The following is a 57,671-nucleotide window of genomic DNA, read 5'->3' on the forward strand; positions in this document are numbered from 1 at the left end:
ATAAGAGCAAGCTCTTAATCCATTCGCTCGACTTGCATGTATTAGGCACGCCGCCAGCGTTCATCCTGAGCCAGGATCAAACTCTCCAATAAAGTTAGTTTGTCTAGCATCATAAAATAAAAATTGACGTTTCACGTTGTTTGTTTCGTTCAGTTTTCAAAGAACTAAAAGCGGGTGAAGAGAATCGAACTCTCGACCAGAGCTTGGAAGGCTCTTGTTTTACCACTAAACTACACCCGCGTGGTCGGGAAGACAGGATTTGAACCTGCGACCCCCTGGTCCCAAACCAGGTGCTCTACCAAGCTGAGCCACTTCCCGTAATTGGCGCGCCCGAGAGGAGTCGAACCCCTAACCTCTTGATCCGTAGTCAAACGCTCTATCCAATTGAGCTACGGGCGCTTATTCATGATGTTTTTTTCGTCGTTGTATTTTGGCGACTCAATTATCTTATCATACTACACTTTCAAATGCAAGTACTTTTTTCAAAAGATTTTTGATGCGGCCGAGAGGACTTGAACCTCCACGGGGTTTCCCCCACTAGGCCCTCAACCTAGCGCGTCTGCCGTTCCGCCACGACCGCGCGGAAAAAACAAAAGTGAGCCATGAAGGACTCGAACCTTCGACCCTCTGATTAAAAGTCAGATGCTCTACCAACTGAGCTAATGGCTCGTAAATGGCTGGGCTAGCTGGATTCGAACCAGCGCATGACGGAGTCAAAGTCCGTTGCCTTACCGCTTGGCTATAGCCCATCGAAATACTTATCTTATTTCCAAAGACAAATGTTATTGTACCATAATGACCAATAAAAAACAACTGCCAATTAGCAGAAGTTAAAATGGCGGTCCCGACCGGGGTCGAACCGGCGATCTCCTGCGTGACAGGCAGGCATGTTAACCACTACACCACGGGACCATTTAATCTTTACATTAATGTCATTTTACTTTTCATTATAATATTATGGTGGAGGATGACGGGATCGAACCGCCGACCCCCTGCTTGTAAGGCAGGTGCTCTCCCAGCTGAGCTAATCCTCCGAAGTGGTGACCCGTACGGGATTCGAACCCGTGTTACCGCCGTGAAAGGGCGGTGTCTTAACCACTTGACCAACGGGCCAATATGAATGGCAGAGAAGAAGGGATTCGAACCCTCGCACCGCGTTCGCGATCTACTCCCTTAGCAGGGGAGCCCCTTGAGCCACTTGGGTACTTCTCTGTATGGCTCCGCAGGTAGGACTCGAACCTACGACCGATCGGTTAACAGCCGATAGCTCTACCACTGAGCTACTGCGGAATAATAAAGACAATTTGTATCTTATAAAAATTCTTATCGTAAGTCAAGAGGTTTTTTCACAACATCTTGTACAAACGTGACATGTTTATAATATACTGGATTGCGTTTTCACTGTCAAGATGTTTTCTTTATCAAGATTAGTTTCCCTTTACACTTTCCGCAGACATATCTTTTTGTATTTATTTGACGCCTCCTTACATATTGAAGTGAGCATTCCATACATTCATACATATAAACCTTTTTGCCCTTCTCTTCATTTATCATTCGTTTACAAAAGCGTGGTGCATCAACTGCCTTTAATAATTCTCGAAAATCCTTATCCCGATGCTTATACCCTCTTCCCGCAATATGTAAGTGATAATGACAAAGTTCATGTTTAATAATTCCAACTAATTCTTCTTCCCCATACATTTCGTAATATCTATAATTCAGTTCAATATTGTGTGTATTCAATAGATAACGCCCACCAGTTGTACGCAACCTACCATTAAACATCGCCTTATGTAAAAACGGCATTCCGAAATATTGCATTGATACTTCTTCCACTAGCTGCTGTATTTCTTGCTCATCCATTTTCATTCCTCCTAAACAAAAAAATATTTTTACACTTTTCTCCTCTCTTATACATATATTAAATAGTACATATACCCATCCTCATTCAAGAAGCGTGGTTTCTAAAAACATAGCAGAAATAGAAATCCACTCACCAACCTCTCATCAATCGCACCTTACATTTTTGAGAGTAGGATTAAACAAGGAGGGATTCCTATGCCTACATGGCTCAAAAAACAAATGCAACGCGCATATTTCGAAAAAAACCGGTATCAAATTAAATTACTAAATGAATGCTGGTTTTATTATAGCAAAATACATCAAAGCTCATAATCCATTACACTTTCTACCCTATTAAAAAAAGAGCAGTTTCATCTGCTCTCTTCTCTTACTATTCAATCGGCAACATAGATAATGCAACGCGACCTTTTTTCGTATCAATATCATCTACCCATACTTTGACGATTTGTCCGACAGATACAACATCTAACGGATGCTTCACGTATTGTTTGCTTAGTTTAGAAATATGTACTAACCCATCTTGTTTCACACCTACATCAACGAAAGCACCGAAATCAACAACGTTACGAACTGTCCCTTCCAGTTCCATACCACGTTTTAAATCTTCTAATTTCAAAATCCCTTTTTTCAGAAGCGGTTTAGGCAACTCATCCCTCATGTCTCGCTCTGGACTAATGAGTGCATCTATAATATCAACTAATGTTGGTTCTCCAACTCCCGTTTCTTGCGACAACTTAGAAATCTCTACTTCTTCTAAACTCTTTTGTAATTGTGGTTGCCCTACGTCATCTTTTGATAAACCTAGACTCTTTAATAACAATTCAACATTTTTATATTGTTCTGGGTGAATACCTGTACGGTCTAACGGATTTGCCCCTTCTAATATACGTAAGAAACCTATACATTGTTCATATGTCTTCGCACCTAGACGTGGTATTTTCTTTAAGTCTGTTCGTTTTGTAAATTTCCCTTCTTCTTCACGCTTTGCTACAATATTTTTCGCAACAGTTTTTGATAAGCCTGAAACATATTGTAACAACGCAACTGAAGCTGTATTTACATTCACACCGACTTGGTTAACTGCTGTCTCTACTACAAACGTTAATGATTCATTTAATCTTTTTTGAGACACATCATGTTGATATTGTCCAACCCCAACTGATTTCGGATCAATCTTTACAAGTTCAGCAAGTGGATCTTGCAGACGTCTACCAATAGAAACCGCACTTCTTTCTTCAACCTGTAAATCCGGGAATTCCTCACGTGCTAAATCAGAAGCCGAATACACACTCGCACCAGCTTCGTTTACAATAATATAGAAGACTTCTCGTTCCACATTTTGTAATACATCAACTATAAATTCTTCCGATTCTCTAGAAGCTGTACCATTCCCAATCGCAATCATTTCAACTTGATATTTATCTATAATAGAAAGAACTTTCGCTTTTGCATCTTCATATTTACGCACTGGTGGATGCGGATAAATAACATCAATATATAAAACTTTCCCCGTATCGTCTACGATAGCTAATTTACACCCCGTTCTATATGCAGGGTCTACAGCTAACACAACCTTTCCTTTCATCGGAGGTTGTAATAACAAATTACGTAAGTTCTCAGAGAAAATATGTATCGCTTGTTCCTCAGCTGTTTCTGTTAATTCTTTTCGAATCTCCCTTTCAATAGAGGGTTGAATTAATCGTTTATAACCATCCTCAATTGCTAACTTTACATACTGTGCACTTTTTGAATCGTTATCACGAATTACTTTCTTATATAAGAAAGTTACTATCTCATCTACTGGTGGAACAACAGAAACTCTCAATATATCTTCTTTCTCACCTCGATTCATCGCTAATACGCGATGCGGCACGACTTTCTGCAACGGTTCTTCATAACTGTAATACATTTCATATATATTTTTTTCATCTTTCTCTTCATCTTTTACAGCCGAGGATATAACACCTTTTCTAAAAGTAACATTCCGAATCCAACTACGATATGCCGCTTCATCTGAAACGATTTCCGCAATGATGTCTTGAGCACCTTGTAATGCTTCTTCTGCAGATTCCACTTCTTTCTCGGCATTTATAAATTCCATTGCCTTCTGATTCGGATCTTCTTTCGTATATAACAATAACCATTCAGCTAATGGCTCTAACCCTTTTTCTTTTGCAATCGTTGCTTTCGTTCTTCTCTTCTCTTTATACGGACGATATAAATCTTCTACTTCTTGCAACTTTGTAGCTTTCACAATTTGCTGATGTAATTCTCCTGTCAGTTTCCCCTTCTCATCAATAAGACGAAGAACCTCTTCTTTCCTATCTTCAAGCTGCATTATATATTGCCATCTCTCTAAAATTGTACGAATTTGCACTTCATCTAAAGAGCCTGTCCATTCTTTTCGGTAACGAGCAATAAATGGAACTGTGTTACCTTCTTCTGTTAATTGAATAACATGACGAACTTGCTTTTCGGTAAAGCCTAATTCCTTCACTAACATTTTCATTAACGCTTGTCGATTATCTACCATTTCCATATACAACCGTAACCTCCTCTATAATAAAAAAAGTTGCCCTTCAAAGAGAGCAACTTAAACTGCCGATTTAAAAATCTATTAGTCCTAAACTAATTTGTAGCGCTTCATCTACACGAATCATCATCACTTCATCTAAGTGAGTGATTTTGTCCGTTAAGCGCTGCTTATCGATTGTTCGAATCTGCTCAAGTAAAATAACAGAATCTCTCTCAAAACCGTACTTTTTCGCATCAATTTCCACATGAGTGGGTAATTTCGCTTTTTGAATCTGTGCAGTAATAGCCGCTACAATCACCGTTGGACTAAAACGATTTCCGATGTCATTTTGAATGACAAGAACCGGACGAACGCCTCCTTGCTCAGAACCAACAACTGGGGAAAGGTCTGCAAAATACACGTCGCCGCGTTTTACAATCAAAATATTACCCCCCGCTAACTAAGCGTTCTACTGTATGAGCTGCTTCATACTCTGCTAAGAAAGCTTCAGATGCAATACCAAGATTAATTTTTCCCATTTCAATGTACCCACGTCGCATTGATTCATGTTGGTAGCGTTTCTTCGTCTTATGTTGACGCAATAACAGTTGTGTTGCCTGGCAAATTAGTTCATGGCGATTCTTATTCTCTTGTTTTCCAATTCCGTCCAATTCCGTTACCATTTGCTTTGGCAACCGAACCACGATTTCAGTAGTTACACTTGATTCGGACACAAAAATACACCTCCACCGTCAACTACACACCCAAATATATATATGACACCTATTGTAATAATACCATTGTATGGAGCCTGTTGCAAAGACTTCCTTATTCCTTGCTTATGTTTTCCAATTCACAAACAAAACATTCATATTCTTTTATTTTTTATCTCATTACAACAAGAAACGGAAGAGTTTCCACGTTAAATTATGTTAAAAGTAATGATAAGTAAAAAGCTTCTCGTCAAAAAACGAACTTATTCTTAGCCAACGAAAAGTCCTCTCACATGACAAGAAGCAAATCATACTACCTTCTATATATCATTCAAATAATTGATTACTTCCACAACTTTACCGTTCCGTATAAATATTCTCGGCACACGGAAACTAATCGTTGTAATAATTTCATAATTAATAGTTCCTGAATATTCCGCAACCTCTGTAGCGCTAATATATTCATCTCCTTGCCTTCCGATGAGTGTAACTTTCGTACCAAGAGGCACTTTACAAGGAAGGTGTATCATAAATTGATCCATCGTTACTCGACCCACAATCGGTACCCTTTTACCATTTACAAGCACTTCAAATCCTTGTAATCTTCTAAGCCAGCCATCTGCATAACCAATTGCAACGGTCGCAATCCATTCTTCAGTTTTCGTTCGATAAGTGACGTTATAACTAATTCCATCCCCTTTAATCACCTGTTTAATATGAGCAACTTTCGTATGCAATGATAGCGCTGGTTCTAATTTAAGCGGTAAAAAAGGGCGTATTTCTACAGATGGAGATAACCCATACATCGCAATGCCAATTCGTACTGCATTAAATGTAATCCCTTGAAAACGTAGCGTTGCAGCACTATTAGCTGTATGAACAAACTTAGGATTCACTCCGAATTCTTTCAACCAACTTAACTGCTCCAAAAATGTGTTATATTGCTTATCAAAGTAAGAAGTCTCCACCTCATCTGCTGTTGCAAAATGCGTATAAACTCCTTCCAATTCTAAGAATGGTGCACCTTCTAAGCTTTTTAAAAATCCTTTTAATTCTTTACGTTCACGTATTCCAATTCTCCCCATACCACTATCGAAATTAATATGGTATTTCATCGTAGACGAACCATCCCAAAGTTTGATTGCTTCATCTACCCATTCCTTTTGAAAAACAGTTAATGCTACATCATTTTCAGCAGCTACATTTATATCACGAGGAGGAGAAGGACCTAACACTAAAATCGGCGCAGTAATACCAGCTCTTCGAAGCACTAAAGCTTCATCTAAGAACGCAACTGCTAACCTTGTCGCCCCCGCTTCTAATGCTGTTTTAGCCACCGGTACATAATCGTGCCCATATGCATTCCCTTTAACTACGGCAAAAATTTCTACACCACTCGGGATAAATTCTTTAATATGTGTAACGTTGTTATAAATGGCATCTAAATCCACTTCCACCCAAGTGTCACGGTAAAATGGTGCTTCTTCCATAAATACACTTCCTTATACACGATATGCGAAGCTTATTCTTTTATATGCTTCTTTTATGAAATCCACCCTTCAAACTAAGAAAAGACGTGGTGCACATATATCACCACGTCTAAGAAGTTACTTCACTTGCTTCTCTGTAACTGAACGAGCAACCATTAATAGCTCCTTCGGCTCCAAACCTTTAGACACGAGCATATATTCTACTCCGTTATGCGACCACGTTAAAGAGTCTTTCGTCAATGCTCCAATTGTAAAGCCAAGATCAACCAATTCTCCGCTCACACTTATTGCTGACGAAGCCTCTGCAACTTTTGCCTTTTCTTGTATTAAAGTAAAGGATTTCTTACTTCCAGTGTATGTGAGTATTGCACGCTTGCCACTGTCTGTCTTCAACTCTTTTTCATCTTTCAAAGTCATACCTTGTGGCGTATCACGTGGATATAAAATAGCAAACGGTTTGTCTTCTTTCGCTGTCGTTTGAACATCTACTTGCGCTCTAGACATATTTTGTTTCGTATCAAATGCACCTTTATCAAATTTCGCGTCGAATTTCACTTTAGAGAAATCTACTTTCACAAGAACATTTTGATCATTATCCATTAACTTCACCGAAACTGGCGTTAAATCACTTTTCTTCAACGTAATCTCTTGTCTCGGCAACATGTTTTGATGCTGATAGTTTGTTTTTGTTTTAAAAATATAATGCTTATCTGTTTTTTCAAAAGTAAGGTTTTTCTTATCCTGTAAAATATCTCTCACAAGAGATTCGTATAAATAAGCCTGGCTACTATTTTGCGGCCAATCACTTTGGAAACGGAAACTCTTATTAAGAGCTGGCGTTAATACAAATACTCCTTCTTCATTTCTTAAAATAATTTGACTTTGATCTTTTTTCGCATTCTGCAAATTCACACGATAAAAAGAAGGTTCCTTATGCCATATTTCTACCTTATACTCCTGAGGCTCATTCCCTGTTTTAATAGATAATTTCGCTTCAGCTTGATAGCTTTTCAACCCTTTTACTTTCGCCTCTAAATCTCTCACAACATCATCTTGTTTCTTCTCCATACAACCGGCCAACACAAAAACGGTTAATAAACCGACAAGAACTAAAAACAGACGCCTTTTCATCACTTCAGCCCCTTTGCCCCTATAAATGAATGGAAGATGTACCTTCCTTATCGCTACCACAAATATATGAGACAAAGATATAAAATATGCAGACTAGCGTGACGAGCTTTCTAAAACAACTTGAGCAACAGCAAATTCCTTACTGTGACTAATTGATAAATGAACAATATGCTCTGTACTTGTAATAAGAATCGGCTTGCCTCTATCATCATTTCTTACTTCAATATCTAAAAAACTCACTTCTTTCCCGATACCAGTCCCTACCGCTTTTGAATACGCCTCTTTCGCTGCAAATCTTCCAGCTACAAACTCTGTAAGGCGGCTTCCCTTCAGCCCCTTAGCAACATTACGTTCACTTTCAGTTAAAATACGTTCCATAAATTTAAGCTTTCCATCTATCATTTTTTCAATTCGATTCAATTCAATAATATCGATTCCAATCCCTACAATCATTTCAAAATCCCCTTCTTCTATTTAGCTTTCTTTTTTCATATTGTAAGAATAACAGAGAATCTTTCTGATGCAAAAGGAGTGATACTCACCATATGCTAATACCATCCGCCCGCATTTCCTTACAACCCATCACCATTGCTTTACTTCTCATACAATTAATCATGATTATATTAGGGGATTTTTCCCTCTTTCCTATGGCAGCTTCTAATGAATATATCGCTAAAGGAGAATGGTGGCGTCTCATAACTTCCCTGCTCGTACATGTAGACTTACAACATTTTCTTTCTAATAGTATTTGTTTATTCATGCTTGGCTCTTCTATTGAAAAACAACTAGGGCACTTTTCTTTCATCATTATTTTTTTCCTTTCTGGCATTCTCGGAAATATTTCGTCTTACCTTATTATGCCTCATGAATACATTCATGCCGGGGCATCTGGTGGCATTTTCGGATTGCTAGGTGCACAGTTATTTCTATTGTATAGCCGATATCGTTCTTCCAATCCAAGAGACATCGCTATTTTTTCAATTATGATATGTATATTACTACTATTCACTTTCTTCAATCCCTCTGCCAACCCTATCAGCCATTTAACAGGATTGATCATTGGTGGTATTTGCACCCCTTTATTAATAAAAAAACTCGATGGTGCAGAGCTCATTTAATATAAAAGCTCGCACCATCGACAATTTCCACATCTGTTTGTTCACTTAAATCTCTCATGAGTTGAAATAAAGACTCATCCTTCTTCTTCGCTTCAATCATACAATCAATTTGCGGAACACTTCCTTTTATCTTTTTTAAAAAAGATAAAAAAGTATCTACATTAATAAAGTCCGCATGTGCCCTTGGGTCTTTTCCCTCTCTAGGACTAGAAATGTGCATTTTCACCGGTAACAAAGACGATTCCCACGTATGTACAACACGCGCCCAATCTTCATGCCAATCTTCTCGATCATGATTCATCATATGATGATGTAAATCAAATACAACGGGAATGTCCAACTTTTCTCCTAAATATAATGTGTCCTCGAGCGTAAAAGTTGTATCATCATTTTCTAACATAATCATTTCCTGAATGCCTCTTGGGACGTTAGACCAATTCTCTATAAAACGCTCTAATGCGAGCTCTTTATCTTTATATCCGCCCCCAACATGCATTACACATCGTTGCTTATGTTCAATTCCCATACCTTTTAATAATTTTCTATGCATTTGTAATGTCTTGACAGATTGTTTAAAAATATTCTCCTCGGGTGAATTAAGTACAACAAAATGATCTGGATGAAAATCAATACGCATATTCATTCGAATAGCGTAATCACCTAGCACTTTTAAATTTTCTTTTAAGGGACGAATGTAGTTCCACTCTAACAACTCCTCATGATTCGCTAAAGGAATCAACTTGGAACTAAGTCGAAAAAAGGATATATCATGGCCTTTGTTATGTTTTAATAACCGTAAGCAATTTTCCAAATTCGAATTAGCAATTCTTTCAAGTTTACGAATCGCCGCTTCCCGATCATCTATTTTTTGAAACTGCGCGTACGTCATCGTTTGAGATGGGGATGCGTTTTTCAAATGTACACTCATCGCAACATACCCAAGTCTTACAAGCATGTAGCACCTCATTTCTACACAAGTTATTATGTAGTATGTACAATTACAGAAATAAAAAAAGAGAATGCCGGAAAAGGGCATTCTCTTTTTTACTATTAAGCTTGTGGCTTACGGCTATGATGTTTTCTTTCGCCGCGTCCGTTTGAAGATCCTGGGCGACCTTGACCTTCTCCACGACGACCACGGTTGCCGCCATCACGATTGCGATCACGGTTACCGTCACGATTACGACCATCACGATTGCGGTCACGGTTACGACCATCGCCACCGCGTCCATCACGACTACGATTACGGTTACCATCACGGTATCCGCCTCCGTTACCGCCGCGTTTTTTAGAACCGCCACCTCTTGCAACAACTGGTGGTTCTGATGTTAAAGCGATTGGAGTTGTATCTGGCTCTTTTGTCATCATTTTTAAAGCAGCAGCTACTACTGTTACAGAGTCGTTCTCTTCTAACATTTCTTCCGCAATACGCTTGTAGTATGCTAAGTTTTCATTTTCAATTGTGTTTTGAAGTTTTTCAGCGATTAAACGTTGTTGACCTTCTAGTGCCTCGTCAAGTGTTGGTGCATCCATGCGGTCCATTTTACGTTTTGTTGTACGCTCGATATTTTTTAATTGTCCAGATTCACGTGGTGTTACAAATAGCATTGCAATACCTTTTTTACCTGCACGACCAGTACGGCCAATACGGTGAACGTATGATTCTGGATCTTGTGGAATATCGAAGTTGTATACGTGTGTTACACCTGAAATATCAAGACCACGTGCAGCAACGTCTGTTGCAACAAGAACTTCAATAGAACCTTCTTTGAACTTACGTAATACAGACATACGTTTCGCCTGAGTTAAATCACCATGGATACCTTCCGCAGCATAACCACGTAAATTTAATGCTTCTGATAATTCATCAACACGACGCTTTGTACGACCGAATACAATCGCAAGCTCTGGAGATTGAATGTCTAATAAGCGTGTCAATACATCAAACTTTTTCTTTTCTTGCACTTCTAAATAGAACTGCTGAATGTTTGGCATTGTTACTTCTTTTGCTTTTACTTTAATGTGTTGAGGCTCAGTCATGAAACGCTCAGCAATACGACGGATTGGATCCGGCATTGTCGCTGAGAATAGTAATGTTTGGTGTGTTTCTGGCACATCTGTTAAAATTGCTTCAATATCTTCAATGAAGCCCATGTTTAACATTTCATCCGCTTCGTCAAGAACAACTGTCTCTACGTTTTGTAAGCGAAGTGTTTTACGGTTAATATGATCTAAAATACGACCCGGCGTACCAACAATAATGTGTGGGTGTTTTTTTAGAGCACGAATTTGGCGGTTAATATCTTGACCACCGTAAATTGGTAAGATACGAACGCGTTTATGTTTACCAATTTTGTATAGCTCTTCTCCAACTTGAATTGCTAATTCACGCGTTGGCGCGATAACAATACCTTGAACCGATTCTTTATGTGTATCCACTTTATCTAATAGTGGTAATCCGAATGCTGCTGTTTTCCCTGTACCTGTTTGTGCTTGCCCAATAATATCCTTACCTTGCAATGCATGTGGAATTGTTTCAGCTTGAATTGGCGTAGCCTCTTCAAAGCCCATACTTTCAACAGATTGCAGTAAAGAATCACTTAATCCTAATTCTCGAAATGTTGTCAATGTTACTTCTCCTTTTCTATCCTATACTTATCATTTAAAAAAAGGCGTTTTCCGAATTTGCGGAAAAGCCCTTTTCCTGAATGCTCACGTATATAAACGGGCGTATATTCTTCACGAAAATACTTCTAAACGTTATTACACTTTATCAATTATAAGTTTTGTATGTGTAAAAAGCAAACCCAACTGTTACCTTATTTTCATATTCAGAGGTTTTTTCTTCACTTTTATTTTTTTATATTTACTGTAAGCGCTTATTATAAGTTTCTTCTTTTTTCGTTGCTATCATCCCTATTTATATACACCAATTATTTCAACATCGTAATTACTTCTTCCAATTTCATACCGCGAGATGCTTTTATTAATACAACATCTTTTGCATCGACTACTGCTTGCAACTCTTTTACTAACTCTTCTTTATTATCATAAGCCTTTACACGTTCGTTAGGGAAATTAATTTTCGCTCCTTCAGCAATTTGAGCCCCTAATTTACCATATGTGAACACATAGGAGATTTTTGCTGGATCGATTAATTTACCTACCTCATAATGAAACTGTACTTCTTGATCTCCAAGCTCTAACATATCGCCGAGAACAACAATTTTTTTAGAGAATCCATCTAAACCATTCATTAGGTGGAATGCTGCTTCCATAGCTGTTGGACTTGCATTATAAGCATCGTTGATAATTGTTAATCCACTATTTGTTTTTACAATTTCCATACGCATGCCTGTCATTTGAAGTGTTACTAAACCTTCTTTCATCTCTTCCCACGTTACACCAAAGTGTTTCGCAATTGCCATAGAAGCAAGCGTATTATACACATTATGTTTCCCTAATACTGGTAGATAGAATGAGATGTTTTCTTCTCTATTCATTTTAAAGTGCGTCCCAGTTGCTTGTAACGTTACAGTCGTTGGATAGTAATCATTTGCTCTAGCATCACCAAACGTAACTGTTTCAGCTATTAAATTCATTTCAGGAACACGATTCGTTAATAATGGCTCATCTCCGTTATATACGAACACTCCACCTTCTTGTAATCCTGTCACAATTTCTAATTTCGCTTCAGCAATTGCCTCGCGAGAGCCTAAGTCCATTAAATGCGCTTCACCAATGTTCGTAATGATAGCTGCATTTGGACGAGCTAACTTAGATAAGAATTCAATTTCCCCACGGCTTGACATTCCCATTTCTAATACAGCTACTTCTGTATTTTCTTCTAAGTTTAAAATAGTAAGAGGTAGCCCGATATGATTATTGAAGTTTCCTTCTGTTTTTTGAACTTTGAATTTAGTCGCAAGAAGACTTGTTACAATATCTTTTGTAGATGTTTTACCGTTACTACCTGTCACACCAATCACTTTAACATCCAATTGGTCGCGATAGTTTTTTGCTAACATTTGTAATGCTGATAGCGTGTCTTCTACAAAAATAACCGGAAGATTCTCAGGTGGATTTGCTACATCTTTCATCCATAATGTCGCCACAGCTCCATTTTCAACAGCTTTATCTACAAAAGCATGTCCATCGAAACGTTCACCTTGAATCGGAACATATAAGTTTCCTTTTTCGATTTTTCTCGTATCAATAGACACTCCTTGTATAGTAATTCCCTCATACTGCTCTGCTAATCCCGTACCATTTGTCATTTGTTCTACTTGTTTTAACGTTCGATTTATCATAAAAACACTCCTTACATAGAGGAAGCACTATTCCTTCGAATAGTGCCTCCTCCTTTTTTTGTTAGATTGTATATTTAATTTTTTGTTTTTCTTCGTGACGCTCCATTGCTAAACGAATTAGCTCTTCAATTAATTCTGGATACGGTAATCCAGTATGTTGCCATAGTAGAGGGAACATACTAAACGGCGTAAATCCTGGCATCGTATTCACTTCGTTAATGTATACTTCTCCATCTTTCGTTAAGAAGAAATCAGCTCGCGTTAAGCCAGCACCATCTAACGATTGGAATGCAACAATCGCATCTCGCTTAATAACATTAGACTCTTCTTCTGTCATTTCAGCTGGAATAATTAACGCTGTATCACCATCGATGTATTTCGACTTATAATCATAGAAGTCTTTTTTAGGTACGATTTCACCTACAACTGAACATTTCGGTTCATCATTACCTAGTACACCAACTTCTACTTCACGTCCAACGATATTTTCTTCCACAATAATTTTACGGTCAAATTGGAATGCCTCTTCAAATGCATTCTCAAGTTCTTCACGATTTTTACACTTATTAATCCCAACACTTGAACCAAGGTTTGCTGGTTTTACGAAGCAAGGGTAACCTAATACTTCTTCTACTTTTTCATATGCTGTTTCACGATCTTTTTCCCATGCACTACGAATAAATGATGCATATTTTGCTTGTTTCAATCCAGCTTCTGCAAAGATGTTTTTCATAACAACTTTATCCATACCAGCAGCAGATGCTAGAACACCATTTCCTACATAAGGAATATTCATTAATTCTAATAATCCTTGTACCGTTCCATCTTCACCATTTGGTCCATGTAGTAATGGGAAAATAACGTCGATAGCATTTTCCTCAGCATTTGCAGATGGAATGATTTCTGTGCTTAATGATAGCGGAGAAATCGCATTTTCTGCACCGCTCATTTTTAGAACTTCAACATCTGTTACTTCACCTTCAATACGCTCACCGCGTACCCATTGACCTTGTTCTGTAATATAAATTGGATGAATCTCGAATTTATCTTGATTTAATGCTTTAATAGCAGCAAGAGCCGTTTGTAGCGAAACTTGATGCTCAGCTGATTTTCCACCATATAATAAACCTAATTTAATTTTTGTCACTGAAATCACCCTAACCAATTGTTTTCATTTTTCTATTTTAGCACTTTTTATAAAAATAGGTAGTTCCTATTTGAAATAAAATGCAACTTCCACAAATAATTAAACGACACCACTTATTGGTTTTCTATACTTTTTCCACTTAAATTTCTTCATAAATATATAAAGTGAAACTTTAATCAGTGGGAGGCTTCATCCCCTACTGATTATTAGTTGAACCAATCGGACTTTTATGGGCAGTTGATCCCCCACCTAAATTCCTTGCTTTCGCTGAATTTTGAGGTGAGGGTCTTACTGCCCATTAAAGTGGGATAAAATTGCAACCCAATCTAGTTATGTACCTAAAATATGTAGAAATCCCTGTTTTGTGTATGTCATCTAATTATTAAGAAGATTGTTTGGTTAGCGTGCCTTTTTGCCTTTGTTCAACGAGACGATCTAAAGAAATATATACAACACCTGCAACTACACATCCTATAGCTAAAATTGTAAATAGGAAGTGACCAAGTAATCGATCTAATAAAAACCCCCCAAGAAGTGGACCAAATGCATTTCCTGTAATCCACTGCAAACTTGCAGCCCCCATATAAGTCCCTCTTAAATGCTCAGGGGCCAAATTCGCTACAAACGTCATCTGTACAGGCGACATAATCATCTCGCCTAATGTATATATGGCATACACAAACAGTAACGTTATTAAAATAATTGTAGCATTCGTATCTAATCCTCCAAACCACTTCGGTAACCAACCTATAAAAAACAAACCTATCCCGAACAAACATGCACCATATAACATCGTCTTTCCGACAGGTTTATCTGTGGCCCATTTTGAAATTTGAAATTGGAACAACACAACTAATAGTCCGTTTAACGCCATTAAATATGGGTATGGATTGTTAGTTCCAAAAATATCTTTCATTTCATTATCAAAGTGCAATGGCAACATACCTTCTGTTTGAGAAAATCCCATCGAAATAATGATACCTGCTAATAAATAAATCATGAGTGCCTTATCTCGCAATACAATTTTCCACACCACTCCTGATTCCTTTTCTTTATCCTCTTCCTCATTCGCAATCTTTGGCATTGTCTCTTGAATAAGAACGAATACAAGCAATGCATAGAATAACATCGTAGACGAGGCAATAATAAACACAAGGTTCTTCGACAACATAACTACTGAAGCCCCCATTATCGGGCCAATTGCAGCACCTATATTATGCCCCATCCGCAACAAACCATATGCTTCTGTTCTTTTTTCTGGCACTGTTACATCCGCAACCATCGCTGATGCAGCTGGATGAAATAGCGAATTACTTAACCCTAAAAAAATTGATAAAATCGCATACGGAATAAATCCTTCTATAAATAAAAAACCGAGCATTAATAATGCATTACTCACCATCGAAAATATCATAATCGGCTTTCTTCCATATATATCAGCGATTCTTCCCCCTATAATGGATCCAAAACTCGCAGCAATTGGAGAAAGCGCCATAATAACTCCAACCTGTAATAACGAATCTACCTTATCTTTTAAATATAATGCAAAGAAAGGCATCAACATCATCATTGCAATTCCATTTAACGTCTCACCAATAAACCGAATCCATACGTTACGGTCCATCTCCCTTAATTCACGCCACGTATTCTTCATCATTTCACCCCTTTAGTTCACCAACAATTATCTTATAATAGATTCAGAAAAATGTAAATTTTCAAATAAAAAAATCCATTCCAACAGAATTAGAATGGATTTTCCTACTTATAAATTTGCTACATCGTCTTCGTCTTTACTATTATTTAAAGCACTATGTTTTCGGCTATATAAAAAGTAAACCGCAATACCAATAACCATCCATACGCCAAAACTAATCCAAGCCGTTCCGGATAATTGAAGCATTAAGTATAAACAAAAAATTACTGTTAACGCTGGTAAAAATGGTACAAGCGGCGCCTTAAATGCTCTTGGTAAATCAGGATGAGTTCTTCTCATTACAATAACAGCAACAGCTACAAGTGCAAAGGCTGATAAAGTCCCCATATTTACAAGATGCGCTAATACATTTAAATCTATTAATCCTGAAATAAGTGCTGCAATAATTCCTGTTGTCCACGTATTTAAAAACGGTGTTTTAAATTTAGGGTGAACTTTAGCAAGACGCTTCGGCAATAACCCATCTCTACTCATTGCATACGAAACACGTACTTGCCCATACATCATAACTAACATTACTGTTGTGATCCCTGTAATTGCCCCTACCGAAATGACTCCTGCTAAACTATCTTGTCCAATAAATTGAAGTGCAAAAGCGACTGGATCTGATATATTTAACTGTCCGTATGGAACAATCCCTGTCAAAATAAGCGAAACAACAATATAAAGAGCTGTACAAATTAATAAAGATGCAATAATACCAATTGGTAAATCACGTTGTGGACGTTTCACTTCTTCTGCTGCCGTTGAAACTGCATCAAACCCTATAAATGCAAAGAACACTGTAGCAGCTCCAGCCATTACACCATCTAAGCCAAATGGCATAAAAGGCGTCCAGTTTTCAGGTTTCACATAATTAAAACCAGCAAAGATAAAAATAAGAACAACCGCTAGTTTAATAAATACCATAATATTATTTACACGTGCACTTTCACGAACACCCCTAGATAAAAGAACCGTCATCACTAAAATAATTAGAACTGCTGGCAAATCAATTATTCCACCCTTTCCTGTACCAGGGGCTGAGGAAAGGATGGTAGGAATATGAATTCCAAATCCCTTTAATAAAGATTGGAAGTACGCGGACCAACCATTTGCCACAGCAGAGGTTGCAAGTAAATACTCAAGCATTAAGTCCCATCCAATTAAAAATGCGAATACTTCTCCCATCGTCGCATATGTGTACGTGTACACACTGCCTGAGACAGGAACTGAAGAAGCAAATTCAGCATAACAAAATGCAGCAAAGGCACATGCTAACGCGGCTATCGCAAATGATAATATAATAGCTGGTCCAGAATGTTTCGCTGCTACCACGCCCGTTAGAACAAAAATACCCGTTCCAACAATTGCCCCGATTCCAAGCATCGTTAAATCTAGTGCGCCCAATGTTCTTGCTAACGTCTTTTGTTTACTCTCTTGCATTAACTTTGCAATAGGCTTCTTTTGAAAAATTTGCTTCATAGCATGCTCCTCCAAGTTTTAAATTTTCTGAAAATTTTTAATTCGCTTTTTTATTTTACTCATAGTACTTTCCCCAGTCAATACTTTTGTCGAAATAAGTAGAAACTCTTATGAATATGCACGATTTTTATCATTCTTTCTATATATCTTTCTATAACTTTCTTTGGTATTATTATACATGTCGATTCCATGAAAGAGGCATGCTCCGTTATTGAGCATGCCTCTTTTTACTTATTTCACAGTATATGATCCCTCTTCAATCCAGCTATACATATATTTTTCATCTTCTGTTTCATGTGCTTGTTTTACAATACGAAGCGGACGGAATGTATCTATCATAACAGCTAATTCAAGCGTTTCTTTTTTCCCTATACTCGCCTCTGTTTTCCCAGGATGTGGCCCATGAGGAATGCCGCTCGGATGAAGTGTAATAGACCCTTCCTCCACACCTTTTCGGCTCATAAAGTTACCTTCTACGTAGTACAGTACTTCATCACTATTCACGTTACTATGATAATACGGTGCCGGAATAGATTCTGGATGATAGTCGTATAAACGTGGTACGAAAGAGCAAATAACGAAATTGTGACCCTCGAACGTTTGATGTACTGGAGGTGGCTGATGAATACGACCTGTAATTGGTTCAAAGTCCTCTACATTAAAGACCCACGGATATAAATAGCCATCCCATCCAACTACATCTAACGGATGGTGTCCTAAAACATGTTTATGCATATACCCTCGCGACTTTGTCATTACGACAAACTCACCTTTTTCATCATACGTCTCTAATTTTTCCGGGCCACGAATATCTCTCTCACAAAACGGACTATGCTCTAACAATTGTCCATACTCATTGCGATAGCGACGCGGTGTTGTAATTTGGCTATTCGCCTCTACAACAAGAAACTTAGTCTCTCCTTCATCAGGAATAACACGATAAATCGTTCCAATTGGGATTGTTACATAATCGCCTTTTCGATAGTGAATCGTTCCAAACATCGTTTCAATTTTCCCTGTTCCGTAATGAACAAATAACATTTCATCGCCATCACCATTACGGTAGAAATAGTCCATTTTTTCTGTTGGAGTCACTACTCCAATTAATAAATCCTCATTCCCAAGCATAAAGTTTCTTCCGCTTACTGCATCGCCAGTTTTTTTATTTTCTTTCGTGCGAAAATGACGATGAGCAAGAGCTACATCTTCTTCATACTGCAACTGACAAGAATGAGATAATGCCGCATGCCCTACTTCCGTTGGCATATAATGATGGTACAAAATAGATTGCGTACCAGAAAAACCTTTTGTTCCCATTACCTGCTCACGATAAAGCGACCCATCTTTTTTACGGAATTGTACATGTCGTTTATGAGGTAGCTCCCCCATGTGACGATAAAACATGCCCATCACCTGCTTCCCTTTCTATTTTGACCGTATTACGTAATGTACCTAAACCAGTAATCGTAAGTTCTACCACATCACCATCTTGTAGCCACTCTTCTGTACCCAGTTCTAAAATACAACCTGTTCCTACTGTTCCAGAACCAATTACATCGCCTGGGTATAGCGTAACGTCTTCCGAAGCACGTTCAATCATTTCAGCAAATGTATAGTAAATATCTCGAAAGTTCCCTTTTGATAATAGCTTTCCATTTACATGAGCAGTCATCTCTAACTCATAACGGTCACCATTACGATAAATATCTAGTTCCTCTTTCGTAACAAGGTACGCTCCTAATGAAGTTGCAAAATCTTTTCCTTTCGCTGGACCAAGTCCTACCTTCATTTCTGTTGCTTGTAAGTCCCTTGCACTCCAATCATTCATAATACAATAACCAAAAATATATTCCTCTGCTTGTTCACGAGAAATATTTCTTCCTTCTTTCCCAATTACGCAAGCAATCTCTAACTCATAATCAAGTTTTTTAGATTTCTTCGGACTAATTACAACATCATCTGGACCAATTACAGCACGATGGTTCGTAAAATAAAAAACCGGGATATCGTACCATTCAGGTACAACATCTAACCCTCTTCGGCTACGTGCCGTTTTTACGTGCTGTTCAAATGCATAAAAATCCCTAATACTACTCGGATTAGGAATCGCTGCCGCTAATTGCACTTCCTCTAAGGAATATATGCCCTTTTCCGGATTATTAATATTACGCAACACTTCTACATACTCATCCGCTTTCTCTAAAAAGGCGAACATAGAAGAAGGTAATTTCCCACCACTAGCAAGATTCATATCAATTACCTTGCCACCTTCAAGCCATCCAGCTCGCATTTCTTTCGAAGGAAGACGAAATGTAACGAATTTCATCCTGATTCCTCCCTATGAAAATGAAATTTCCACCAACAAAGGAGTTTTTGCTGGTGGATATAAATTTTATAAATTTCCGCGACGCTCTTGTTCTCTTTCAATCGATTCGAATAACGCTTTAAAGTTTCCTTCTCCAAATCCGCGAGAACCTTTACGTTGAATGATTTCAATAAATAAAGTTGGACGATCTACAATTGGTTTCGTAAAAATTTGTAGTAAATAGCCTTCATCATCGCGATCTACTAAAATCTTTAATTCTTTTAACTTATCAATTTCTTCATCAATTTTTCCAACTCGTGCAGTTAATTCATCGTAATAAGTATCTGGTGTATCTAAAAACTCCACACCATTTGCACGAAGCGCTTCTACTGTTTTAACAATGTCATTTGTTAGTAAAGCAAGATGTTGTACACCTGCTCCATTGTAGAATTCTAGATATTCTTGAATTTGTGATTTTCGCTTTCCATCTGCTGGTTCGTTAATAGGGAACTTAATACGACTTCCATTTGTCATAACCTTCGACATTAATGCTGAATACTCTGTACTGATATCATCATCATCAAAATGGATCATTTGTTTAAAGCCCATAACGTTCTCGTAATAACTAACCCACTCTTCCATCTTTTCAACATTACCAACTACATGGTCTACAGCAATTAAACCTGACTCTTCAAATGGAATATCAAACTCAGCCTTTTGGAATCCTGGCATAAATGTCCCTTTATAATTTTTACGCTCTACAAGCGTATGAATTGTATCACCATACGTACCAATAACTGCTTTTTTCAATGTACCGTTCTCATCTGTTAACTCTACAGGCGGAGCAATTGCGACGGCACCACGTTTCACCGCTTCTGAGTATGCTTTATCAACATCGTCAACAAGTAATGCCACATCTTTCACGCCATCACCATGAGTCTTTACAAACTCTGCAATACGATTGTCACTACTTAAAGCCCCAGACACAACGAAACGCATATTTTTTTGCACAAGAACATAAGATACTTTTTCACGGTTACCAGTTTCTAATCCAGAGTAAGCCACAATTTTGAATCCGAATGCTCTCGCAAGATAATAACTTGATTGCTTTGCATTTCCTACGTAAAACTCCAAATGATCTACATCACGTACTGGAAAAAAGTCCTCCATTTGTGCAGCTAGCGTATCCATAGATTTTTGTTTCATAAAATCCTCATCCCCCTGTAAATAGATTAAATGGTTCATACTTAAAACCAACCGAAAACGCTTCCAACATCAATTAATAGAAATTAGTTAGCAAGCTAACAAATTCTGACCTTTAAAATTTTCTATCTTTTCTGTCAAATTCCTCTTTTTTTCTTACATATAAAATTCGACTTTTTTCTCTTTAAAATATAGAGGGGCTATTCATACTTGAAGGGATATATAGAAGAAAAATAAAAAAGACCCCAACATATTAATTACTTACTAATATGCTAGAGTCTTTATTTTTTTTGAATGATTGTATTTATATGTCTCATACTAATACTTTTGCAAGGAATAGAATAAATGATGTTAATACTACCGCTCCACCTAATGATCCTAATAAATCTGTTTTTGTTACTTGTAACACTTGTTCACTGTTCATATTCCTCATTCTCCTTTCGTTTTGTATAATGTAAAACTTCTATTATACTAATACACTTGATAGAAATACGATTAATGCTGTTAATACTACTGCTCCACTTGCTGATCCTACAAAGTCACCTTTTGTTACTTGTAATACTTGCTCTTTCATTTTGCATTCTCCTCTCATTTTTCTTTTGTTACAAAGTTTTTATTATACTAACACGCTTGATAAAAATACGATTAATGCTGTTAATACTACTGCTCCACTTGCTGATCCTACGAAATCACCTTTTGTTACTTGTAATACTTGCTCCTTCATGTTTTTCATTCTCCCTTCTCTTCTTTTGTTACAAAACTTTTATTATACTAATACGCTTGATAGAAATACGATTAACGCCGTTAACACTACTGCTCCACTTGCTGATCCTACGAAGTCACCTTTTGTTACTTGTAATACTTGCTCTTTCATATTATGTATCCTCCTTTTAATAAGTTATCTATATGTAATTTCTAAGAAATGTTTATTTCATAGTTTTTATATTGACGTTACATTAAATTTAATAACGTAACGTTTGTAACATTAATGTAACATAACTATTGTTACGTTGCAATATAATTACGTAAATTTTATTACACTTTTTTACGTTTTTTTATAAACACCCTTAAAAACCTTGTTTTAATGCATTTTCTACTAAGTTTATGTTTGTAATGTTATTGTAACATTACAGTCATATAACGAAATATCGCCATACTCACCTCTACTTTTGTTACAAATTAAGATAAATCCTTCATTAATAAAGTGGAATCTATCAAATTCTTACTGATAGTTCATACGAGATAAAATACAATCTTTCCAAGATAAGTTTATATGTTTCCTCCATATAACTATGTATAATAAAAACAAAGAGGTGGTCATTTTGAAATTAATCGCATTAGATATGGATGGAACACTACTATCATCTAGTCTTGAAATCTCCAAAGAGAACTTACAAGCTATCCAAACTGCAAAAGAGGCTGGTCATATAGTCATGATTTGTTCTGGTCGTGCAAAAGAGGATGCTTTGAAATTATTGGAAGAATATAAACTATCTCTTCCAGTTGGAGCGAGCAATGGGGCAATTGTTTATGTGGATGGAAAAGTAATTAACTCGCGTTGTTTACAAAATGATAAAGTATACAAGCTTGCAAAATTACTAGAATCTGAAGGTTTTCCTTATAAGCTATATACGAATAAAGGAGTTTATTCTCCATATACATGGCAAGATCAAGTCATGCAAGCGTTCGAAGAGAACAAGCATGCACTAGATGTTACGCTTGAGGAACTTGAAAGAATTACAGAAAAACAAAAGAAATCAAACTTAATTACTGATTTCCAAAAAATCGAAGATGTTGTAAACAATCCAGAATTAGAAATATCTAAATTCTTTATTTTGACATTTAACGCAGGGCATCGCGCACAGCTATTAAGTATGTTACAAGAAGATACTGATATTATGGTTACAGCATCTGCTCCTACTAATTTAGAAATTATGGACAAGAATGGACATAAAGGAAATGGACTGAAACAAATGGCAGCCCATTTTAATATATCAATTGAAGATACAGTTGCTATCGGTGACAATTTTAACGATGTACCCATGTTAGAAGCAGCTGGTTTATCAGTTGCAATGGGAAACGCTGAAGAAGATGTAAAAAAACTATGTGATGTTGTAACATTAACAAACAATGAACATGGTGTTGCTCATGCAATCGAGCAATTTGTATTAAAACAAACTTCATCTAGTAAATAAAAAAAGGACTCTTTCTATTTGAAAGAGTCCTTTTCTTTTATACGTGATGGCAAGCAACAAAATGCTCCTCACCAACATTACGGAATTCTGGCACCGTTTGTTTACAAATATCTGTTGCAAACGGGCAACGTGTATGAAAGCGACAACCTGAAGGTGGATTTGCCGGGCTCGGAATGTCACCCTCTAGTATGATTCTCTCTCGCTTCACTGTTGGATCTGGTATTGGCACAGCCGATAACAATGCTTTTGTATACGGATGAAGCGGATTTATAAATAACTCATCACGTGGCGCTGTTTCCACAATCGTTCCTAAATACATAATTCCAATCTTCGTACATAAATGCTCTACTACGCTTAAATCATGTGAAATGAATAAGTAAGATAGTCCTTTTTTCTCCTGTAACTCACTAAATAAATTAATGATTTGTGCTTGAATAGATACATCTAGTGCTGCCACAGGTTCGTCAGCCACAATAAATTCTGGATTTAATACCATAGCTCTTGCGATAACGATACGTTGACGTTGTCCACCAGAAAACTCATGAGGGTACCGGTCAATATGATATGGAGCTAAGCCACATAACTCTAATACTTCTGTCACCTTCTCACGAACATTTTCTTTCGTCGCTAATCCATGAGCTAACATCGGCTCACCAAGCGCTTCCCCAATTCTCATTCTCGGATTTAATGAGCTAAATGGATCTTGGAAAACAAGTTGCATATTAGGACGATGTTTTCTCAATTCTTCCTTAGATAAAGAGTGAACATCTTGCCCTTTAAACTTCACTTCCCCTTCCGTTTTTTGAACGAGACGTAAAATTGTTTTTCCTATCGTCGTTTTTCCGCTTCCCGATTCACCAACGAGGCCGAATACTTCACCTTTATTAATAGTAAAACTTACTCCATCAACTGCTTTTACATGTCCAACCGTTCTACTAAATATGCCGCCTTTAATTGGAAAATATGTTTTTAAGTTCTTTACTTCTAATAATGGTTCACTCATTGTTCCGCACGCTCCTCATATAACCAGCAAGCAACTTTATGATTCTCATCATGTAGATTCAAACTTGGCACTTCTTCTTTACATATTTCCATACAATGCTCGCAACGACCACTAAAGTAGCAAAACTCATCCAAACCAACTAAATTAGGAACTTGCCCTGGAATAGAATATAGTTTATCTATTCGTTTTCCCATCACTGGTTTTGATTTTAACAAACCTTTCGTATACGGGTGTTTCGGATTTTGGAATATTTCTAGTACTGGTGCTTCTTCAATAACTTTCCCGCCATACATAACGACAACGTAATCCGCCATTTCTGCTACGACACCTAAGTCATGTGTAATTAATAAAATCGATGTTTTAAATTCTTCTTTCACTTGTCTTAATAGATCCAATATTTGAGCCTGAATTGTAACATCAAGAGCCGTTGTCGGTTCATCCGCAATTAATAACTTCGGATTACAACTAAGTGCAACAGCAATCATAATACGTTGTAACATACCACCACTTAGTTCGTGTGGATAAGAATGGACGATTTCATCCGCACGAGCTATACCGACTTTACGAATTAACTCAATCGCCTTCTTATATGCTTCATTTTTACTAAGCAGTTCATGCTCCCTTAACGTCTCTACAATTTGTTCCCCTACAGTAAAGACTGGATTTAGCGATGTCATCGGTTCTTGGAAAATCATCGCAATATCATTCCCTCGTAAACTACGAAGCTCTTTCTCTTTCATTCCTAAAAGACTTTTTCCTTCATATAAAATATCTCCACCTACTACACTGCCTGATTCAGCAATAAGTCCCATAATAGATAAAGCCGTTACACTTTTCCCGCAACCAGATTCACCTACAACACAAACAGTTTCACCTTCTCGAACTGTAAAACTAACATGATTCACAGCTTTTACTGTTCCTTCTTCTGTCTGAAAGTGTGTTTGTAAGTCTTTCAACTCTACTACCGCTTTACTCATATTCCCTCACCTACCGTCTCATCTTTGGATCTAACGCATCACGAAGTGCATCACCAAGTAAATTAATGGATACAACTGTTATAAAGATTGCAAAACCAGGCGGAATCCATAACCACGGACGCTTTTGAAAATCAATTAATGAGTTCGCTGCGCTAATCATATTCCCCCATGATGGTGTAGGTGGGACAACGCCGAGACCTAAGTAGCTTAGTGCGGACTCTCCTAAAATAGAACCTGCAACGCCTAATGTGGATACAACAATTAATATTGGTAAAACATTGGGAATTAAGTGATATATAATTTTCCGGTAATCTTTTATCCCTAACACATCAGCAGCTTGCATAAACGCTTGCTCTCTAAGTGATAAAATTTGACCTCTTACAAGACGCGCAAGCCCCGGCCAACCTACTAAACTTAAAATAATCATAATGACATATAGACGATAATCAGATGGTACTTTCCACTCTGATAAAATCGCTCCCATTATAATAAGTAACGGTAATCCTGGCATCGACATTAAAATATCGGCAAGACGCATAATAATATTATCAACGATGCCGCGATAAAATCCTGCAATAGCCCCTAATACAGCTCCTAATATCACTGATAAAACCATAGAAGCTAGGCCAATCGTTAATGAGATTCGTCCTGCTTGCATAAGCCTCGTTAAAATATCTCTTCCCAATTGATCTGTACCGAGCCAATGAGAAAAACTAGGTGGTTTGTTAATTAACGTAACTTGTATTTTTCCTGATGCATACGGCGAAAAGAACGGACCGATAAAACAAAATATAAACATAAAAATTAATGCATACAATCCTACGAGCGCCATCTTATTTCTTTTTATCTTTTTAAGAGCTTGTCGCCATGGCGATGATTCATTTTTTCTTCTATTTTTTTCTTTCTTCTCTTTAATTACTGTAACAGTTTCCATCTCATTCCCCCCTTACTTCAACCGAATTCGCGGATCAACAACTGCATATACGATATCTGCGAAAAAGTTTGAAACGATTGTTAAACAAGAAAGAAACATCGTAAATGCCATCAATACTGTATAATCACGGAAATTTAGTGCTTCCAATTGAATACCGCCAATCCCTGGCCAGTTAAAAATTTGTTCAATAATAATCGCTCCAGAAAACAATCCAGGCAACTCAAACGCAAGCAATGTAATAGCCGGTAAAATGGCGTTTTTTAATGCATGTTTATAAATAACAGTCTTCTCTTTTAACCCTTTTGCTCGTGCCGTTCGTATGTAATCTTGTCTTACAACCTCTAACATACTCGTTCTAAAGTAGCGAGTTAATGAGCCCACACCAAGAAGAGTCAAAATAAATACCGGTAAAACCATATGCTTTGCAACTTCTATCACATAAGCGAATCCAGTTGAATTACTACCAACATCAATCATTCCACCTATTGGCAATAAATTAAGATCTACTGCGAACACCTTAATTAGAAACAGACCTATAAAAAATGAAGGAAATGACATTGCTGCAAAGATACCAATTGTTACAAGCTTATCGAATAAAGAATGTTGCTTCGTCGCTGAAAATACACCGATAATAAGTGCGATTAGCCAAATAAAAAACAATGCAACAATTGCTACAATAAAAGAGTTCCAAATAAATTTATTTAATAGTGATGTTACAGGTTCTTGATATTGAAGCGAAAAACCAAAGTCTCCTTGTAACGCATTACCTAGCCAGTGAAAATAGCGTTCAACAATTGGCTTATTTAATCCGTACAATTCCCGAAGCTCTTCCGCCCTTTGCGGTGTAATCTTAGGATTCGAATCAATATAATCACCTGGAAGAAGTGCAAACAGGAAGAAAATAACAACTGACGTTCCCAAAAGTGTAGGAATCATTTGTAACAACCTACGAACGATATACGTTTTCACCCTTTTTCTCTCCAATCTTATGCTTAAAATAGAAGAACATTTTTTCGAATCAGCCTATTACTAGCCGAATGAAAAAATGTCTTCTACTTATACATTCTTCTCGTTATTTTTCAATAGATAATACTGGTGAGTTTGAACTAATACTGTCATACTTCTCAGGATCAATTCCTTTAATGTTTCCATTGTAAGCTGTGATGACTCTACGATAATTTAATAAAATTACTGGTGGATCATCACTTAGTTCTTTATACAGTTCTTTGTAAATCGGTTTACGTTTCTCAATATCTACAGTTTCAATTCCTTTTTTAATTAATGCATCTACTTTTTCATTTTTATAACCTAAAGTATTATCATCACCTTCTGAGGAGTAACCACTTACAGTTTCACTTGGGTCTGTTGTAATTGGTGTTGCAACTGAAGCTAAATCATAATCGCCTTTTTTCACTTTTGACAGCATCGTATTGAAATCCATAAATTCAGGATTGAACTCAACACCTAATTCTTTATAGTTCTCTTTTGCTATCGGAATAAACAAATCACCGTCTTTTGCTGAACTTGCACCATAATACGTTAATTTAAGCTTTTGACCATCTTTTTCACGAATTCCGTCTGAACCAGCTTTCCATCCAGCTTCATCTAATAATTTCTTCGCCTTATCTAAGTTATATTCGTACTTATTAATCCCCTCTTCTGTATAAGCCCAAGATGTTGGATGAATTGGAACATTAGCTACTGTACCGTATCCTTTGAAAGCTGTATCTACATATTTTTTACGATCCAAACCATAAATAAGAGCTTGACGAACTTTCTTATCTTTTAAATACGGTTTTTTACTATTCATTCTTATATAACTAAATGAAGAAGCCGTCTCTATTTCAACATTTGCAAACTGCAAACTCTTCACTTGTTCTAAAATTTCATCCCCGTAACCTACTCCTGTATAATCTATCTCACCTGTTTGGAATAATTGGAATTTTGTATCTGGTGAAGTAATCTTATAAATAAAGTTTTGAATTTTTGGTTTACCTGCATAATAATTTTCATTTGCTGTAAAACGAACTTCCTGTCCTGGGATATATTTTTCAAACTTATATGGTCCCGCAGCTATCGGTTTCCCATATAACTCTTTTAAATAATCTAAACTAGTATTTTGCTTATATTCTTTTCCATAATAAGCTTTTGATAATACTGGACCACCTAAAGCAATTAGCGCTTGTGAGTTAACTTTTTCAGTCGTAACTTTAATTGTTTGTGGATCAACAACTTGAATTCCTTCAATAGACGTCGCTTTTCCTTCTTTATATTCCTTACCACCTTTAATTGCATATTGTGAAATATCATCGCCACCTTCATAAGCTTTATCATGTAGAAGTGATAATGTAAATGCTACATCATCAGCAGTTAATGGCGATCCATCACTAAATTTCAAGTCTTTGCGTAAATGAAATGTATATGTTAATTGGTCTGAAGAGACATCCCATTTCTCGGCAAGATCTGGTATAGGTTTCCCTTGTTTATCTGTTGTAACAAGAGAGGCGAAAATAACCGATGTCACATTGCCATCCCAACCGTTCTCTTGAAAGTAAGGTAGGAAAACTCCCCCCGGCTTTGAGATACCAGAAATAAACGTATCTTTTCTATTTTTCGCCTTATCAGGTACTTTCGTCTTATCTGTAGCCGCAATTTTTTCAACTTTTATATTTTTTAAATCCTGCTGTTTAACCGGTTCTGTAGAAGCCGTATCTTCCTGTCCCCCACAAGCAGATAACACAAGCGAACTACTCAGTAATACCGAAAATACACCAGCCCATTTTTTTGTCTTTTTTTTCATTGTCCCCACCCTAACTTTTTAATAGTTATACCCTTTGAACTTATTAGCTTATGTATGCCTCCCACAGCACATTTATAGCCAATCGGAAAAGTCGGTTTTAATCGTAAAAAAATAGATGTTTTTGAGGGGTAACAATCCTATTCCGACTTTTCCGGTAGACTTTATGGTTATTAGCTTATATCGTTCGTTATGTTTTGTCAATTCTTTCTAAATAAATATTTTGAGAATTTTTAAAAATTATTGTTCTATCTTCAATTTAGGCAATCTTAGCAAGATACCGTTATAGTTGAATGCGCGCATTATGTGCAGACACAACCTTGCTATTAAACATGTCAATCATTCCCTTTTAATTCATATAAAAAATTAAAAATTCACTTCTATTCGTTCCGTATGAAACATAGAATACTAATAACCAATTACCAAAAAGGGGGCGAAAACATGGACAACCTATTCCAATACGTCCTTCACTACGTATTATTAACAATTATGATAGTTGGGGCGCTATTACTATTCCCGTTCTTCCCAAAGTTCGTCCTCTTTTTAGCTTTTTTTATGATGCTCGGGATAGCTATTATCATTTCAACAAGAGAAGATACGACACAAAAAGAAAACAGAGTTCAGCGTGTAAAGCTGTAACTCTGTTTTTTTCAGTCGTAACGTATTCTTGTTAAACTAATTATGAAAAAGACTCCTGCAAATAAAATGAGTATACCAATATATCCTCCTACATCTGCCAATGTACCTCCCCTTACAATTAACTCCGTAAAGCCACGCATCGCCCAAGTTTGCGGAACAAAATTTGCTGCCGTCTGCATCCATGCTGGTTCAATTTCAATTGGCCAATACAGGCCACCAATCATGCATGTTGAAATCACAACGATATTACCTAATGCAGACTGTTGTTCTGTTGTTTTCACGATACTTGCTAATAATAAGGCTAGACCAATGACAGCTAATAATAATACGGAAACGAGTATCATAACCCCTAACAAATTTCCCCACTGCACATTAAATAAGGAATGCGTTAATATCATTAGAACACCAAATTGAATCCATCCTATTAAGAAGAATGAAAGGATATATCCCGTTAGTATTTGAACTTTTGAAACTGGCGCTTCTAATAAACGAGACCAAACACCAAGTTGTCTAGCTTTCAAAATAGTCCCCGTCGCACTTAACATAACAATCATAACGAATAGAATTGAAAAGCCTGCCGCTCGCCCTGTAACGTTATTTAACTTTTGATCATCATGTGAAATTGACTCTTTTTGAATCGAAGCAGGTTCTACTTTTGTATAAATTTCTTTATACATAGGTTCCCACGAAGCGTTACTTTTCTTCTCAAAATCTCTCGCTGCACTAACTTCTATCTCCATTTTTTTTAATGCACTTGCCAATACTTGCTCTACAGAAGTTCCACCAGTAAAATCAGCACTAGCTTGAAACTGAATATTTTCTACCCTTCCATCTAACATATTCTTTTGAAAGTCTTTCGGAATAAGAACTATGCCGGATGATTTTTTGTTTTCAATCTTCTGTTTGCCTTCCTTATACGTTACCTTCTCTATAGAAATTAAGTCACTTTTCTTTATGTCCTCGTAATACTTGTTAGATAATACAGAACCATCTTCATCTACTAAGCTAACATTTACTTTCTTATTCCCACTTCCACCTAAAAGTCCGCCGAAAATGAGTGTAAAAATAATAGGCATTCCAAACATAAGTATATAACTTTGTGGTTTTATTAAAATTTGTTTTAACTCTAGCCAACAAAGTGCCCAAACCTTCTTCATCATTTCTCCCTCCTATCTCGTACGTAAACGTAATGTCCCTATCATAACGGAGACAATTCCTGCACCACATAAACTAAAAATAACAGGGAGTAACACATCCCAAGATGTTCCCGACATAATATTTAAAAAGCTTGTAAGTGCCCATTTATTCGGAGCAACATTCGCAATGGTTTGAAGTGTATCAGGGAATACGTAGATTGGTAACATCGATCCTCCTAATATAGCGAGTATTTGAATACCGATTCCTCCCATTACATCTGCCGTTTTTTCCTCACGAATAAAAGCGGCAATTAACATAGATAAACCCGAAACACAAATTGCATAAGACATTCCCACCGCTACTATTTGAGATAAGTCTCCGCCCCATTCCACATGAAACATAAAGTGTGTAGCAACTATAAATATCCCAAATTGTATACAAGCAAATAATAATGTACCTAAAAACTTCCCGAATAAAATTGAAAATGAACTCGTCGGTGTACTGAACAAACGCGCCAACGTCTCAGTTCGTTGCTCTGTTACAACTGACTTTGCACCTACTGTTATGTTATATAGTAAAAACATGACTAACATCGCTGCGGCATAATATTGCATCGCTGCAACTGTTTTTTTACCTATCGTTCCTTTTTCAATGTTATCTGCACCCGAAGTTGCTACTGTTTGTAAATCTCCACTTACTTCTTTTGCAACTTGTTCCACATTACTATGCTGAGAATTTGCTAATTCCGTCACAACACTTTTAGTAGATACCGCAACTGTTTGAACACGCTCTGAAAAAGAGCGGACCATTGATTCAGCGATTTTGGCTTGTATATCTTTTGATGGGTCTATAAACACCTTTGGTTCTTTTAATTTTCCATCTTGTACTTGTTCGCTCCATTTATTCGGGATGACGATTCCCACATCGATTTTCTTTTCCTTTAACATATCTTCAAGCTCTTCCTGAGAATTAACTATCTTTACTTTCACATCATCTTTTAATTCTTTAGATTGCAATACGTCTTTTTGAAAGACATCTGCAAACTCATCATTTCCTACTTGATAATAGCCAATCACTGTTTTGGGTAGTCCACCATTATCAAATATATTACTTAACGCTGAACCTAAAATCGCTGTTAATAAAAGCGGCATAATTAACATCATCATAAATCCGCGCCGATCAATTAAACGTATTTTTAAATCTTTCCATGCAATAATAAAACTTTTCATCTCGCACTAACCTCCTTAATCACGAAGTGAACGTCCTGTTAATTGTAAAAAGAGTGCCTCTAAATTCGGTTCTTGCACTTCAAGCTTTAAAATTTGAGCGTTGTTCTCCACAACTACTGACACAACTGTACCAATGGACTCGCCACCATTTAGCCCAATATCAATCGTACTATTATCTTCATCAAAAATAATTCGTTCAACAACAGAGAGTGCTTTCAACTTTTGTAGCAGTTCCGTACTATAACGATTTAATTGCAATCTCACTATAAACCCATCCGCCAGACGATTACATAGTTCCCTTTTCGTTCCTAATGCAATTACCTTTCCATGATCAACAATTGCAATTCTTTCACATAAATACTCTACTTCTTCCATGTAATGACTCGTATAAATAACTGTCATCCCTTTTTCATTTAACTTTTTAACAGTCTCTAAAATATGGTTTCTCGATTGCGGATCAATCCCAACTGTCGGTTCATCCATAATTAACAACTCTGGCTCATGCATAAGTGCTGCACCAATATTAATACGCCTTTTCATTCCACCTGAAAATGTTTCAATTTTATCTTTTTCACGGTCCTGTAAACCGACGTAAGCTAATACTTCCTCCGCTCGCTCTTTTGCAATTTTTCCATTTAAACCATACATTTTCCCCCAAAAAACCAAATTTTCCTTCGCTGAAAGTGTTGGATAGAGCGCAATGTCTTGTGGAACAATACCAATTTTCTTTTTCGCCTCTAATGGATATTCTTTTACTGATTTCCCACCAACTTTTATATCACCACTGTCGTATGAAATTAACCCGCAAATCATTGATATCGTCGTTGATTTTCCCGCACCATTTGGACCAAGCAATCCAAATGTTTCCCCTTTCTTCACCTCAAAAGAAACATTCTTTATGATTTCCTTCTTACCAAATGATTTCGTAATATGATCTATGACTAACATACTGATTCAGCCCCTTTGCATTCATCTACACTTTCATTGTAGAAAAATTCCTTCTTCTCTCCATCATCCTTGAGATAGAAATACAAAATAAAAAAGCAGCAAATTCTGCTGCTTTTTCACACTTATATATGCCAAAAGTCATGTGTACATCGTGATGCCATACCTTACTGCGTATATGGCTGCTTGCGTTCGATCTCTCAGTTCTAACTTACTAATTAAATTAGAAACATGATTCTTAACAGTTCCCTCTGTAATAAATAACTTTTCCGCAATCTCTTTATTATTTAACCCAAGTCCAATTTCCCTTAAAACATCTACTTCTCGCTCAGTTAATTGCGCTAATTGTTCTGGTGTGGTGCACTCTACTGCTACTTTTGTCTTTTTTAATTCTTTTATGATTTGCGCTGTTATATCCTGAGGAAGCACAGCCCCTCCACTATGCACCGTTAAAATTGCTTGAGCGATTGCATCTGTCTCCATGTCCTTCAATAAATAACCACTTGCTCCTTGCTCCAATGCTTCAAAGATAAGCTCACTATCACTAAAAGTCGTCAACATAAGTACCTTTATATGAGGGAACTGTTCTCTAACTAAACGTGTTCCTTCAACACCATTCATACGTGGCATCCGAATATCCATCAAAATAATTTCAGGATGTAACTCTTTCACCTTTTGTATCACTTCGTCTCCATCTGTAGCAGTTCCCACTACTTCAAGTTCCTGACGTAAATTTAATAACATCGCTAAACCATCACGAATGAGTGATTGATCATCAACAATCATAATCCGAATCATACAGTTCCCCCTATTAACCACGTTTTCTCCTGAAGTGGAAATTCAATCTGTAACCGAAAGCCTTTTTCTATCTCACTCTCAAATTGAATAGTTCCACCATGTTCCTCTACTCGTTCTCTCATATTAAGTAAACCAAAACCTGGGCTTACCTCGTTAACTCCCACGCCATTATCCAAAATACATAGTTTAACTTTTTTCGCCGAACAAGTTAAACTCACTTCACATAAAGTCGCCTTGCCGTGCCGCTTTGCATTTGTTAAAGACTCTTGCATAACCCGGAGCAGTGTAGGCTGTAGTGACAGCGGAATCACAACCGGATCTCCTTGTAATTGAAACGATACTTGTACTTTCGTCGCTTTAGAATATCCATGTAACATTTCACGCATATTCTCTATTATGTTCCCTAGTTTACCTTCTTCTTTTAAGGCATGTACAGACGCTCTCACCTCTTGAAGTGATTTCCTGGCTAGCCCATGACATGTATGTAAAACCTCTTCCGTAGCGTCCGACTTTTGTTTCCACAAAGCCTCTGCCAGTTGTAATTGGACAAGTAAAGCTGTCATATTATGACCGACAGTATCATGAATTTCTCGGGCAATATCATTTCGCTCTCGAACGGCTGTCAATTCTTCTACCTCTTTGGCATATAGACGTAATTGTTCATGCGCTTCTTTTAGAGCTGTATGAGACAATGTCAATTCCTCATATTGCTCATCTACCATTTTCCGAGCAGCTGTAAGTTTTTTTATTAAACTTCCAGCTAAAGCACTAAAAACGATGAACATAAAATTAATGGCATTACTCTCCAATTCTAAACTACCTGTATGTTGATACGCATGTAATATATTTATAAACCAACAAAGAAAGAAAAAAGTAATAAAAAAGTACATCATACTTCTACGAAATTCATGAATAAATAGCCCTACTGCATCAATTCCAAATATAATTAAATATAAACATGTCTCGGGAAATAAAAAACCTAATAAAGCTGTGACTATCCCATTTGCTAATAGTGTATAAAAAACAAGTTTTTTACCTCCATTCACTTTTACTAGCAAAATATGATTCACAATATAAATAAAAAGTGCTGTACCCACAAAAAATTGCAAATGTGCTGTTTCACGTGAAACATGGTTTGCATAAACAAAACAAATCATGACGATTGTAACAATTCGCGCGTATCCTAACATAAAATTCTCCTCACATTTTAATAACCTAAAGTGCATCTCTTCATTATAATAACAAGAAAATTATACCAATTACTTCTCTTTCCTTACACAAAAAAAAAGCAAGCCCCCCTCAAAACATGAGAAAACAACTTGCTCTTTCATTCTAATCTCTTTACTCCATGATATTCTCTAAAGCATTATATAACTCCGCTCGTAACAACTCTTTCTTCGTTTTTTCTTCATACAATTGTTCAAGCATTTCAACATCAACTACTTGTTCCATCTTACACTCAAGCGTATATATATCTTCTTCAACATGCATTAACTCGGTTTCAATCTCCTCAATATTCCTAACTTCTTTCTTTTTTACAGGGACTGTTTCAATATTTTTTCTTCCTTGGCGTTGCTGCTTTATCACTTGCGTCTCGAGCTTTTCCTCCCACTTTTGACGCGCCCATGCATAGTTCCCTGCAAACTCAAATAATTTACGCTCATCAATCCAATACGTCTTTTCAAATAACTTATTTAAAAAATAACGATCATGTGAAACAGCTAAAATCGTTCCATTATATTGTTCAAGAGCTTCCTCTAAAACTTCTCTTGATTCAATGTCGAGATGATTTGTCGGCTCATCTAAAATTAAAAAATTGATATCTTGATACATAAGTTGTGCAAGTCTTAACCTCATTTTTTCTCCACCGCTCAGTTGCGTTACTTTCTTAAACACCGCTGGACCATAAAATAAAAACTTAGCTAATATATGTCTCGCTTCTCCCTCTGTTACAGCTACACATTCCCTGAAAGCCTCCAATACGTTACTCTTCATATTTCCGTACGCATGCTGGGATAAATAACCGATTTTCACACTACTTCCAATTCGAATTTCTCCAGCGTCTGGTTCTATTTCTTCTAATAATAACTTTAATAGCGTTGTCTTTCCTGTACCATTACGACCAACAATAGCTGCACGCTCTTGAAAACGAACATGTAAGTTTGCTTCGTTAAATAAAAGATGTTCCGCAAACCCTTTACTCACTTCTTTCATTACAACAACATCTTTTCCACTTCTCTCTTGCCCTTCAAACTGAAGTCCCATTTGTTTTCGTTCTAAAATAGGTTTCTTTAGTTTTTCCATACGTTCCAGTGCACGTTCCATACTTCTCGCTCTCTTATGCAATCCTTCATTCGGAGGATTCGCCTGATTTGCCCATTCACGTAGTCGCTTAATTGCTTCTTTCATTTTCTTTATTTTCTTTTGCTGTTCTTGATAAGCCTGAAACTCCTGAAGCAACCTTTCTTCCTTCTCTTCAACAAACCGAGAATAGTTTGTATGATACACGTTAATCTCTCCATCTTCTAAATCAAAGATCTTCGTTACAACTTCATCAAGGAAATAGCGATCATGTGAAATAACCATAACTGTTCCGTTGTATTCTTTTAAAAATTGCTCTAACCATTCGACTGCAAATAAATCTAAATGATTGGTTGGTTCATCTAATAAAAGTAAATCTGGTTTCTGCAACAACATGTATGCAAGGCTTACTTTTGTTTGTTCCCCACCACTTATCTCCACAAATGATCGTGGGAATAGTTCTGTCACCTGTAAACCATTTGCTACCTTCATAATGTTCGCTTCGATTTCATAACCACCAAGAAACGCAAACTTTTCTTGGATGATTCCGTATCTTTCCATTAATTTTTGTAAAACAGAAGATTCCTGTTCTTCCGCCATATCTTTTTCTAAAGTACGCATTTCTCTTTCTAATTCCTTTTCTATTTTAAAAGCGGAACTCAATACTTCATATACAGTCATACTCTCATCAAATTTCGGAATTTGTGCCACATGACCAATACGTGTACCTTTCTTCATATGAATGGCCCCTGCATCCAAACTTTCCATTCCAGTTAAAAGCTGAAAGATTGTTGTCTTCCCGCTACCGTTACGACCAACTAATCCAACACGTTCACCATTCTTTATTTCAAGCGATATATTTTCAAATATGATGTTTCCACCAAAAGATTTCGTTACATTATTTACACTACAAATTGTCATTTTCCGTACTCCTTTCAATATAAAAAACCATGGGAAAGAAACATTCCCCATGGTTTTCGGCATAGAAAAAGGAAGCTAAATAGCTCCCTTTTCACACGTTTATTAAAAATGGGTGAAGAGATTTCTATCGTTCTATAGCTACTATGCAATTGTTAAAAAAGGACAGACGTATCCCGTTAACAACTACATCATGAAAAATCGCACGACAAAAATAGATAAAATCTAAAAATTTGGCACGTGCAGCTAAAGAACGTTTCATCTCATTCACCTCTTTCGTACGGAATTTAATACTTACTTCTTTATTATACTTTCCCATTTCATGTTTGAATAGTCATTTTTCTGAAAATAATGAAGATAGACTAAACATTTCAATAAGTGACATCAAATCTTACAAAACTGTTATGTTCACGTAATGGAAAGCGATAGTACGAAAAGATGCCTCCCTATACAATAAAGATGTAAACAAGAGAGACAACAAAAGGAGGAAACAATCATGATGAAAGAAATCGTAAAAGCAATCTTTGAGGTATTAGTGAACGGACAAGCAGTTGTAAAAGAACTAAATGAACTATAAAAAGGAGTGAAAGAATATGATGAACATGGTAAAAATGATTTTACACGCTCTAGTTGATGCAAAAGCAGTTAGCCAAGAATTAAACCAACAATAAAAAAGGGGTAAACGAATATGAAGAAAGCCATTATTGTCATCGCAAGTACAGCAATTGCCTTATACACAATAAAAAATAGAAAAAAGAAGCATAATAAAAACGATTTATATTATCCATACACATTATTAAAGAAAAAATAAAAGACAAGGTACCCTATCTTAATGAGGATATCTTGTCTTTTATTTTTTATATTCCCTTTAAAGGATTTTCTTCTCCTTTTCCCGAATATATTAAGCGGGATTTTTACACATATTTTAAAGGGGCATATATACAAATGGATACACAACAACTATACTTTTTAAACGATATCGGCAAACAAAAACCAGAAAGCATCCGGAATAGAAGCGCTGCATGTCCTTTTTGTGACAGAGAAAATTTAACCGATATTTTAGCAACTGAAGGCTCAATTATTTGGCTAAAAAACAAATTTCCTACATTAAAAGATACATTTCAAACGGTGTTAATCGAAGCAGATAATTGTGAAGATCATATTGCGACATATACAGAAGAACATATGCGATCGTTAATCCGTTTCTCCATTAAACATTGGTTAGATTTACAGAAGAATGAAGAATTCACATCTGTAATTTTATACAAAAATCATGGTCCATTCTCAGGTGGAAGTTTGCATCATGCACACATGCAGATTATTGGAATGAAATATGTAAACTACCTCGATAACGTAGAACACGACAACTTCCAAGGAGTAATTGTACAAAAGAACGAACACATTGAACTCAATATCTCAGATCGTCCTATTATCGGTTTTACTGAATTTAATATCATTATTGAAGATATTGGATGCATAGATGAACTAGCAACTTATATTCAGCAAACTGTACGTTACATACTGACAGATTTCCATAAAGGATGTAGTAGTTATAACTTATTCTTCTATTACTTAAACGGAAAAATCATTTGTAAAGTTGTTCCTAGGTTTGTCGTTTCACCATTGTATGTAGGGTATAAAATACCGCAAGTTTCCACCAAACTAGAAGACGTGAAAATACAACTAGCAGCATATTTCACAAAACAAAACGACGCGATTATCCACAAAAAATAGAGTAGGTATCAAAAACCTACTCTTTAATTACACCTTTATTTCGATAGTACACATCTTCTAATCCGATGTTATACTTCATATTATTATCCGTCCACTCTGTCCCTAAATTCCCTGGCCACCCAGATGTATTTGCTATATATTTTAGTAATGCAAAATCCGTCAAACCTTTTTGCACCCCGCGCTTATATCCTTTCATTAAATGCGGCATTGCAATTTTCGCGTTTGTACGTGGATCTTTTAGCTCATCATCCGTTAAATGATCCGGCGCAAGTCCACCACCGCGATGCAATTGAAACAATCCGAATGAAGTTCCGTTATCTCCAACACTTCTTGGATTTAAACGGCTTTCATGTTCGGCAATTGTAAGAGGTATCCATTCTGGAAGATTGACTTTCTTTGCTTCCTCTATAATAATTTGTTTCATCTGTTTTGCTTCTTCTGAGTCAACATAGCTTGTCTCATTTACTAATTTGCCCATTCCTTCAGACTTTCCTTGGAAATATAAGTACACCCCAAGAACAACTAAAAATCCTACAAAGAATTTCTTCACTACCTCTACCTCTTTCTCCGCTGAAATTTGTCCCCTTTCAGCCTTCTTCCCTTTACAATTACCCACATCCTATCATTCTCTTACTCTTTTATCATAGCAAATAACTATACATATTATCATCATGCTTTAGACCGATTTTGTGAAAAAACAGCTGGTAAATACGTGCAAAAATGTAACTTTCATAGACTACAACGTATTTCTTGTATATAATTGTAAATTGAACTCTACATATAGAATAGGAGCAGACCAAATGAAAAAGTGCATAATACTCTTGTTCAGTATTTTACTTCTTATCCCTATCCACATCTCTGCACAAACATCATCAAAACCAAAAGTACTTGTTTTATATAGTACAAAAGAAGATAAAATTACAAATAATATTCAAATTCTTAACACTCAATTAGGACATTTTACAAACGATATAACTACGAAAAGTTTAAACAAAGCTCATGAAATTACTAATTCATCTTCTTATACACATATTGTCTATATCGGTGAACAAAAAGAAGAGTTTCCTACTGAAGTAAAACAACTTATAGAAAATTTCTCAGGCCCAGTATTAGTTTTAGGGCAAAATGTTGAACAATTATCTAATCGTTTTTCATTCATTACCCTAAAGGATAATGATATACGAACTAATAAAATCGAATATCCAAGTAATAAATTAAAAAACACTCTAGAAGAAGAACGTTTGATTCAATCTTTTGATACAAACGGAACTGTTCTTGCTAACGCTTTAAGCTCAAATAACAAGAACCCACTAATCGTTCAACATGAAACATCTTACTACGTTGCAACACCAAATCTCTTTGACTGGATCTCTCATTACGTCGGTGAAATGCTATTTTCTTACTTTGGACAAAAACCAACGACAAATAAAGTAGAAGCTTATTTACGTCTTGAAGACGTTCATCCAGCCGCAGATATAAATCAATTAAAAGAAATTGCTGAATTATTAAAAGAGAAAAAGATGCCATACATGATCACTGTTATACCTGTATATACGGATCCGGAAACAGGTAAAACACTACATTTAAAAGATAAACCCGAACTAGTCGATCTTTTACGCTCTATGCAAGATGATGGTGCAGCAATTATTATGCATGGTTATACCCACCAATTTTATGATAGTGAAACTGGTGAAGGTTTTGAATTTTGGGACGTAAAAACAGACCAACCAATTCGTCAACCAAAGCATGAAAAACCAAAAACAAAAGATGATTTCCCTACTATAGATGCCTATAATGCATACGTAAAAAAAGGGGAAGAATTTGAAGAAAAATATACAACTGATCATATTGAAAAAGGCATTCAAGAACTTGTAGATGCCAAATTATATCCTGTCGCATTTGAAGCACCTCATTACACGATGTCTCAAAAAGGATATGAAATATTATCAAGGTACTTTTCAACTTATGTAGGACAACTACAGCTAAGTGATACAACTTGGAAATCCATGCACTCACCATTTTATACAAGTACCCCATCCTTTTTACATGGCATGAAACTAATGCCTGAAACAGTTGGATTTATTGAAGAAGATAAGCCACATGCTATCGCTAAAATGAAAGAACGTGCTGTATCTGTTGCAAAACTATCTGACGGCATTATCGGTGCATTCTATCATCCTTACTTAGGTGTGAAACCATTAAAAGAAGTACTAAAGGATCTAGAAAGTATTCCAAATATAGAATGGATTGATTTACAAAAAGAAACAAATGAAGTGAAAATGAAGGATATTCATATTACTACTAATAAAGATGGCATTCACGTTGAAAAACCAACAAGCGCAAGCGACGTAATGGATTATGTAAAACAATATGGATTCTTCCTTATACTTGGTTTCTTCATCATTGTCTTTCTATTGTTATTAAGACGTGCAAAAAAATTAGAATCCTAATACAAAACCACCAAGCAAAATTCTTGGTGGTTTTTTTAACTTAAACCAAAACGCGGCATATTATTAATAACCCATTGATTATGTTCATAAATAAATTCAACTTCCGCTTTTTCCGTTACATTATCATAGTCATTATACGTTTCTACCTGCGCTTTTATTTTTCCATCCTTTAACTCGGCAGAAATAATTTTTGTAAATTTAGTTGCTGCTTTTGACCCTGGATCTCCAATAGCATAGTGCATTTTTCCATTTAACTCTTTCACATACTTACTCTTCATATACTCTGCTATAAATGATTTTGAGAAATACGTAGATAGCGTAGTCTCTAAATTATCCTTCGTATTATAAATAGGGTTCACTAATTCCCCGTATGAAAAATCCCCTACTCGTTTTGGATTTCCTGTTAGTGCAGCCATTTGAACATTAGTAAGTTCCTTCTGTGCATTCCATACTTTCTGTAACATAACGTCGTCTGCTAGCTTCTTATCTTTTACTTCATTTGATTTCTTTGTATCTAGATTCATGATAGTGCCATTATCCGTATAGAGGTACATATCTCCTGCTACAAAATATAAATAAGATTTAGTTGGTTCAACCGCTTTATTATAAATTACTTTTTCCTTTCCTCCATTCATTCTCTTCTTATATACTCCATCCTTTTTTATATAATAAAAAGTGTCCCCTTTCACATTCATCTGCAAGGCATCCTTTACCAATAACTTTTCATTATTTTGTTGAACATCTATTTCATATATGCCATGCTCAGCTTCATTTGTTTCAAAAGGTAACGAAAAGTCGACAACAGCATATAATTTTTCATTATCATATGTAGCACTAGATATTGTTGCATAATTTTCTTTTGACCAAGTTTTATTATCTTTTGTAACTTGTGTTCCACGATTTTTATTCCAATGTAGAATACTATCATCTATCGTTTGAGACCAACCAGAATTTTTAAATGCCGCTTCTTCTTCCTGTCCCGTTTTCAAATCCATTTTTACAATCCCTACAATATCAAAACCACCATGCTCAGAATATTTTTTCGGATAAAATAAAGTTTGATCTTTTATATAAACATAATTTGTATCCGCTTTTAACGTGTCTAGCTTTTTGTTAGATATATCATACTTCATTAAAGAAGATAATCCCGCATTCTTATCTTCATCCGTATGAATAAAATATAAAACCTTGTTTTTTATATTTATGTAAGAAGCATTTACACCTTCCACTACACGTTCCGAAGTCTGAAATTGATCTTTCGTACGATAAATGCCTCCTGTATTTTTATTACCATTTACTGCATAGTAAACCCATCCATTACTCTCTGCCATCTTCCCTTTATTAGAACTGTTTCCAACCGTATTGCCATTTTTCTCATTTTCTTTCATCTGTTTTTCAACTACTGGATCAATTTGTTCTTCTTTATTTTCTTGTGTTACGTTTGAATTGATAGTCTTTTTTTCTGCTTCACATCCAAACGCTGCAAGTGAAAGTGTACCGATCATCATTGTAATAGCTATTTTTTTATATGCTCTCCCCATTTTCTTCCCTACTTCCTTCATCAAATTAAACATATCATAAATTATAGAAAATATTAGAAAAAATATCCATAATAAAAAGGATAAGAGTAACGCTCCTATCCTTTCAAATAAAGTGAAACTTTAATTAGTGGGGTTTTGTCCATCCCCCACTGGTTATTAGTTGAACCAATCGGGCTTTACGGGCAGTTGATCTCCCACCTAATTCCTCCGCATTAGTCAAATTTTGAGGTGGAAGTCTTACTGCCCGTTAATGCGGGGTAAAATTGAATCGTATTTTCATATATCGTTTTCATAACCTTATCAACAGACATGTTTTTTATAACACTAATTTCCTTTAATACCTCTCGAATCATTCTCAGATGCGTCATAACATCGTCTTGAAATTCCCACGGTCCATCCGTTTCTACCATCATATATTCAAGAGGATAATACGAAACAATTTTTCTAATCTTCTCCTTATATAAAACATCTGGTGTAATAGAAATATAATAACCGTTCCTCATCATACGTTTCATTGTTGTTTCACTTCCTTTAAACCAATGAAAATGTGCACGTGAAACTTTATATTTCTCCAATAAATCACATACAATATCAGCATCTTCATACACTGCATGCAATATAATTGGTAAATCATATTTACTAGCTAGTTCAACAAACCGTTGTAACACTGATATATACGAATTGATAGCAATGCGCTCATCTTCTTTTCTTAAATAATACGGTAAGCCAACTTCACCAATCGCAACTATATCATCTACATGCTCTTCAATTAATTTATAAATTTGCTCACATTCTTCTTTATGAATCGGTTGCTCCGGATGAAAACCTATTGCTGGATGTACAAAAGGATATAGTTTTGCTAAAGATAAAGTTTCTTTACATGATTGATAATTCATAGATACTGCAATAAGCCCCTTTATCTCTTTACTATGCTCCACATCTTTAAGTAATTTACTTTTCTCTTCATCCTTATATTGGTCAACATGTATATGACTATCAATCCACTTCACCTTTATTCCCCCATAAAAAAAACAAGAAAGGATCTCCCTTCTTGTTTTGTCATCTATATTATTTAACAATTAAGTTTGTTATGATATCAAATAACCCAATACATACTACGGCAACAGTAAAGTAGCTACAGAAATCTTTAATTGGAAACTTCACTACTTCTTCTTTACGCATCCCATTCTTCTCCCTTCTTACTATATCCCTAATTATTTTTATCTATTTGTATCTATTATGCAAAAAATATGACAAAATTACTATCGAATTAACTTACGTAAACCTTACAATGTTGTAAGGTTTATAAAGTGAAACTTTAATCAGTGGGGGGTTCTTCATCCCCCACTGATTATTAGTTGAACCAATCGGACTTTTATGGGCAGTTGATCCCCCACCTAACTTCTTTGCTTTCGCTGAATTTTGAGGTGGGGGTCTTACTGCCCATTAAAGCGGGATAAAAAGGGCCTCATCTCCATACAGATGAGGCTATTAAAAAGTAGTTGGTTTTTCATTCTTCATTCATATTACAAACAGAAAGTAATACAGTGAGACTTTCTAATTACACTATATAAAATTCACTATCTTTTAACCATCGAATTACATTACAGAAGACTTACATGTTTGTAAGCTATGTGTAATGTAATTCGATAGTTTCTCTCACCTACATCTCGTACAATAAAGTTAGCAAGTAAGCCAAATAAGAAGAACACTCACATAACCAAATTACATTGCTAGTAGCTACTCTTCTTATACCTTTCACTCATGCTACTACAATGTACCCCCTTCCCCTTTATATATTAAAAAAAGCCTTAGTCCATATGGAATAAGGCTTTTTTTGCACACACCAAAATACCCCTACCTAGTATTTTTGTTTTCGACAAAAAATAGGTGGGGGTATAATTTGCTATCTCATCGCTAAAAGTTTACTCTTTGCATTAATAGGAATATTTATCGCTTCAATTTCTTCAATTGCCTCGCCGTAACGTCCTTTTGCATACACCTTTAATGTTTCATCTCTCTTTAACATATGCTTAACAGTCTTCTTTATTTTTTGTTCTCTTCCACGTTCGTCAAATGCAATAAATTCATATTCATACCACTCATCACCAATATGCTGACCAATTGTATTCACAACCGTATAGTATTCTTTCGTCTTATAAAACGGATTATATTTATCGATAACCGGTCCAAGTTTCGTAGGTAGTAACATTATTACTATGACTATCATCGCTATTATAGTAGTGATCATTTTTTTCTTCATAATAAACATTCCTCCTCTGCAGGATATATATACATCCATTTTAAAAAGAAGGAATACAATCTACTATTGAATCTCATTACATTACACTTACACTTTTGTAAGAATTAAAAAAAGGTGAACGAATTTACTCGTTCACCTTTTAACTCGCTTTAAAGCCTCCACCAAGTACATCACGTACATCATGGATAACAACGAAAGCATCTTCATCCACTCGACTAATAACTTGCTTTAACTTAACAAGCTCTTGTTTATTAATAACAACATATAAAACTTCTTTATTTTTACCAGTATATCCGCCGCGCCCTTCTAATACAGTAACGCCGCGTGTCATGTTTTTTGTAATAGCCTCACGTATTAACTCTGGTTGATTTGAAATAATTGTAACAGCCGTTTTTGTATCCATTCCTTCTACAATGAAATCAATCACTTTCGCTCCGATAAATACCGCAACAAGTGTGTACATCGCTTTTTCCTGCCCTATTATAAATACGGAACCAGCAATTACAACGATATCAATAATAAGTACACCTTTACCGACGCTCCAACCTAAATATTGATTTGCTAACCGGGCTAAAATTGCCGATCCCCCTGATGTACCTCCAGCTTTGAACATACAGCCTAATCCGATACCGACAAATACACCAGCAAATAGTGCCGCTAATAACGTATCACTATTTACATGATACTCAATATGTTCTGTAACATATAAAAACAAGGATGTTTCTACAATCCCTAAAATTGTATAAACCATCGTTTTCTTATCAAAAAATTTATAACCAACAGCTAGTAAAATTGCATTTATAGCAAAGTTCACAATCCCAGGCGACCAATCAAATAAATAGTACGTAACAACCGTTAAACCAATAATTCCACCCTCTGATAGACGGTTTGGAATTGCAAAGTAATTAATACCAATTGCGAATAATAATGAACCAATTGTAATTAGTGTTATTTCCTTTATACGTTGATTAACCATAGTTCATACCCTCCCCCCATTTGACATTGTATCACTATCTCCTAGAGGTTTAGAAGTTGTTTTTATTCAGCATTTTTCCTCATAAAGACCAGGATATTATGTTTAAACAGAGGGGTGATTAATTATTCATATTTGCTCTAACTATACGGACAAATCGCTCCACATTCCCCTTCTGAATATACTTAGCTCGGATGGTTTCATGATTACAAATAAATTCGAAATACGGGCGAAAAACTATGCTATCTATATGCAAATATGAGTACTCTTTACATGTTGAAGGATAGTATGGAAACTTCCCGTAAAAGAGGAGACGTCTAGTAGTAGCCGCAAAAATCCCATGTTGGTACGATAGCGTAAAATCATCCTTCTCAAATATCCCTACTACAAAAGCGACAACCTGTTCATCACCTTCTATATACTTTTTTACGCTCAATAAAAGCTCATTCATGCATATCATCCCTCCAAAATACTATTCTTGAAAAGAATCCATGGATTGTTACAAACCGGTTTAACCCCTTTATAAAGTATGAAACGCGTTTCCTGTCAAAGGTATTTCAAAAAATAATCCGTTATGCACTTATACACATAACGGATTAAAACTACACTGTAGATCGCTCCACAAGTTCATATGGAATTTCTACCTTTTCTTGTTTAGAACTTTCATCATTTGTTTGCCGATAAAACATTTCAAAGGCTTTTTTACCTATTTCCTTTAAATTTTGATCAATAGTTGTAAGTTGTAACACTTGCGAGATAGGTTGATTATCAAAGCTAATAATCGCTAAATCCTCAGGAACTTGAATACCTAATTTTTCAGCTTCCGTCATAACCCCAATTGCAACCTCATCTCCTGCTACTATTAATGCTTCAGGAAGATGCTGCATTTCCTTTAATTTATGAGCCACTTTCACACCATCTTCTAACGTAAAACATTCTGTAAAAATCCACTCTTCATTCACTTCTTCATCTATAGATTGCAATTGCTGTTTATACACATCAAAACGTTTTTGACTACTCGGTCCTAACTTTCTTCCCGTGCAATAACCAATTTTTTTATAACCTTTCTCAATCAAATAATCCATTCCTAATTGAAAAGCTGCTGAATGATTCGTATATACACTTGAGATATTTGAAATATCATTATCTTCACAAGCAACAATTGTTCCATAGGAAGCATACGGCTCTATCGTTTCCCATTCATTCGCACGAGAACAAATAATAAGACCATCCAATTGTTTTGTTTTTAACATATGTAAACTTTTCATTTCTTCTTTTTTATTATAATTTGTTTGGCAAAGTAGCACTCTGTAATTATGAGCTAACGCCACCTCCATCATCCCGCCCACCATCGCATCAAAACATGGATGATTAATATACGGTAAAATTACACCAACAATATTCGTTTTCCCTTTTGATAAATGAACGGCATTTGCGTTTTGTGAGTAATTCAACTTCTCAACTATCTCTATAACCGCTTTCCTTTTTTCTTCACTTACATACGGATGATCATTTAATACTCTTGAAACAGTCGTAACTGAAACTCCCGCCATCTTTGCAATATCTTTAATATTAGCCATACACTCACCTCTACTTTTAAATTAATAAATCCCATGAACATATGTCAAACCTTCTCATCATTACACCTTCATTCGTTTTTCTTACAAAAGTGTAATTTTCCTGTAAGCTAATTCGATAGTTACCCCCTTCTTTTTTTCATACAATTAAGTCAGAAACAGGGCAACAATTATTCGAAAAGGAGCGGATTTATATGATGAACAAAATGAAATCAAACAATTTTTTAAATACAATGGGCATGGTATTTTCCGCTCTAATCGATGCTAAAGCTGTTGCTTCTACATTAAACAAGTAAGGAGAATGTATGATGAATAACATCACTTTCAACAAATTAGATTTCTTAGGACTAGCTAGTGGCTCGATTCTTCTTACTGCTTTTATTTACGCCGCTACGCTTGTATAACTTTGTGTCCCCTTTCCCCTTTATTTATAAATAGTAATAGAAAAGACGACCGTCTATGCCCGGTCGTCTTTTCTTACTTTTGATTTGATTGCAAAGCTACCTTTAGCTCCTCAAACTTCTCATTTAATTGATCTGTCATCATTTTCATAGCTGTTTTTCGATCTATTTGTTCTTCAGCATCAATTTGAATTGGGTCTCCAAAAATCAATTGTGCCTTTTTCCCTTTTATTAATTCTTTTACACTTGATGGACCAATATAAGCTGCCGGTATTAATGGAACGTTAGAACGCATCGCAATTGTCACAGCACCAGCTTTTAACGAAACGTCTTCTGTCGATCTCGTTCCACTCGGGAAAATCCCTACCACTTTTCCTTCTTTTAATAAGCGTGATGGAATTTTAAGTGTACTCGGTCCTGGATTTGCACGATCTACAGGGAATGCATTTACATTTTTAAAGAACCAATTTTTGAATTTCCCTTCAAATAATTCTTTTTTGGCCATGTAATGAATCTCTGTTGGGTACATCCCTGTAGCTAACATTAATACATCCATAAAACTTGTATGTGTACAAGCAACAACATACGGACCACCTTCTGGTAGCTTTTCTCTTCCTTGCACTTCTACTTTCCCAGCTGTTTTAAATATATATTTCAACAAAAATGTAATTGGTTTATACATTGGTTTCGTTCCTTTCTGAACATCCGAAGTATAGTCATTTTCTTACCTTAATTATAACACTAAGTTATAGGAGTTGGTAATAAAAATGAGTATTAATTGTTAATTTTCAATTCTTACAAAAGTGTAATTTTCTTGTAAGCTAATTCGATAGTTACTTCTTGCGATATTTCATACAATTAAGTCAGAAACAGGGCAACAATTATTCGAAAAGGAGCGGATCAATATGATGAACAAGCTGAAAACGAACAATCTTTTAAATACAATGGGCATGGTATTTTCCGCTCTTATCGATGCAAAAGCTGTTGCTTCTACATTAAACAAGTAAGGAGAATGCATGATGAACAATATCACTTTTAACAAATTAGATTTTTTAGGATTAGCTAGCGGCTCTCTTCTTCTTACTACTTTTATTTACGCTGCTACGCTTGTATAACTTTGTGTCCCCTTTCCCCTTTATATAGAAAAAGACGACCGTCTATGCCCGGTCGTCTTTTTACATGTTTCTTTCTTTCAACTCTTTTAAAAGCTGTATCATTTCAGCTTGTTGTTTTATCTTTTTACGACCATTCCGATTAATTGCTGCAAGCTCACAAGCAACTCCAACGGCAAAGAAAAACAATAAACTTTCTAACATATGAAATCCTCCAATTGGCTATTAAACAGCTTGGCGTAATTGCTCTTCTTGTAACATCTTCTTATTTATATTTTCTTCTTTTCTCTGACAAACGTTATTGCGAATAAGCGCTGCGATAACAAGTAAAGTTCCTATAATATCAAACATCGTTATTTGATATCCTTGCATCATCATAATCATTAAAGTCGTAATAGGCACAAAGTTAATAAACAAAATCCCATTAATCGATGATAAAATCTTCACACCGTAATTCCAAGCAAGTAATGCTACAATTCCCGGTAATGTCATCATAAATAACAAATCATATTTCACGACAGAAATCGTTCCCATACTCGGAACTGAAACATATCCAAGCGACGTAATAAGTACCGTTATAATTCCTGTAACGGTCGTACCGAATACACACGTTAACGTAGAGTAACGTAATGTCGACCAATCGCTACACGTTTGACCACCCATCGTATAAATAACCCAACCTACAACTCCAACAAATATACATGCTAGTGAAAACATGTTATCTTTCAATGTTAAAAAGAAACTCATGTCGCCCTTTGTAATAACAAATACAGCCCCTACAAAAGCGATAATCATGCTCGTTATCATATATTTTTTCGGTTTTACATGCTTATATCCCCATAAAATACAAATAGAAATCATCGGCATAAGTGCTTCCATAATGGAAGCTACCATCACACCTGATTTTCCCATTAACATTTGACCTAAAAATACAAGTACATTATATACAGTAAACGCCATCGTTCCGAAAAAGACGAGCAGCTTTCCTCTTCCTTCTAAACGAAATGCCTGTTTTCCTTCTTTCATTAACAACAATACAATCAGCATTATCGCCACCGCTCCATAGCGAATAAGCGAAAAGTAAAATGGATCTATGTATTCTAACGCATGATCAGCAACTGGAAACATTGCTCCCCATGACATACTTGCAATTAAACACGCTAAAGCGCCTATTATCATTTGACCTTTTCTCACCGCAATCCCCCACTTCTTTCTATTTGCACAAAGAGAATTGTAAAAGAAAAAATATATCACGTAAAATGATTCAAAATGATGTTAACTATCATTTATAATGATAGTTAACATCAAGGAGGATCGTATTATGGAATTAAGAGATTTACAAATCTTCCAGAGCGTTGCCGAACAAGGTAGTGTAAGTAGTGCAGCAAAGGAATTAAATTACGTACAATCAAATGTAACAACGCGTATTAAACAACTGGAGAACGAGCTGAAAACACCGCTCTTTTATCGTCATAAACGAGGCATGACTTTAACAGCTGAAGGAAGAAAAATGCTCGTTTATGTTAATAAAATTTTGCAAGATGTTGAGGAGCTAAAACAAGTATTTTTAGATAGCGAAACACCCTCTGGCATATTAAAAATCGGTACTGTCGAAACAGTAAGTACATTACCTACCATTTTATCTTCTTACTATAAAAGCTATCCGAACGTCGATTTATCATTACAAGCAGGTCTAACAGAAGAATTAATTAGAGAAGTACTCGATCATCAACTAGATGGCGCTTTTATATCAGGGCCAATAAAACATCCCCTTATTGAACAATATGATGTTAGTACAGAGAAATTAATGCTTGTAACACAAAATAAAGCTTTTCATATAGAAGAATTTACAACAACGCCTCTACTCGTTTTTAACCAAGGTTGTGGATACCGTTCCAAACTAGAACGATGGCTGAAAGACGAAGGTTTGCTACCAAAAAGAATTATGGAATTTAATATATTAGAGACTATATTAAACAGTGTTGCACTCGGCCTTGGAATTACGCTCGTACCACAGTCTGCTGTCCACCACCTTTCTAAAGCAGGGAAAGTACATTGTCATGCAATCCCTGAAAAATACGGCAGTATTTCAACGGTTTTCATACGCCGCAAGGATAGCTATATGACAAATTCAATGCGTAGCTTTTTAAAAACAATCGAAGAGCACCACCACATTAATATGCTTTAAAAGACATTCTTACACGAATGTCTTTTTTTCTTACAAAAGTGTAAGTCTTCCGTAAGCTAATTCGATAGTTGCAGGCGATCATATTTCCTATAATTAAGATATAAAGCAGGGCAACAACAATTCGAAAAGGAGCGGATACGCATGATGAACAAAATGAAATCAAACAAATTTTTAAATACAATGGGCATGGTGCTATCCGCACTTGTCGATGCAAAAGCCGTTGCAACTACATTAAACAAATAAGGAGAGATTATAATGAACAACATTACATTTAACAAATCAGATTTCTTCGGACTTGCAAGTGGAGCGACTCTTCTTACAGCTTTCATTTACACACTTGCTCAAGGTCTTGTTTAACACTTTGTTTCCCCAAACCCCTTTATATATAGAAAAAGCTGCTCGTCTTATAGACAAGCAGCTTTTTAGTTTATCCCGCTTTAATGGGCAGTAAGATCCCCTTCAGCGAAAGCAAAGAAGTTAGGTGGGGTCGGGCTGCCCATTAAAGTCCGATTGGGAGGGCTGATAATCAGTGGGGGATGAAGCCCCCCACTGATTAAAGTTTCACTTTATTTCATATATAATTTGACCTGTTTTCGTCATATCATATCCGCCAATCGCTTTTAGTTCATTATGAAATTCTTCCGATTGCAGAATGTCTTTTACAACTTCGATCAACTCTTCATTTTCTTTATTCTTCAAAATCACTAAATCATACTGCTCTTTCATGATTGGAATAAAGTCTACATTTACAATTTGCGAAAACTTTTCTGATCCTACTCCCACATCAGCTTTCCCATTCGCGACTTGCGTAGCAACACCAAGATGATTCGATTCTTCCCATTCATATCCACTAATACGTTCTTTATTTAAATTTTGAATGCGCAATTGTTCATCGACTAACACCCTAATACCAGAACCCTTTTCTCGATTTATAAATCGTATAGATGATTGAGATAAATCAGCCCATGTTTTTATATTTTTAGGATTCCCCTTTTGCACATAAAACCCAACGTTCCTTGCTAATAAATTAATCATCGTACATGGTTGTCCTACTAAAATACGTTTTACGTAAGGAACATTATATGTACCCGTTTCGCCATCAAACAAATGCAAGCTAACGATACTTCCTTCTCCTTGATACATTTTTACTAGGCTCGTTAAACTACCTTGATATGCCCTTAATATATTTGAACTTGGCAGGCGATTTTCTATACGTTTTGCCAACATGTCTAACGTTAGTTCTTGTCCGCTAATAATACATGTATTCGAGATACTATTACTGTCATTCTTTACAGAAGTAACTTGTACGTTACCTGTTTTCATTTGCTTAATATATTGTTCTAAATCTGCTGCATCAATGCGCATCTGTCTACCAATTCTATAAGAAGGCAGTTCTCCTTTTTTAATTAAATCGTATACAGTTAATTTTGATACTTTTAATCGCTTCGCTACTTCTTCCGTTGTGTAGGAATGATGATCCATAGACGATTCCTCACTTTCTTTCTTCATTGTAACAAAGAAAAGAATATTTCTCCTATATTTTAAAAATAACTACATCGTTCAAATTATATTCAATTATAACTAGTTATATTTATTTATATTTAGTTATAATTAATTATGTAAAAACGAAAGGGGATTTTTTATGAATAAGTTTACATTACACTCCATCGGGGCACTTATCCTTTCTTTTCTTCTTATATTTAGTGTTGCATGTACAAGCGGAGAGAAGAAAGAGAAATCAACCGCTAAAGAAGGAAAAACAGTTGAACTTACTATATCAGCAGCTGCAAGCTTACAAGATGCGCTAAAAGAAATTGAAACAAAATATAAAGAAAAAGAACCTAATATTAAACTTTCTTTTAACTTCGGCGCTTCTGGTGCACTTCAACAACAAATCGAACAAGGTGCACCTGCTGATTTATTCTTCTCAGCAGCCGAAGATAAATTCCAAACTCTCGTTAAAAAAGGATTCATTAATGAAAAAGAGGGGAAAAATCTCCTTGGAAACGAACTCGTTCTAGTCGTCCCAAAAGATAGTTCTCTTACAGAAATTCAAGATTTAAAAGATGAAAAAATAAAAAAAATCGCACTTGGTACACCTGAATCTGTACCTGCGGGAAAATACGCAAAAGCTTCTCTCACACATGAAAATCTTTGGAATGACATTCAAAATAAAGTCGTATTTACAAAAGATGTTCGCCAAGTGTTAACATATGTAGAAACAGGTAATGTTGATGCTGGTATTGTATACAAAACAGATGCTCTTATTTCAAACAAAGTAAAAATTGGTGAGACAGCAGCAGATACTTCTCATGAGCCAATTCACTATCCTTTAGGTGTTATAAAAGAATCTAAACACAAGAAAGAGGCGACTTCATTTTATGAGTATTTGCAGTCAAAAGATGCACAATCTATCTTTAAAAAATACGGATTTACAGTCCTATCATAATTGCCATGAGCTTTGATACTATTTTATCACCAATCTTTCTATCTTTACGAGTAGCTGCATGTGCCACCATTATTGTTACCATTTTAGGAACGATAATCGGACGAGCGCTAGCACGCTCCTCATGGAGATATAAAGTAATATTAGAAACTATTTTCTTACTACCAATGGTACTTCCGCCAACTGTAATCGGCTTTTTTCTCATTATCATTTTTGGAAATAACAGTCCCATTGGAATGTGGATAGAATCAATATTTCAGCAATCTATTATGTTTACATCTACTGCTGCTATCATTGCTTCTACAGTTGTTGCATTTCCGCTTATGTACCAATCAGCAAAAACAGGATTTTCTATCGCGAATGTACAAATTGAAGAAAGTGCTCGTGACCTTGGTGCAAGTGAATATCAAGTTTTTCTACACGTCACACTTCCGCTTGCATTTCCTGCCTTACTAAGTGGAATGATTTTGAGCTTTGTTCGTGCGCTTGGTGAGTTTGGTGCTACGCTCATGTTTGCCGGAAACATTCCTGGTAAAACACAAACTATCCCAACTGCCATTTACATGGCGATTGATGCAAGTAATATGCAGCTCGCCTGGACACTAGTAGTTATCACTATTAGTATGTCCCTCCTATTTTTGCTATGTATTCAGCTTATTAATAAAAGAATTACTAACTCTTAAGGCAGCTCTTTTTGAAGCTGCTTTTTTATTTCTTAGGAAATAAAAATATACCACCGGGAAATAACTGAATTTTAAATTTTATTTAAATATACATTCTATTTGAATTTACTTTCTAAAATAGGCAATTTCCTGTTATTATATGGAGGTGTTTGAAAAAATGAAGAAATGAAAACGCATTTATATCGTGAATTCTTCATCCTGTTTTAGCGATCGGTAATCTTCTACTCTATTAGTGGGGCATTACCGATCGTTAGAACGATATGTAATTATATTGGTATAGCAAAACGAAGGGAGTCTTGTAATGGACATTTTATTAGCGCTTCTTCCTGCAATTGCATGGGGAAACATCTTATTAGTAAGCGTAAAAATGGGCGGTGGTGCATATAGCCAAACGGTAGGTATGACAATCGGTGCTCTATTCTTCGCAACAATTATGTATGTATTTACTCAACCAGCTTTAACAATGACAATCTTGATTGTTGGTTTTATTTCAGGTTTATTCTGGGCTTTAGGACAAGTAAACCAATTAAAAACAGTTGAAAAACTAGGCGTTTCAACTACTGTAACAATTTCTACTGGTATGCAACTTGTTGCAACTTCTATCTTTGGGGTTATCGCTTTCCGTGAGTGGACTACTACTACAACGATCATTCTGGGAACGATTGCAATCCTATTAATCGTAGTTGGTGTTGTATTCACATCATTAGATGATAAAGAAAATGCTCAGCCACCAGGACAATTGAAAAAAGGACTTCTTACTTTAATTGTTTCTACTTTTGGCTATCTTGTATATGTAATTATTATTCGTTGGTATAACATCGATGGTTGGTCTGCTATTTTACCACAAGCAGTTGGTATGTTTGTTGGTGCGGTTGTACTGACATCTAAACATAAACCATTTAACAAATATGCAATCCGTAACGCTTTATCTGGTTTACTATGGGGAACCGGAAACTTATTCTTACTTCTTTCATTACCACGTGTCGGAGTAGCAACAAGCTTCCCATTATCTCAAACTGGAATCGTTATCTCAACATTTGGTGCGATTGTCTTCTTAGGCGAAAAGAAAACGAAACGTCAATTGATCTTTATTGCACTAGGTAGTGTTTTAATTATCGGCGGCGCTGTATTACTTGGTATGACAAAAGCATAAACTTATAATCTATTAGTAAACCCCTGAGGCACATATGCTTCAGGGGTTTTTTAATTCTAATTATTTTCTAGATATAATTATTTTTATGTTTTTGGCCCTTATAATTATTCTTCCACTCTAGCAAACCCGCTACACATATAAAGAGATTAATAACAGCTAATATTAGCATAACATATAACCCAGTGGAGATATAAATTGAAATACTAACTACATTATATAAAATCCATAAATGCCAGTTTTCTAGGATTTTTCGACTTAGCATAAATTGAGCTACTAATCCTAGTACAGCATTTAAAGCGTCTAAATATGGACTTGTTGATTCTAAGTAATGGACTTGATAATACCCCCAACCAATCCATGCAACTAAAATAAAGATTATATAAAAAATCCAACCTTGCAAATCTAAACGAACTGTTGCTTTTACCTCTTCCTCCCCACTACGTGCAATCCAATGATACCAACCATATACATTAAATATAAATTGAAAACCTGCCAATACTGCCATTGCATATAATCCTTGTGTAATGAAAATATACAGAAATACCGCAACGGTAATCATGCCAAATAAAAAATTAGAGACCTTTTCCCTCGCTAATAACCAAACATTAATAATCCCCATAACCGATGCAAAAATTTCAATATAACTCGATTGAATATAAAATCCAACCAATACGCAAATGATACTAGAAACAACTAAAAATAGCGGACTTCTAATCATGATCATCTCTCCCCAGATGTATAATAAATTCCCTATCACCAGTATAAGTAACAGCCTTTACATTTACCATGAATTTCCTACTTTTCATTATCCATTCCACCTACGGGAAGTCTTTTCTTTTTACAAAATTCTCTTAAAAATGTTATCGTTTTTTATAACATATCTCCACTAGAAAGGAATAGAGGATATGCTAACTAAACATCGAATTCTATTTATTGGTGCTGGTCGTATGGCAGAAGCTATATTTTCCGGATTACTTAAAACAAGCAAAGAATACATCGAAGAGATTATCGTTTCTAACCGAAGTAACGTAGAAAAGCTAGATCAATTACGAGCGCGATATAATGTGTCTACTACAACAGATTGGAAGCAACATGTTACATCTGTTGATACGATTGTTTTAGCAATGCCGCCTTCTGCACATGAAGAATTATTAGCAGAGTTATCTCCGTTACTATCGAATCAACTTGTCGTAACGGTAGCTGCCGGCATCGGCCCATCTTATTTAGAAGAAAGACTTCCTAAAGGAACGCCTGTTGCTTGGATTATGCCAAATACAGCTGCTGAAATTGGTAAGTCTATCTCCTTATACACGATGGGACAATTCGTAAACGAGACTGATCAAGAAACCCTGCAATTGCTTTTAGGGGGCATTGGTACTTCGCAACTTTGTACCGAGGAAGAAGTTCATCAACTTACTGCAGTTACTGGAAGTGCACCAGCCTTCCTTTATTACTTTGCTGAAAGTTTAATTGAAGCAACAAAAAGTTATGGAGTCGATGAAGCAACCGCAAAACACCTTGTCATTCAAATGATTTCTGGCTCTGCTTCTATGCTTGAACAAACACAAGATCCAGCTAACCTCCGTGAACAAGTAACAACGCCAGGTGGTTCCACAGCTGAAGGTCTCAAAGCTTTATATGAATATAATTTTTCAGAGGCAATTCAAAAAGCAGTAGAAGCGACAAACAAAAAAGCTAGGGGGAAATAATATGAGTTTAACAAGTTTAAAAGACTATACAACATTACATAACGGTGTAAAAATGCCTTGGTTCGGCTTAGGTGTTTTTAAAGTAGAAGATGGTTCAGAAGTAATTGAGTCTGTGAAAGCAGCAATTAAAAATGGCTACCGCAGTATAGATACTGCAGCAATTTATCAAAATGAAGAAGGCGTTGGCCAAGCAATCCGTGAATCAGGTGTTTCACGTGAAGAATTATTTATTACATCAAAAGTATGGAATAGCGATCAAGGGTATGAAACAACACTTCAAGCATTTGAAACTACATTAGAAAAATTAGGACTAGAGTATTTAGATTTATATTTAGTACATTGGCCTGTAAAAGGGAAATATACTGAATCATGGAAAGCGTTAGAAAAACTTTATAAAGACGGCCGTGTTCGTGCAATTGGCGTGAGTAATTTCCATATTCACCACTTACAAGACGTATTTGAAATTGCTGAAATTAAGCCAATGGTCAATCAAGTGGAATACCACCCACGTCTAGCACAAGAAGAGTTGCACGCTTTCTGTAAAGAACATAATATCCAGCTTGAAGCTTGGTCACCGTTAATGCAAGGACAACTA

60 protein-coding genes, 11 tRNA genes, 1 rRNA gene and 1 pseudogene (1 of these 73 running past the window's edge) are annotated in these 57,671 nt (G+C 35.9%); 16 read left to right on the forward strand and 57 right to left on the reverse strand.

What is annotated here, in order from left to right; genetic code table 11:
* From MR070_RS21635 to MR070_RS21695, 13 genes are all read right to left on the reverse strand, one after another.
* A 16S ribosomal RNA gene (locus MR070_RS21635) occupies window positions 1-92 on the reverse strand; the annotation flags it as partial.
* Between the two features lie 77 nt (window positions 93-169).
* Window positions 170-240: transfer RNA gene (locus tag MR070_RS21640), tRNA-Gly, on the reverse strand.
* Window position 241: 1 nt separating this feature from the next.
* Window positions 242-318, reverse strand: a tRNA-Pro gene (locus MR070_RS21645).
* A gap of 4 nt (window positions 319-322) precedes the next feature.
* A tRNA-Arg gene (locus MR070_RS21650) sits at window positions 323-399 on the reverse strand.
* 98 nt (window positions 400-497) lie between these two features.
* Window positions 498-580, reverse strand: a tRNA-Leu gene (locus tag MR070_RS21655).
* Window positions 581-596: 16 nt separating this feature from the next.
* A tRNA-Lys gene (locus MR070_RS21660) sits at window positions 597-669 on the reverse strand.
* A 5-nt stretch (window positions 670-674) separates the two neighbouring features.
* Window positions 675-749 (reverse strand) — tRNA-Gln (locus MR070_RS21665).
* Between the two features lie 87 nt (window positions 750-836).
* Window positions 837-912, reverse strand: a tRNA-Asp gene (locus tag MR070_RS21670).
* Window positions 913-958: 46 nt separating this feature from the next.
* Window positions 959-1,034 (reverse strand) — tRNA-Val (locus tag MR070_RS21675).
* Between the two features lie 4 nt (window positions 1,035-1,038).
* Window positions 1,039-1,113 (reverse strand) — tRNA-Glu (locus MR070_RS21680).
* A gap of 8 nt (window positions 1,114-1,121) precedes the next feature.
* A tRNA-Ser gene (locus MR070_RS21685) sits at window positions 1,122-1,212 on the reverse strand.
* Window positions 1,213-1,215: 3 nt separating this feature from the next.
* Window positions 1,216-1,290 (reverse strand) — tRNA-Asn (locus MR070_RS21690).
* 114 nt (window positions 1,291-1,404) lie between these two features.
* Window positions 1,405-1,863, reverse strand: a complete 459-nt coding sequence (locus tag MR070_RS21695; protein WP_242261994.1) for a SprT family protein — start codon at window positions 1,861-1,863, stop codon at window positions 1,405-1,407.
* A 195-nt stretch (window positions 1,864-2,058) separates the two neighbouring features.
* Here MR070_RS21695 and cmpA point away from each other — a divergent pair, with 195 nt between their 5' ends.
* Window positions 2,059-2,175 (forward strand): cortex morphogenetic protein CmpA, encoded by a 117-nt coding sequence (gene cmpA / locus MR070_RS21700; RefSeq protein WP_001143642.1) that lies wholly within the window; start codon window positions 2,059-2,061, stop codon window positions 2,173-2,175.
* Between the two features lie 58 nt (window positions 2,176-2,233).
* Here cmpA and MR070_RS21705 read toward each other — a convergent pair whose 3' ends face one another.
* From MR070_RS21705 to acpS, 6 genes are all read right to left on the reverse strand, one after another.
* Complete coding sequence (locus MR070_RS21705) at window positions 2,234-4,402, reverse strand: Tex family protein (protein ID WP_242261995.1); 2,169 nt, start codon at window positions 4,400-4,402, stop codon at window positions 2,234-2,236.
* A 67-nt stretch (window positions 4,403-4,469) separates the two neighbouring features.
* On the reverse strand, window positions 4,470-4,820 hold the full coding sequence (gene ndoA, locus MR070_RS21710) for a type II toxin-antitoxin system endoribonuclease NdoA (RefSeq protein ID WP_000635963.1): 351 nt from the start codon (window positions 4,818-4,820) through the stop codon (window positions 4,470-4,472).
* A 4-nt stretch (window positions 4,821-4,824) separates the two neighbouring features.
* On the reverse strand, window positions 4,825-5,112 hold the full coding sequence (locus MR070_RS21715; RefSeq protein ID WP_000004570.1) for an antitoxin EndoAI: 288 nt from the start codon (window positions 5,110-5,112) through the stop codon (window positions 4,825-4,827).
* A 299-nt stretch (window positions 5,113-5,411) separates the two neighbouring features.
* The gene (gene alr / locus MR070_RS21720; protein WP_000390609.1) at window positions 5,412-6,581 is read right to left on the reverse strand and encodes an alanine racemase; all 1,170 of its coding nucleotides are present in this window, start codon (window positions 6,579-6,581) and stop codon (window positions 5,412-5,414) included.
* Between the two features lie 117 nt (window positions 6,582-6,698).
* Window positions 6,699-7,649: a LolA family protein gene (locus MR070_RS21725; RefSeq protein ID WP_025388382.1), complete on the reverse strand. Its 951-nt coding sequence runs from the start codon at window positions 7,647-7,649 to the stop codon at window positions 6,699-6,701.
* Window positions 7,650-7,805: 156 nt separating this feature from the next.
* Window positions 7,806-8,165 carry a holo-ACP synthase gene (acpS, locus tag MR070_RS21730; protein WP_000635037.1) on the reverse strand — a complete coding sequence of 120 codons (360 nt, stop codon included), beginning with the start codon at window positions 8,163-8,165 and terminating at the stop codon, window positions 7,806-7,808.
* A 92-nt stretch (window positions 8,166-8,257) separates the two neighbouring features.
* Here acpS and MR070_RS21735 point away from each other — a divergent pair, with 92 nt between their 5' ends.
* Window positions 8,258-8,830, forward strand: a complete 573-nt coding sequence (locus tag MR070_RS21735; protein ID WP_000906920.1) for a rhomboid family intramembrane serine protease — start codon at window positions 8,258-8,260, stop codon at window positions 8,828-8,830.
* Here the strand turns inward: MR070_RS21735 and uvsE are convergent.
* The 13 genes from uvsE to MR070_RS21800 form a co-directional block, all read right to left on the reverse strand.
* Entirely contained in the window at window positions 8,823-9,785 is a 963-nt protein-coding gene (gene uvsE, locus MR070_RS21740) for a UV DNA damage repair endonuclease UvsE (protein ID WP_000961156.1), read from the reverse strand. The two genes, MR070_RS21735 and uvsE, sit on opposite strands and share 8 nt — an antisense overlap.
* Window positions 9,786-9,880: 95 nt before the next feature.
* Window positions 9,881-11,458 carry a degradosome RNA helicase CshA gene (gene cshA, locus MR070_RS21745; protein WP_000206582.1) on the reverse strand — a complete coding sequence of 526 codons (1,578 nt, stop codon included), beginning with the start codon at window positions 11,456-11,458 and terminating at the stop codon, window positions 9,881-9,883.
* 305 nt (window positions 11,459-11,763) lie between these two features.
* Window positions 11,764-13,140 (reverse strand): UDP-N-acetylmuramoyl-tripeptide--D-alanyl-D-alanine ligase, encoded by a 1,377-nt coding sequence (gene murF / locus MR070_RS21750; protein WP_000610682.1) that lies wholly within the window; start codon window positions 13,138-13,140, stop codon window positions 11,764-11,766.
* A gap of 61 nt (window positions 13,141-13,201) precedes the next feature.
* The gene (locus tag MR070_RS21755) at window positions 13,202-14,287 is read right to left on the reverse strand and encodes a D-alanine--D-alanine ligase (RefSeq protein ID WP_000161443.1); all 1,086 of its coding nucleotides are present in this window, start codon (window positions 14,285-14,287) and stop codon (window positions 13,202-13,204) included.
* A 382-nt stretch (window positions 14,288-14,669) separates the two neighbouring features.
* Window positions 14,670-15,941 carry an MDR family MFS transporter gene (locus tag MR070_RS21760; RefSeq protein WP_139896421.1) on the reverse strand — a complete coding sequence of 424 codons (1,272 nt, stop codon included), beginning with the start codon at window positions 15,939-15,941 and terminating at the stop codon, window positions 14,670-14,672.
* 108 nt (window positions 15,942-16,049) lie between these two features.
* Window positions 16,050-17,465: a branched-chain amino acid transporter BcaP gene (locus MR070_RS21765; protein ID WP_242261996.1), complete on the reverse strand. Its 1,416-nt coding sequence runs from the start codon at window positions 17,463-17,465 to the stop codon at window positions 16,050-16,052.
* Window positions 17,466-17,696: 231 nt separating this feature from the next.
* Window positions 17,697-18,869, reverse strand: a complete 1,173-nt coding sequence (locus tag MR070_RS21770) for a homogentisate 1,2-dioxygenase (protein ID WP_000499913.1) — start codon at window positions 18,867-18,869, stop codon at window positions 17,697-17,699.
* Window positions 18,835-19,791 carry a fumarylacetoacetate hydrolase family protein gene (locus MR070_RS21775; RefSeq protein WP_242261997.1) on the reverse strand — a complete coding sequence of 319 codons (957 nt, stop codon included), beginning with the start codon at window positions 19,789-19,791 and terminating at the stop codon, window positions 18,835-18,837. Before MR070_RS21775 ends, MR070_RS21770 begins: the two co-directional genes overlap by 35 nt.
* A 66-nt stretch (window positions 19,792-19,857) precedes the next feature.
* Window positions 19,858-20,976, reverse strand: a complete 1,119-nt coding sequence (gene hppD, locus MR070_RS21780; protein WP_000810913.1) for a 4-hydroxyphenylpyruvate dioxygenase — start codon at window positions 20,974-20,976, stop codon at window positions 19,858-19,860.
* A gap of 310 nt (window positions 20,977-21,286) precedes the next feature.
* A complete protein-coding gene (locus tag MR070_RS21785; RefSeq protein WP_001984893.1) occupies window positions 21,287-21,406 on the reverse strand; it encodes a DUF3948 family protein in 120 nt (39 codons plus the stop codon).
* A 33-nt stretch (window positions 21,407-21,439) separates the two neighbouring features.
* Window positions 21,440-21,547 carry a DUF3948 family protein gene (locus MR070_RS21790; RefSeq protein ID WP_000664237.1) on the reverse strand — a complete coding sequence of 36 codons (108 nt, stop codon included), beginning with the start codon at window positions 21,545-21,547 and terminating at the stop codon, window positions 21,440-21,442.
* Window positions 21,548-21,589: 42 nt separating this feature from the next.
* Entirely contained in the window at window positions 21,590-21,706 is a 117-nt protein-coding gene (locus tag MR070_RS21795) for a DUF3948 family protein (protein ID WP_001984868.1), read from the reverse strand.
* A 33-nt stretch (window positions 21,707-21,739) separates the two neighbouring features.
* A complete protein-coding gene (locus tag MR070_RS21800) occupies window positions 21,740-21,847 on the reverse strand; it encodes a DUF3948 family protein (RefSeq protein ID WP_000664237.1) in 108 nt (35 codons plus the stop codon).
* Window positions 21,848-22,295: 448 nt separating this feature from the next.
* Here MR070_RS21800 and MR070_RS21805 point away from each other — a divergent pair, with 448 nt between their 5' ends.
* Entirely contained in the window at window positions 22,296-23,168 is an 873-nt protein-coding gene (locus tag MR070_RS21805) for a Cof-type HAD-IIB family hydrolase (RefSeq protein ID WP_000766439.1), read from the forward strand.
* Window positions 23,169-23,205: 37 nt separating this feature from the next.
* Here MR070_RS21805 and MR070_RS21810 read toward each other — a convergent pair whose 3' ends face one another.
* From MR070_RS21810 to MR070_RS27160, 6 genes and pseudogenes are all read right to left on the reverse strand, one after another.
* On the reverse strand, window positions 23,206-24,171 hold the full coding sequence (locus tag MR070_RS21810) for an ABC transporter ATP-binding protein (RefSeq protein ID WP_001294511.1): 966 nt from the start codon (window positions 24,169-24,171) through the stop codon (window positions 23,206-23,208).
* Window positions 24,168-25,148: an ABC transporter ATP-binding protein gene (locus tag MR070_RS21815; protein ID WP_000030798.1), complete on the reverse strand. Its 981-nt coding sequence runs from the start codon at window positions 25,146-25,148 to the stop codon at window positions 24,168-24,170. Before MR070_RS21815 ends, MR070_RS21810 begins: the two co-directional genes overlap by 4 nt.
* A 10-nt stretch (window positions 25,149-25,158) precedes the next feature.
* A complete protein-coding gene (opp4C, locus tag MR070_RS21820; RefSeq protein ID WP_000451073.1) occupies window positions 25,159-26,082 on the reverse strand; it encodes an oligopeptide ABC transporter permease in 924 nt (307 codons plus the stop codon).
* Between the two features lie 12 nt (window positions 26,083-26,094).
* Entirely contained in the window at window positions 26,095-27,051 is a 957-nt protein-coding gene (locus MR070_RS21825) for an ABC transporter permease (RefSeq protein WP_000860750.1), read from the reverse strand.
* Window positions 27,052-27,154: 103 nt separating this feature from the next.
* On the reverse strand, window positions 27,155-28,882 hold the full coding sequence (locus MR070_RS21830; protein ID WP_000730684.1) for an ABC transporter substrate-binding protein: 1,728 nt from the start codon (window positions 28,880-28,882) through the stop codon (window positions 27,155-27,157).
* Between the two features lie 237 nt (window positions 28,883-29,119).
* A pseudogene (locus tag MR070_RS27160) lies at window positions 29,120-29,222 on the reverse strand (peptide ABC transporter substrate-binding protein).
* A 98-nt stretch (window positions 29,223-29,320) separates the two neighbouring features.
* On the opposite strand from MR070_RS27160, the gene MR070_RS21835 reads away from it, so the two are divergent.
* Window positions 29,321-29,518: a hypothetical protein gene (locus MR070_RS21835; protein WP_000369262.1), complete on the forward strand. Its 198-nt coding sequence runs from the start codon at window positions 29,321-29,323 to the stop codon at window positions 29,516-29,518.
* 11 nt (window positions 29,519-29,529) lie between these two features.
* On the opposite strand, the gene MR070_RS21840 is transcribed toward MR070_RS21835, so the two are convergent.
* The 7 genes from MR070_RS21840 to MR070_RS21870 form a co-directional block, all read right to left on the reverse strand.
* Entirely contained in the window at window positions 29,530-30,675 is a 1,146-nt protein-coding gene (locus MR070_RS21840; protein WP_044790874.1) for an ABC transporter permease, read from the reverse strand.
* A gap of 12 nt (window positions 30,676-30,687) precedes the next feature.
* Window positions 30,688-31,884, reverse strand: coding sequence for an ABC transporter permease (locus tag MR070_RS21845; protein WP_000834534.1), 1,197 nt, complete (start codon window positions 31,882-31,884; stop codon window positions 30,688-30,690).
* Between the two features lie 15 nt (window positions 31,885-31,899).
* Entirely contained in the window at window positions 31,900-32,832 is a 933-nt protein-coding gene (locus tag MR070_RS21850; RefSeq protein WP_044790876.1) for an ABC transporter ATP-binding protein, read from the reverse strand.
* A 138-nt stretch (window positions 32,833-32,970) separates the two neighbouring features.
* On the reverse strand, window positions 32,971-33,627 hold the full coding sequence (locus MR070_RS21855; RefSeq protein WP_000619343.1) for a response regulator: 657 nt from the start codon (window positions 33,625-33,627) through the stop codon (window positions 32,971-32,973).
* Window positions 33,624-34,817, reverse strand: a complete 1,194-nt coding sequence (locus MR070_RS21860; protein ID WP_097851537.1) for a sensor histidine kinase — start codon at window positions 34,815-34,817, stop codon at window positions 33,624-33,626. The genes MR070_RS21855 and MR070_RS21860 overlap by 4 nt, the downstream gene beginning before the upstream one ends.
* Before the next feature lie 151 nt (window positions 34,818-34,968).
* Window positions 34,969-36,849, reverse strand: coding sequence for a ribosomal protection-like ABC-F family protein (gene abc-f / locus MR070_RS21865; protein WP_242261998.1), 1,881 nt, complete (start codon window positions 36,847-36,849; stop codon window positions 34,969-34,971).
* Between the two features lie 124 nt (window positions 36,850-36,973).
* Complete coding sequence (locus MR070_RS21870) at window positions 36,974-37,108, reverse strand: RAxF-45 family protein (RefSeq protein ID WP_000830642.1); 135 nt, start codon at window positions 37,106-37,108, stop codon at window positions 36,974-36,976.
* Window positions 37,109-37,534: 426 nt separating this feature from the next.
* On the opposite strand from MR070_RS21870, the gene MR070_RS21875 reads away from it, so the two are divergent.
* Window positions 37,535-37,657 carry a hypothetical protein gene (locus tag MR070_RS21875; protein ID WP_000709145.1) on the forward strand — a complete coding sequence of 41 codons (123 nt, stop codon included), beginning with the start codon at window positions 37,535-37,537 and terminating at the stop codon, window positions 37,655-37,657.
* Window positions 37,658-37,791: 134 nt separating this feature from the next.
* Complete coding sequence (locus tag MR070_RS21880; RefSeq protein ID WP_242261999.1) at window positions 37,792-38,580, forward strand: DUF4931 domain-containing protein; 789 nt, start codon at window positions 37,792-37,794, stop codon at window positions 38,578-38,580.
* A 16-nt stretch (window positions 38,581-38,596) separates the two neighbouring features.
* On the opposite strand, the gene MR070_RS21885 is transcribed toward MR070_RS21880, so the two are convergent.
* Entirely contained in the window at window positions 38,597-39,130 is a 534-nt protein-coding gene (locus MR070_RS21885) for a transglycosylase SLT domain-containing protein (protein WP_242262000.1), read from the reverse strand.
* Window positions 39,131-39,380: 250 nt separating this feature from the next.
* On the opposite strand from MR070_RS21885, the gene MR070_RS21890 reads away from it, so the two are divergent.
* Window positions 39,381-41,030 (forward strand): DUF2334 domain-containing protein, encoded by a 1,650-nt coding sequence (locus MR070_RS21890; RefSeq protein WP_242262001.1) that lies wholly within the window; start codon window positions 39,381-39,383, stop codon window positions 41,028-41,030.
* 35 nt (window positions 41,031-41,065) lie between these two features.
* Here the strand turns inward: MR070_RS21890 and MR070_RS21895 are convergent, their stop codons facing one another.
* The 6 genes from MR070_RS21895 to MR070_RS21920 all read right to left on the reverse strand — a co-directional run bounded on the left by MR070_RS21895 (window position 41,066) and on the right by MR070_RS21920 (window position 47,387).
* A complete protein-coding gene (locus MR070_RS21895; protein ID WP_242262002.1) occupies window positions 41,066-42,571 on the reverse strand; it encodes a DL-endopeptidase inhibitor IseA family protein in 1,506 nt (501 codons plus the stop codon).
* Between the two features lie 212 nt (window positions 42,572-42,783).
* Window positions 42,784-43,581 carry a TatD family hydrolase gene (locus tag MR070_RS21900; RefSeq protein ID WP_242262003.1) on the reverse strand — a complete coding sequence of 266 codons (798 nt, stop codon included), beginning with the start codon at window positions 43,579-43,581 and terminating at the stop codon, window positions 42,784-42,786.
* An 896-nt stretch (window positions 43,582-44,477) separates the two neighbouring features.
* A complete protein-coding gene (locus MR070_RS21905) occupies window positions 44,478-44,834 on the reverse strand; it encodes a YxeA family protein (protein ID WP_000728417.1) in 357 nt (118 codons plus the stop codon).
* 139 nt (window positions 44,835-44,973) lie between these two features.
* On the reverse strand, window positions 44,974-45,810 hold the full coding sequence (locus MR070_RS21910; protein WP_044790585.1) for a YitT family protein: 837 nt from the start codon (window positions 45,808-45,810) through the stop codon (window positions 44,974-44,976).
* 118 nt (window positions 45,811-45,928) lie between these two features.
* Complete coding sequence (locus MR070_RS21915; protein WP_139896327.1) at window positions 45,929-46,258, reverse strand: PH domain-containing protein; 330 nt, start codon at window positions 46,256-46,258, stop codon at window positions 45,929-45,931.
* A gap of 151 nt (window positions 46,259-46,409) precedes the next feature.
* Window positions 46,410-47,387, reverse strand: a complete 978-nt coding sequence (locus MR070_RS21920; protein ID WP_242262004.1) for a LacI family DNA-binding transcriptional regulator — start codon at window positions 47,385-47,387, stop codon at window positions 46,410-46,412.
* Between the two features lie 305 nt (window positions 47,388-47,692).
* Here MR070_RS21920 and MR070_RS21925 point away from each other — a divergent pair, with 305 nt between their 5' ends.
* Window positions 47,693-47,788, forward strand: a complete 96-nt coding sequence (locus MR070_RS21925) for a DUF3948 family protein (RefSeq protein ID WP_001059999.1) — start codon at window positions 47,693-47,695, stop codon at window positions 47,786-47,788.
* Between the two features lie 73 nt (window positions 47,789-47,861).
* Here MR070_RS21925 and MR070_RS21930 read toward each other — a convergent pair whose 3' ends face one another.
* Window positions 47,862-48,467: a lysophospholipid acyltransferase family protein gene (locus MR070_RS21930; RefSeq protein WP_070805087.1), complete on the reverse strand. Its 606-nt coding sequence runs from the start codon at window positions 48,465-48,467 to the stop codon at window positions 47,862-47,864.
* Window positions 48,468-48,804: 337 nt separating this feature from the next.
* On the opposite strand from MR070_RS21930, the gene MR070_RS21935 reads away from it, so the two are divergent.
* Complete coding sequence (locus MR070_RS21935) at window positions 48,805-48,900, forward strand: DUF3948 family protein (protein ID WP_070805086.1); 96 nt, start codon at window positions 48,805-48,807, stop codon at window positions 48,898-48,900.
* A 60-nt stretch (window positions 48,901-48,960) separates the two neighbouring features.
* Here the strand turns inward: MR070_RS21935 and MR070_RS21940 are convergent, their stop codons facing one another.
* Together MR070_RS21940 and MR070_RS21945 are read right to left on the reverse strand one after the other, a co-directional pair.
* Window positions 48,961-49,101: a YrzO family protein gene (locus tag MR070_RS21940; RefSeq protein ID WP_000894070.1), complete on the reverse strand. Its 141-nt coding sequence runs from the start codon at window positions 49,099-49,101 to the stop codon at window positions 48,961-48,963.
* Between the two features lie 21 nt (window positions 49,102-49,122).
* Window positions 49,123-50,091 carry a DMT family transporter gene (locus MR070_RS21945; protein WP_242262005.1) on the reverse strand — a complete coding sequence of 323 codons (969 nt, stop codon included), beginning with the start codon at window positions 50,089-50,091 and terminating at the stop codon, window positions 49,123-49,125.
* Between the two features lie 127 nt (window positions 50,092-50,218).
* Here MR070_RS21945 and MR070_RS21950 point away from each other — a divergent pair, with 127 nt between their 5' ends.
* Both MR070_RS21950 and MR070_RS21955 read left to right on the forward strand, forming a co-directional pair.
* Window positions 50,219-51,085 (forward strand): LysR family transcriptional regulator, encoded by an 867-nt coding sequence (locus MR070_RS21950; RefSeq protein WP_000423069.1) that lies wholly within the window; start codon window positions 50,219-50,221, stop codon window positions 51,083-51,085.
* A gap of 255 nt (window positions 51,086-51,340) precedes the next feature.
* Window positions 51,341-51,442 carry a DUF3948 family protein gene (locus MR070_RS21955; protein WP_001060013.1) on the forward strand — a complete coding sequence of 34 codons (102 nt, stop codon included), beginning with the start codon at window positions 51,341-51,343 and terminating at the stop codon, window positions 51,440-51,442.
* Between the two features lie 204 nt (window positions 51,443-51,646).
* Here MR070_RS21955 and MR070_RS21960 read toward each other — a convergent pair whose 3' ends face one another.
* Complete coding sequence (locus MR070_RS21960) at window positions 51,647-52,594, reverse strand: helix-turn-helix transcriptional regulator (RefSeq protein WP_000712210.1); 948 nt, start codon at window positions 52,592-52,594, stop codon at window positions 51,647-51,649.
* A gap of 133 nt (window positions 52,595-52,727) precedes the next feature.
* Between MR070_RS21960 and modA the strand changes: the two genes are divergently transcribed.
* From modA to MR070_RS21975, 3 genes are all read left to right on the forward strand, one after another.
* Window positions 52,728-53,534 carry a molybdate ABC transporter substrate-binding protein gene (gene modA, locus MR070_RS21965; protein ID WP_242262006.1) on the forward strand — a complete coding sequence of 269 codons (807 nt, stop codon included), beginning with the start codon at window positions 52,728-52,730 and terminating at the stop codon, window positions 53,532-53,534.
* Window positions 53,535-53,539: 5 nt separating this feature from the next.
* The gene (gene modB / locus MR070_RS21970) at window positions 53,540-54,214 is read left to right on the forward strand and encodes a molybdate ABC transporter permease subunit (protein ID WP_016716275.1); all 675 of its coding nucleotides are present in this window, start codon (window positions 53,540-53,542) and stop codon (window positions 54,212-54,214) included.
* A gap of 301 nt (window positions 54,215-54,515) precedes the next feature.
* On the forward strand, window positions 54,516-55,367 hold the full coding sequence (locus tag MR070_RS21975; protein ID WP_000353544.1) for a GRP family sugar transporter: 852 nt from the start codon (window positions 54,516-54,518) through the stop codon (window positions 55,365-55,367).
* A gap of 67 nt (window positions 55,368-55,434) precedes the next feature.
* On the opposite strand, the gene pnuC is transcribed toward MR070_RS21975, so the two are convergent.
* Window positions 55,435-56,085 (reverse strand): nicotinamide riboside transporter PnuC, encoded by a 651-nt coding sequence (gene pnuC / locus MR070_RS21980; RefSeq protein WP_242262007.1) that lies wholly within the window; start codon window positions 56,083-56,085, stop codon window positions 55,435-55,437.
* A 187-nt stretch (window positions 56,086-56,272) separates the two neighbouring features.
* Here pnuC and proC point away from each other — a divergent pair, with 187 nt between their 5' ends.
* Both proC and MR070_RS21990 read left to right on the forward strand, forming a co-directional pair.
* Complete coding sequence (gene proC / locus MR070_RS21985; RefSeq protein ID WP_000956262.1) at window positions 56,273-57,076, forward strand: pyrroline-5-carboxylate reductase; 804 nt, start codon at window positions 56,273-56,275, stop codon at window positions 57,074-57,076.
* Window position 57,077: 1 nt separating this feature from the next.
* A protein-coding gene (locus MR070_RS21990) for an aldo/keto reductase (protein ID WP_242262008.1) crosses the window boundary here: on the forward strand, window positions 57,078-57,671 show its 5' portion. 240 nt of this gene lie beyond the right edge of the window; 594 of the gene's 834 nt are visible here — the first part of the coding sequence; the start codon lies at window positions 57,078-57,080; the stop codon falls past the right edge of the window.

This window comes from Bacillus cereus group sp. BfR-BA-01453, assembly GCF_022662915.1.
In the GTDB taxonomy this organism is placed as follows: domain Bacteria; phylum Bacillota; class Bacilli; order Bacillales; family Bacillaceae_G; genus Bacillus_A; species Bacillus_A paranthracis.

Excerpts from the sequence above, each read along its gene's own strand:
- MR070_RS21830 (WP_000730684.1), bottom strand. The coding sequence starts at position 28,882 with ATGAAAAAAAAGACAAAAAAATGGGCTGGTGTATTTTCGGTATTACTG.
- MR070_RS21960 (WP_000712210.1), bottom strand. The coding sequence starts at position 52,594 with ATGAAGAAAGAAAGTGAGGAATCGTCTATGGATCATCATTCCTACACA.
- MR070_RS21950 (WP_000423069.1), top strand. The coding sequence starts at position 50,219 with ATGGAATTAAGAGATTTACAAATCTTCCAGAGCGTTGCCGAACAAGGT.
- MR070_RS21775 (WP_242261997.1), bottom strand. The coding sequence starts at position 19,791 with ATGAAATTCGTTACATTTCGTCTTCCTTCGAAAGAAATGCGAGCTGGA.
- MR070_RS21940 (WP_000894070.1), bottom strand. The coding sequence starts at position 49,101 with ATGTTAGAAAGTTTATTGTTTTTCTTTGCCGTTGGAGTTGCTTGTGAG.
- pnuC (WP_242262007.1), bottom strand. The coding sequence starts at position 56,085 with ATGATTAGAAGTCCGCTATTTTTAGTTGTTTCTAGTATCATTTGCGTA.
- MR070_RS21845 (WP_000834534.1), bottom strand. The coding sequence starts at position 31,884 with ATGAAAAGTTTTATTATTGCATGGAAAGATTTAAAAATACGTTTAATT.
- modA (WP_242262006.1), top strand. The coding sequence starts at position 52,728 with ATGAATAAGTTTACATTACACTCCATCGGGGCACTTATCCTTTCTTTT.
- MR070_RS21810 (WP_001294511.1), bottom strand. The coding sequence starts at position 24,171 with ATGAGTGAACCATTATTAGAAGTAAAGAACTTAAAAACATATTTTCCA.
- MR070_RS21860 (WP_097851537.1), bottom strand. The coding sequence starts at position 34,817 with ATGTTAGGATACGCGCGAATTGTTACAATCGTCATGATTTGTTTTGTT.
- MR070_RS21910 (WP_044790585.1), bottom strand. The coding sequence starts at position 45,810 with ATGGTTAATCAACGTATAAAGGAAATAACACTAATTACAATTGGTTCA.
- modB (WP_016716275.1), top strand. The coding sequence starts at position 53,540 with ATGAGCTTTGATACTATTTTATCACCAATCTTTCTATCTTTACGAGTA.
- MR070_RS21725 (WP_025388382.1), bottom strand. The coding sequence starts at position 7,649 with ATGGAGAAGAAACAAGATGATGTTGTGAGAGATTTAGAGGCGAAAGTA.
- MR070_RS21975 (WP_000353544.1), top strand. The coding sequence starts at position 54,516 with ATGGACATTTTATTAGCGCTTCTTCCTGCAATTGCATGGGGAAACATC.
- MR070_RS21855 (WP_000619343.1), bottom strand. The coding sequence starts at position 33,627 with ATGATTCGGATTATGATTGTTGATGATCAATCACTCATTCGTGATGGT.
- acpS (WP_000635037.1), bottom strand. The coding sequence starts at position 8,165 with ATGATTGTAGGGATTGGAATCGATATTATTGAATTGAATCGAATTGAA.
- proC (WP_000956262.1), top strand. The coding sequence starts at position 56,273 with ATGCTAACTAAACATCGAATTCTATTTATTGGTGCTGGTCGTATGGCA.
- MR070_RS21695 (WP_242261994.1), bottom strand. The coding sequence starts at position 1,863 with ATGGATGAGCAAGAAATACAGCAGCTAGTGGAAGAAGTATCAATGCAA.
- alr (WP_000390609.1), bottom strand. The coding sequence starts at position 6,581 with ATGGAAGAAGCACCATTTTACCGTGACACTTGGGTGGAAGTGGATTTA.
- MR070_RS21770 (WP_000499913.1), bottom strand. The coding sequence starts at position 18,869 with ATGTTTTATCGTCACATGGGGGAGCTACCTCATAAACGACATGTACAA.
- MR070_RS21895 (WP_242262002.1), bottom strand. The coding sequence starts at position 42,571 with ATGGGGAGAGCATATAAAAAAATAGCTATTACAATGATGATCGGTACA.
- MR070_RS21795 (WP_001984868.1), bottom strand. The coding sequence starts at position 21,706 with ATGAAAAACATGAAGGAGCAAGTATTACAAGTAACAAAAGGTGATTTC.
- MR070_RS21905 (WP_000728417.1), bottom strand. The coding sequence starts at position 44,834 with ATGAAGAAAAAAATGATCACTACTATAATAGCGATGATAGTCATAGTA.
- abc-f (WP_242261998.1), bottom strand. The coding sequence starts at position 36,849 with ATGACAATTTGTAGTGTAAATAATGTAACGAAATCTTTTGGTGGAAAC.
- murF (WP_000610682.1), bottom strand. The coding sequence starts at position 13,140 with ATGATAAATCGAACGTTAAAACAAGTAGAACAAATGACAAATGGTACG.
- MR070_RS21735 (WP_000906920.1), top strand. The coding sequence starts at position 8,258 with ATGCTAATACCATCCGCCCGCATTTCCTTACAACCCATCACCATTGCT.
- MR070_RS21890 (WP_242262001.1), top strand. The coding sequence starts at position 39,381 with ATGAAAAAGTGCATAATACTCTTGTTCAGTATTTTACTTCTTATCCCT.
- MR070_RS21955 (WP_001060013.1), top strand. The coding sequence starts at position 51,341 with ATGAACAACATTACATTTAACAAATCAGATTTCTTCGGACTTGCAAGT.
- MR070_RS21880 (WP_242261999.1), top strand. The coding sequence starts at position 37,792 with ATGGATACACAACAACTATACTTTTTAAACGATATCGGCAAACAAAAA.
- MR070_RS21920 (WP_242262004.1), bottom strand. The coding sequence starts at position 47,387 with ATGGCTAATATTAAAGATATTGCAAAGATGGCGGGAGTTTCAGTTACG.
- MR070_RS21875 (WP_000709145.1), top strand. The coding sequence starts at position 37,535 with ATGAAGAAAGCCATTATTGTCATCGCAAGTACAGCAATTGCCTTATAC.
- MR070_RS21925 (WP_001059999.1), top strand. The coding sequence starts at position 47,693 with ATGAATAACATCACTTTCAACAAATTAGATTTCTTAGGACTAGCTAGT.
- MR070_RS21785 (WP_001984893.1), bottom strand. The coding sequence starts at position 21,406 with ATGAGGAATATGAACAGTGAACAAGTGTTACAAGTAACAAAAACAGAT.
- MR070_RS21815 (WP_000030798.1), bottom strand. The coding sequence starts at position 25,148 with ATGAGTAAAGCGGTAGTAGAGTTGAAAGACTTACAAACACACTTTCAG.
- MR070_RS21930 (WP_070805087.1), bottom strand. The coding sequence starts at position 48,467 with ATGTATAAACCAATTACATTTTTGTTGAAATATATATTTAAAACAGCT.
- MR070_RS21765 (WP_242261996.1), bottom strand. The coding sequence starts at position 17,465 with ATGAAGCAAATTTTTCAAAAGAAGCCTATTGCAAAGTTAATGCAAGAG.
- opp4C (WP_000451073.1), bottom strand. The coding sequence starts at position 26,082 with ATGGAAACTGTTACAGTAATTAAAGAGAAGAAAGAAAAAAATAGAAGA.
- cmpA (WP_001143642.1), top strand. The coding sequence starts at position 2,059 with ATGCCTACATGGCTCAAAAAACAAATGCAACGCGCATATTTCGAAAAA.
- MR070_RS21935 (WP_070805086.1), top strand. The coding sequence starts at position 48,805 with ATGAACAATATCACTTTTAACAAATTAGATTTTTTAGGATTAGCTAGC.
- MR070_RS21760 (WP_139896421.1), bottom strand. The coding sequence starts at position 15,941 with ATGAAGAATACGTGGCGTGAATTAAGGGAGATGGACCGTAACGTATGG.
- uvsE (WP_000961156.1), bottom strand. The coding sequence starts at position 9,785 with ATGCTTGTAAGACTTGGGTATGTTGCGATGAGTGTACATTTGAAAAAC.
- hppD (WP_000810913.1), bottom strand. The coding sequence starts at position 20,976 with ATGAAACAAAAATCTATGGATACGCTAGCTGCACAAATGGAGGACTTT.
- MR070_RS21840 (WP_044790874.1), bottom strand. The coding sequence starts at position 30,675 with ATGAAGAAGGTTTGGGCACTTTGTTGGCTAGAGTTAAAACAAATTTTA.
- MR070_RS21800 (WP_000664237.1), bottom strand. The coding sequence starts at position 21,847 with ATGAAAGAGCAAGTATTACAAGTAACAAAAGGTGACTTCGTAGGATCA.
- MR070_RS21705 (WP_242261995.1), bottom strand. The coding sequence starts at position 4,402 with ATGGAAATGGTAGATAATCGACAAGCGTTAATGAAAATGTTAGTGAAG.
- MR070_RS21790 (WP_000664237.1), bottom strand. The coding sequence starts at position 21,547 with ATGAAAGAGCAAGTATTACAAGTAACAAAAGGTGACTTTGTAGGATCA.
- MR070_RS21915 (WP_139896327.1), bottom strand. The coding sequence starts at position 46,258 with ATGAATGAGCTTTTATTGAGCGTAAAAAAGTATATAGAAGGTGATGAA.
- MR070_RS21870 (WP_000830642.1), bottom strand. The coding sequence starts at position 37,108 with ATGAAACGTTCTTTAGCTGCACGTGCCAAATTTTTAGATTTTATCTAT.
- MR070_RS21835 (WP_000369262.1), top strand. The coding sequence starts at position 29,321 with ATGGACAACCTATTCCAATACGTCCTTCACTACGTATTATTAACAATT.
- MR070_RS21850 (WP_044790876.1), bottom strand. The coding sequence starts at position 32,832 with ATGTTAGTCATAGATCATATTACGAAATCATTTGGTAAGAAGGAAATC.